This window comes from Shewanella sp. DW31 (genome assembly GCF_015767295.1).
Taxonomy (GTDB): domain Bacteria; phylum Pseudomonadota; class Gammaproteobacteria; order Enterobacterales; family Shewanellaceae; genus Shewanella; species Shewanella oncorhynchi.
In genome coordinates this window covers 57672-115342 of sequence record NZ_JADWMP020000014.1, presented here as the reverse complement: position 1 = coordinate 115342, position 57671 = coordinate 57672, and the positions used below count along the sequence as shown (strand labels likewise).

The following is a 57671-nucleotide window of genomic DNA, read 5'->3' as shown; positions in this document are numbered from 1 at the left end:
TGTTCTAACGTCTGACTTTGAGCCGATAAAGGTAACAGGATTAATGACAGCACTATGGCTATCTTTGAACATTGAAATTGTCGTATTGCTGAAGTCTTCATGACCAACCTCCCGGTTTATAAAAAAAAGGCTTAGTGCTCTCTGAGCGCTGTGTCCTTAGCCCTTAAAATTGGATTTAAAATGTACTCAAGTATGGATCTTTGCCCCGTGATAACGTCAACTGAAGTTAACATTCCCGGAATAATTGGCATCTGTGTGCCATCGTTTTTGGTTAAACTAGATTCTGCAGTTCTAACTCTGATGAGATAGTAGCTATTGCCTTCTTCATCTTGAGAAGTGTCGGCACTAATATGTTCGACAGTTCCTTTAAGGCCGCCATAGCGGGTAAAATCATAGGCGGTAATTTTTACTACGGCGGGTAATCCTGGATGTAAGAAAGCGATATCTTTAGGCAAGATTTTAGTTTCTATCAGCAGTTGATCTTCCGACGGTACTATCTCGATAATATCGATCCCAGGTTGCACTACACCACCCAGTGTATTGATATGTGTGGTTTTAATGGTGCCATTAACAGGGGAGGTGATAATCGCCTTACTGACTTTATCCTGCGCGCCAACTTGTGCTTCATTCATGCGAGAGAGGCGGGTTTGAGTTTCATTGAGCTGCGCGCGCAGCTCTGCAGCGTAAACAAATACGGCTTCACGGCGTTTTAAGATAGCCTCATCTAATGCCGCTTTTACTTTAGGGCGGAGTAAACGCATTGAATTCAATTCACCTTGCAAGTCGTTTACCGTGCGTTCGAGTTTGAGTAACTCAACTTCAGGAACAATACCTTTTTTGGCTAAAGGTCGAGTGAGTTCAAGCTCGCGGGATATTAGCTGCATGCTCGTCGTTAATGTCGTTGTTTTAGAGGCGAGATCATCAATTTCTTGCTGTCTTTGTTGAATTTGACGTACGAGGATCTCAAGTTGGTTACTTAAGTTATCTAAGCGTCCGTTGTATTCCTCTTGTTGTCTTTTCACTAAGGCGGGTTCCGCGGTAATGATGCTCTCAGGAAATACCAAGGCTTTTTTAGTAACGAGCACTTGCTCGCGCCAGTCTGATGTCATGTCTGATATGAGAATGCTGTCGAGTTCGGCACGCATGCGGATAGCATTGGTTTTTAAGCCATAAACCTCTTGCTCTTGTTGAGCAAAGTCGGAGCGAAAGCGGGTATCATCAATACGCACTAAAGGCTGCCCTTTTGTGACTATCTCACCTTCTTGAACGTAGAGTTCTTGCATTATGCCGCCATCTAGACTTTGGATAACTTGAACTTGTGATGAAGGAATCACTTTTCCCGTTCCAGTAGTAACCTTATCTAATTGAGCAAACCCCGCCCACAGTAAAAAACACGCTACCATAGCAGCAAGTGCCCATATGATTAATCTGTGTCCGCTGGGAGCGTCTGTCATCATGGCGCCATAGACATCATCAACCATGTCTAAGTCGTTTGTTGTTAAATGTTTACTCATCTTTTAGCCTCTCCGTTCACTAGGCCAAAATTGAGTTTTTCTAGCACTTCTGCTTTAGGTCCATCGGCAACCACATGGCCGCGTTCAAGTACAATAATGCGGTCGACGAGTTGCAATAAATGCATCTTGTGGGTAATAAGAATTAACGTTCTATCTTTGCTGACATTTTGCATTGAACGAATAAATTGTTGTTCAGCGCGAGCATCTAAACTCGCCGTAGGCTCATCCATCAGTAACACTGGGGGATCATTAAGTGTGGCGCGAGCAAGAGCGACAGTTTGTCTTTGTCCGCGACTGAGTGACATGCCGCCTTCGCCGACCTGTTGGTCTAGGCCTTCTGCTTCTAGGTTGGTGAATTGACTCACACCAGAAAGCTGTACCGCGCGGATGAGTTGATGTTCAGTGACTTGACGTGTACCAAATAAAATATTGTCGCGAATAGAACCATGGAATAGGGTGACATCTTGGGGTAAGTAGCCAAAATTACGACGTAAATCACTCGGATGAATCTGTGCTGAGTCTAAACCGTCGTAGCGCAAGCTTCCTGCCGTGGGTTGAAATAGCCCGACCAGTAGCTTAGCTAGCGTACTTTTACCTGAACCATTTCGACCGATAATGGCAATGCGTTCGCCAGGATTAATCGTTAGCGACATCGGATGCAGTACAGGCTTTTCAGAACCTGGATAACTAAAACCAACATGGTCAGCATTGATCTTGCCTATGAGTCTTTGTTTGCTAACTAAATGTCCTTTATTTTCAAACTCATCTTCTTGAGTCATGATTTCATTCAGTTGGCGTAGTGCACTGGCTGTGTGGTTTGCTCTAGTCATCAGGCCTGCAAGTTGTGCCATAGGTGAAATGGCGCGGCTCGATAGCATGACCGCAGCAATAATTCCGCCCATAGATATCGCATTATCAGCCACACGATAAACGCCCAAAATCACCACGCAGACAACGGTAAATTGCACCGTAAAGTTCGCCACGTTCGATACAGAGTTGGAGAGCTTTTTTGACCTTAATTGCCAGTTTGCACTGTGGCCTATCATCTGTTGCCAGCTTTTTTGCACAATTCCTTCAGCACCATTAGCTTTAATTGACTCTAGCGCTGATAAGCTCTCGATTAAATGCCCATGTTTTAAGCTTGAAAATTTATTGCCTTCTTCGATTGCCGCTTTGAGTTTAGGTTGAATATAAAGCGTGAAGCCAATAATGATGATGCCGCCAATGACTGGAACTATAGCGAGATCACCTGCGACAATAAAAATAATGATTAAGAAAAATATCGCGAAGGGGAGATCGACTAAAGTTGTGATCGTTGCCGAAGTTAAAATTTCACGAATATTATCGAATTCACCTAACTGTTTCGCCATGCCGCCGATACTAGGAGAACGTTTTTCTAGGGGAATACCTATCGCTTTAGCAAAAAGTTGCGAAGACACAATAATATCTACTTTTTTTCCTGCAACATCGATGAGGTAACTTCTAAGTTGCCGCATTATAAGATCGAACATATAAGCAATCGCCGCACCAATCGCTAAAACCCAAAGGGATTCAAAGGCGAGGTTTGGGACGACTTTGTCATACACATTCATAATAAATAACGGTGAAACTAAGGCGAATAAATTCACCAATACAGAAGCGATTAATGCATCACGATAAATGGGTGCTGAATCTTTGAGGGTTTGTACTAACCAGTGGGTTTTATTATCGTGTAGATAAACATCGAAGCCCATGTCGCCACGGTATTCTTGTTTGACTAAGAATAAATATCCCACATATAAGGCTTCGAGCGACTCAATTGTCAGTGTCTCTTCACCGCCCGTCTCGGGTAATTGAATAATTGCTTTATCTGATGCAACATTAAGTTCTCGCAATATACAGGCTTTTTTGTCTTTTAATAATAAAATACAGGGGAGCAATATAGGTGATACTTCGTTTAAGCCTTTTCGAGACAGCTTAGCCGCTAGACCCGCTCTTGAAGCTGCCTGAGGCAATAAGTCGGGTGATAACACGGTACCTGACAAGGGTAAACCTGCCGCAAGCGAATCGCTCGAGCACGGATTGCCAAAATGCTCAGTGAGTAACACTAAACAATCCAGCAAAGGATCCACTAACACTCTTTGTGAGGCTGAAATGGTCCATTGATCAATTTTTTCAGAAGCTGCAGCTGACACCTAATTACTTATCCTTTGGATTTTTATATGGTTATGCAAGTATCGGTCATGATGGCCTATATTTCTATAGGCCATCCAAACGATTTTATCTAAGGGATATTATGCTGCTCATTGCTATTCAATGGTGCAAGACCTGGACTTAGTTCTGGTGTGACTGGCTGAGTATCAACAATTAACGGACCGCTGCCATTAGTACCTAGTAGGCCATTAATAATGCCAGTCTCTGTTGTAGTGTTATACGCACTATACAAATCAACACCGTCAAGAACGATATGCTGCTCAAACACACCGTCTTTATTGCCATCGATATCAATCACAGTTGAACCACTAACTAAGCTAAAGTTTAAATAACTATGTAGTGTGTTGTTACTTTCACCTTGGAGTAAATCGCTTAAATCCAATTTATCTTCATGGATATTAAAGTCAGTGATATGGTCTGTTCCATATTCTCCTTTATTCCAAACGAAGGTATCGCTACCTGAATCACCTCTCAACACATCATCACCTAGTCCGCCAATTAATGTATCATTTCCTTCTCCGCCACGAATTCCATCGTTATGGGTACCGCCATCAATATAATCGTCGCCAGTATGCCCATAAAGAATGTCTGATCCAGATTGTCCATAAATTCGGTCGTTACCACTACCACCATTGACTATGTCCGCTTGTTTAGATGCGACATCATTTGCGAGCAACAAGCCATCGCTATCAACTATGGTCGATAAGCCACCTGACATAATATGGTGTGATAAAATATCACTGATAGATAATTGTAAAGAGTCATCAGAACCAAATCCAGTTGCTCCTGTTTTGCCTGCATAGATAACATCATCGCCCTTACCTGTTTCAATATGGTCATTACCATCACCACTACTAACAACTTGTTTGTTGCTTGTACTGTAACTCGTTAAGTTTGCTCCACTGGTGATAATATCATTACCACTTTGATTTGTTATTACACCAGCTTTGTTGCCGCCAAAGTTAACATTTAATTGATTTTGGTTTGTGCCATTTTCTCCGTTAATGACAATAAATGTATCGTTGAGTGTTGCCCCTTCAGTTGTTATGTGATTAGAATCTGCTACTGGAACTCCATTGCCATCGACAGGATTGACACTAATAGTCAACGTGGCACTAGACTTATCACCATCGGCATCGCGCATAGTATAAGTAAATGTTTCAACTGCACCAGAAGGTACATCACTAGCATTTGCTGTTATTTGATAGTGATAGTTACCGTTAGCATCAAGAGTTAAAGTGCCATATAGTCCAACAATGCTAATTCCTATATTCCCTGCTACACCTGTATTAGTGTGATCGCCAGCGGCGGCCCCTATAATGATTAGCCCTGAGTCGGCCCCAGTTACATCATTGGTGAGTACGTTACCATCACAATGAGGAAGTGTATAACCAGTGCCAGCAACCATGCGAACAACTAACTCATAACTAGTTGCAGCATTTTCATTTGTATAAATTGAGGTGACAAGTTGACCATTTACATCTTTAAATCCAATAACCTGAACTGTATAAACTTGTCCTTGATAGTTAAAGGTTACACTCGTTTGTCCCACAGTAACTATGTCACGTGATGCCATTGGGTCACTGGAGTTAGGTGTTTCATTGTGACTGAAGTTGAGCATTAACGTAACTGGTGTAGTCACTCCGTATGCATCAGTAACACTAAATGTAATTTGCATTGATGCAGCAGTTATTGCTGTACCTGAATCAATAGGGTAGTTGTAGTGAGTAAATGTACCCAGAATAATATCTTGGTTTAGGGCTAGTTGACCGTTAAGCGCGGCATCATTATCCATGAAACCATAACCCGATTGTTTACTATTATCAGTTGTTCCCCAGCGAAGCTGATCTCTCGCTGAGTCATTATCTTCTCCACCAGTGTTCCAGTCTCCATCAAATGTCTTTATGTTAGTACCTCCAGTGACTCGACTTGAACTCCAACTTGCCTCTATACCGGACACAATGAACGAGTCAACAGTAATATCTACACTATTACTATCATCGATTGCAGTGCCGATATCGTCGTGGATAGCTGTTGTTATTGTCGATGTTGCAGTATCACCATCAGTATCAATGACTTTAACTAAGAAGTTGTCATTGAGAGTATCATTACCTTGAGAGGAGTGTGTCTGTGCACTTGTTAATGCATAAGTGTATTCTAATGAACCATTGTTATAGCCCGTGATGTAAAGCGTGCCATCAGCTCCTGCAATGACTATTGGTGTTGAGAATGTCGCAGCCATTAACGCCGCGAGGGTTAATGTTGAAGTTACGCCAGCTGAATTGGTTATTTCTATTCTGTTAAGTCCATCATTGGCAGTAATAGTCATATTACCTTGCGCAGACACTTGCCCTGAGCTGGGGCTTCCGGTGCCATTTATTAATGCTGACTCGTAGACATTTAATGGGCCCACTGTATTTACAATTGTAACGTTGTCATCAACGCTGTTCACGTTGATGCTAACGGTGGCCGTGTCGATATCGCCATCGGCATCGGTCGCCACATAGTCAAAGCTGATGTTACCGTTGAAGTTGGCATTAGGCACAAAGGTCATGCTGCCGTCGGCGGCAATCACCACGGTGCCGTTGCTCACGGCGATGTTCTGTGCGAGACCGGTCAAGGTCACGCCATTGATAGACTTAATCGCTAAGCCACCATCGAGGGCGATATCGTTGCTGAGCAGGTTAATGCTGACGGAGCCATCTTCGTTGACGGTGTACTCGTCATCCTTTGCATCGACCGGGTCATCAACGCTGTTCACGTTGATGCTAACGGTGGCCGTGTCGATATCGCCATCGGCATCGGTCGCCACATAGTCAAAGCTGATGTTACCGTTGAAGTTGGCATTAGGCACAAAGGTCATGCTGCCGTCGGCGGCAATCACCACGGTGCCGTTGCTCACGGCGATGTTCTGTGCGAGACCGGTCAAGGTCACGCCATTGATAGACTTAATCGCTAAGCCACCATCGAGGGCGATATCGTTGCTGAGCAGGTTAATGCTGACGGAGCCATCTTCGTTGACGGTGTACTCGTCATCCTTTGCATCGACCGGGTCATCAACTGGGGTGACATTAATGGTTAATGTGGCGGTTGAGCCGGTATTTGTGGTGTAAGTGATAACCGGCACCGCGCCATTCCAGTTTTCATTCGGCGTGAAAGTATAAGAGCCATCGGCATTGATGACTAAGCTGCCGCCTTCTAAGGCGACCGTGGTGCCTGCGGTAACGGTATCGCCATTCACAGTGAAGCTGACTACGGACAGGGTGCTGTCGATATCGGAATCATTATCAAGCACATTGCCTGTAGCTACGGTATCTTCTGCAACTGTGGCGCTGTCATTTGCAAGGATGGAAGGATCATCAACAGGGGTCACATTAATGGTTAATGTGGCTGTTGAACCAGTGTTAGTGGTGTAGGTAATGACAGGAACTTGGCCATTCCAGTTGGCATTGGGTGTGAAGGTGTAAGAACCATCGGCATTGATGACTAAGCTGCCACCTTCTAGGGAAACAGTGGTGCCTGCGGTAACGGTATCGCCATTCACAGTGAAGCTGACTACGGACAGGGTGCTGTCGATATCGGAATCATTATCAAGCACATTGCCAGTTGCTGCAGTGTCTTCTGCAACTGTGGCGCTGTCATTTGCAAGGATGGAAGGATCATCGACAGGGCTGATATTAATGGTTAGCGTTGCAGTTGAGCCCGTGTTGGTTGTGTAGGTAATGACAGGTACTTGGCCATTCCAGTTTTCATTCGGCGTGAAGGTGTAAGAGCCGTCGGTATTTAAAACTAAAACACCACCTTCGAGAGTCACTTCTGTGCCTGCTGCGTAGGTGGTACCGCTGATTTCGAAGCTCACAACACTTAGAGTGGAATCTACATCAGTGTCGTTATCGAGCACATTGCCAGTCGCTACAGTATCTTCATTGGAAGTGTTGCTGTCATTAGCAAGTGCTGAAGGTGAGTCTGCTGCAATGGTGAATTGTGGAATATTGACCGTCGTTCCAGTCAGTGCTTGGCCGCTTGTTGAGTAGCCTGAAGCTGCAATGGTTTCTGTGCCGCTACGGGCTAGAGTGACATAGCCCGAGTTACCATCACTGCCTGGTGTGTTGCCTGCTGCGGTTTCTGGTAGGTTCTGAGTTGGGTCTTCACCGGATGCAATAAGATCTTGTAATGCTTGAATTTCATCTAGGGCTGCTTCGTTAGCCGTGCCAGAGGCTGCTGCAGTAGTTTCACTGGGCGCGACTTCATTTGATAGCTTAGTGCCATCATCGAAGGTAATTTCATAGGTTGCGTTTTCGCCAATATGGAGCACAGCACCTTTAGGGAGTTGTTCGCCATCCTTAGCGGGTTGATTTGAACCATCAACTTCGACATTGATTTGCCCTTTTACTAACTTAAGCAAACCTTTCTTTGATGTAATTACCGATCCCATAGTAAGCTCCCAACAGCCAAAGTGTGTTAATCCATAGACGCACAAGTCCAACAAATATGTCGCACTGTGATACAAGTGGTGGAATTTTAGCTAACGAAACGACTTAAGTCAATTTTTTGACGCGCTTGTGTCGCCTGTTCTTATGCGGTTTTACGGATCTTAATACGCAAAAGTGACAATTTTTAGACCTGTAACTAGATGTAGTAGCTATATCTATAAAAAGGGCCGTATTTAGTACTTTTTAACTCTAAGATTAAGCATCGTTATAAGAAATTAATCTGGATTGGGGGAGTGGTTTTTACGGAAAAGAAGCGACACGATCTAGTTTTTAACATTTTGGCAAGTTAAGTGGGTTTTAATATGTCTGCATTGGCAAGTGCCGTGATCTTTCGTTACTCAAATCACGGCGACTAGGTTGCAGGCATTGTAGAACTACAGATTAACCGCCTGACGATAACTTTGATTTGCGTTACCTTGTTCACCTAACTGTTCTTGAATCCGTGCAAGCGCCAGCCAAGAGGCTTTTGTGGGTTCGAGTCGGCAAACATTTTGCCAGCAGGTTCTGGCTTCTTTCATATCCCGTGTTTGCTGATAAAGTTTAGCTAAGCACATCTGGTAGTCGGCATTATTCTCATGGGTGATTTCATGCTTGAGTAACTGCTTACGGATTTCTGTATCTTGGGCTGTCGTTATTTCTGGAATGACTTCTAAAAGCGCTGATTCAGGAGCTGTACGTAATTTTTTCGAGAGTAGCTTCAGCGCTTGCTCTTTGCGATTAAAGCGGCATAAACCCACAGCATAAATCGCCAAAAACTCAGACTGATTGCGCTCACTGCGAGATAACCACTGCCAGCATTGTTCTAAGGCTTCTTCGCCTTTAATGGTTGCGGCTTTGAGTAAAGCGCAGTGAGTGATTACATTGAGTTCATTTAGCTGGGTGTCATCTAGGATCTGGCGCTTCTTCAAAATAGGTAACAATAGCTTGAGCGCATCCCAATCCTCTTGTGCTTGATATAACTCGAGGGCGAGTTTGAGTACCGGTGCTTTGCTCTTACTTGTGGGGGCTAATTTATCGAGCTCGGCGCGGGCTAAAGCTAACTCTCCTTGTTTTAACAGATATCGAGTACGCGTGGTTGCGACGGCATTCGCGGCCAGCGGTTGTGTTGCAGCACGGTCAAGATATTGATCACGCTCTGCTATTTTCTGTTGATATTGGGCAGCACGAGCTGCTGCAAGTAAATTAAGTGCAGGGAGTTCGCCATTATCGGCGCCTTTTATCATAGCGCGTTCCGCTGCTGGCCAATCTTCTTCTGCCAGAGCCAGTGCACCCATTAAGGTATGCTTTTTCGCGGAGCGACGGCGCCAGTGGCGAGGAATAAAACGGCTACGCAGCATGAGATTAATGGCGCTAATCACCAACCATTCTAGGACTTGGAACATGGCATAAAATATAATTAAGGCAATGATCCCAAAGACTAAACTGGTCTCAACCTGGTAGTCACCTGCCGCAATGTATACATAACCTGTGTTGCCCACCAACCAAGGGCTAATGCAGAGCCCTATTAGTATTATCCCTAAGAAAATTAATATCTTGATCATAATGGCACATCCTCTGATGAGGTCAGCTCACCATAGCTTGTCAGCTGTAATAGCAGAGGTTTTGCGGCAAAGGATTTCAGAGTAATAGGATCAAGTTCTAATGTCGCCAATTTATCGATTTTGGCGATGGCTTCAGCAGTGCTGTGATCTTGAGTATCAAAATAGGTTTGAATCCACTTACGCACCATCATTAATGATTGGTGATAAGCGGCTCTGTCGTAGCGGTATAACGCAAGTTGAGATTGCAGCAGTTTATGACGAATGTTTTCAACCAGATACCACTGTTGCTCAGGAGCGAGTAAAGCGGGTGCATCGGCTGTTCTATGGCGTATGGTGATAAAGTCTTGGGTTAACGCTTTCCACGTCTTCCCTAAGTTGCTCTGCCAGTCATTTAAATCGCCAGTAATGTTTGTATCTTCAGGGGCATCGGTTTCTGCATCGGTGCGATTAAGGGGTAGTTTATCGAGTTGCTCAATTAAGGCATCGAGTGCTAATACACTACCATCAATATCTGTGGTTTTAATACTTGCAGTCGCGGCGATATCTTTTGCCAGAGCTTTACGAATAGGTAGCAAAGCGGGATTGTTCATGGCGGCGATGGTTTCATCCGCCGACTTTAATAGATCGGTGGCGGTGCGGGGATCTTTTTCTAACCAAAGTTTACGGCCCGCCATGTTTACTAGATATTCGGCTTCTGACGCCATCCAATGCGTTGGGCTGCGTTGGGCGAGTTTATTGATCCTGTCCTGCAGTTGATTTTGGTCTTCTGCCAATTTTGTTAATTCTTGATAGGTCTTAGCATCATTCAGTTGTTGCTGTTCAAGCTGGCCAATACGTTGGTTGGGTTTTAGCAGGGCTTGCTGTAATTGGTCCTGCAGGGCGATATTTTTCGCATCCTGCGCTAGCAGTTGCTGTTGCATCTGTTGGTACAGCATAAAACCACCGCCAAGGGTGCAAGCGGTTAAACCCAGCGCTAATAACACCCCAAAGCGAATCGCCCATGAACTTCTATTGGGTACTGCTGTTTGACTCGGCGTGCTTGAAGGTGTGGCTTTGGCTGTTTGGGATTCAGAAGATGGCGCTAAAGTTACGGGCGTGTCATCAGTCGTTATTGATGGTTCAATAATAGAGGTAGCCTGTAATTCAGGGCTCTTTGCGTCGTGCTTGTTGTTATCCATTTAACAGTCCTTGAAAACATGCTACTGCCGAAATTCGAGTTAAATCGGGCTAAATAGCGCTTAGAGTTTAAGGGCGTTTAGCACGGCTTTGCTGTTGGCGGCATTGGCATTGGTGACTTGGGTTATACCAAAGGCGTGAGCTTGAGCTTCTACTCGGTTACTTGGGACTATGATATGACATGAGCGCAGCCATGCAAATAACTCTTTTGGCACTAGATTAATCAGGTTATCCAGTACTTCACCGCTGGTGACGACAATAGTGTCGATGCCAAACTCTTGCCATTGTTGTGCGATCTGTTGTCCATCGAGTGGTGGACAAGCCCGTTGATATACTTCCCAATAGCGCACTGTTGCCCCGCGCTCAGCCAGTCGTTCAGCTAAGGCTTCACGGCCACCAACGCCACGTATGATCGTAATCTGCTTACCTTTAATATCTTGCAAAGGCGCGAGCGTGAGTAGACCTTCGGTCTGCTGACAATCATCTGGGGCTTCGAGGGCTTCAATGCCGAGCTGATTTAATGCTTCCCAAGTCGCATGACCTACGGCGAAATATTGAGCTTGAGGCCAGCCTTTTATTCGAGAATGAGCGGTTGTTAAGGCATAGTCGGCAAAGCTGACTGCATTGGCGCTGATACAGATAATCATATCGGCGTGTGCCAGTGGGTGCGAGTTATTCGTTGTGATGGGCGGTGTTGCTTCGACATACAGTAGAGGTGTAACCCAATGGCTAATGCCTTGTTGATTCAAGGCATCGATCATGGACTGATTGCGCCCTTCAGGGCGCGTCAGTAAGACTTTCATCGACTTAGGCTTTAGCGTAAACAGCGTCGAGTATGCTTTTTGCGCCTTTGCTCAATAGCTCTTCGGCAAGGGCAACCCCTAATTGCGTGGCGTCGGTTTTTGGACCTGTGATCACGCCTTCGATGATTTCACTACCATCAGGGTTACCGACTAGGCCGCGTAATGTCATCTCATCACCATTGATTTCGGCAAATGCGCCAATCGGCACTTGGCATCCACCTTCTAGGCGCGTGTTCATCGCGCGCTCGGCAATCACACGGTAGCGCGTTTCTAAATGTTCTAATGGTGCCAGTAGGGCCTTAACGCGTTCGTCGTTGGTGCGACATTCGATACCCACAGCGCCTTGGCCGTTGGCGGGCAAGGATTCTTCGGCAGAAATAAAGCTGGCAATCCGCTCAGACAATTTCAGGCGAATTAAGCCTGCAGCGGCAAGAATAATGGCATCGTATTCGCCGTTATCAAGTTTAGCTAAACGAGTGCCTACGTTACCGCGTAAATCTTTGATAATAAGGTCAGGGCGTGATGCGCGCAGTTGGCATTGACGACGTAGGCTCGAGGTGCCCACAGTTGCGCCTAATGGTAATTCGCTGATCGTTTTATATAAATTCGATACAAAGGCATCGCGGGGATCTTCGCGCTCGCAAATAACTTCAAGGCCTAAGCCTTCTGGGAAGTCGACGGGCACGTCTTTCATTGAGTGCACCGCAATATCGGCAAGATCGTCTAACATGGCGACTTCAAGCTCTTTGACGAACAACCCTTTACCGCCCACTTTGGCTAGCGGCGTATCTAAGATAACGTCGCCCTTAGTGCTCATTGGCAGCAATTCCACCATAATACCGGGGTGAATGCGTTCTAATTCGGCTTTAACAAATTCAGCTTGCCACATGGCCAGCGGACTCTTGCGGGTTGCGATACGTATGCGGTTCTCAGACATGCCTAGTTTCCATCAAAGATCTTAGTTGCGCCAATGCTAACATTGGCAAATCGTTTATGTAAGGAAGCCGTATCGATTCTTTGAAGTTGGCGATGTTCTAGATACCGTGAAAGTGTGACGGGCTTCACGTTTAGTTGCTCGAGTTTGTAAAAGTGTTAACATGAGCACATTTCCCATAAGTGCTTAAGTGTTGTGTTTTTGAATGGATCGGCAAATACAGTTTCCTGATATAGCAGAAAGACTTAATAAGGTACGTATTGCACGCGCCCTAGCTTTGCTATCGCCGCTACAAAAACACTTATTCCATTTGATCCCTTTTTTAATTCACCAGAACGGTGTTCAGTATCCTGGCTATCATGCCGCCAATACGCCCTGTGGAATCAACGAGTATCAGGTTGGTGAGACTGAGTCCCAGGCCTGCGATGTGTTCTCGCTGCCTTTTACTACTCAAGAAGCGGATATCAATGCCTTTGAAGGCGTTTATGCGATGGGGAGTACTGGCAGTTTTGGCCAAAATGCCAAGAGCGATGTCGATGTTTGGTTAGTACATAGGGCCGATCTGTGTGCTGAGGATTTGGCGCTAATCAAGATTAAAGCGACTCGATTGACTGCTTGGTTTGCCGAGTATCAGTTTGAGGTGAATTTTTACTTAGTTCATCCGCAGCAGTTTTGTGGCGGTAAAGCCGTTCGTGGATGTCAATCAGCAATGGCCCATGAGCATAGCGGTAGTATGCAACATTGGTTATTACTTGAAGAGTTTTATCGCAGTCAAATTCGTTTGGCGGGTAAAACGATTGCATGGTGGCCAGACGCTAAACTCAATCCTGCGCTCTTGTCCTTAGGCGATGTACATGAATTACCTGCGAGTGAGTACTTTGGTGCTTCGTTATGGCAGCTCTACAAGGGCTTAGAAAAGCCCCATAAGGCACTGATTAAAGTATTGCTACTCGAGGCTTATGCCAGTGATTATCCCCATTCAACTCTGCTTTGTGATCACTTATGGCAGAAAACGCTCGCCGGTGATTTTTCGACTTCGAATGATGCCTATTACTCTATCTATGAGATTATCGAAACCTATTTACTTAAGCAGAATGATACTCGCCGACTAGAGATAGTGCGGCGCTGCTTCTATTTAAAATGTGGCGTGCACTTGAGTCGAACTCAAGAGGGCAAAGATTGGCGTTATCCTAAATTGCAAAAGCTGGTGCAGGATTGGCAATGGCCGGATAGTCTGATTAGCACTTTAGACAATTGTGAACATTGGCATAGTGGCCAGCTCAATTGGTTTAACGAGCAACTGAATGAACTGTTATTAGCAAGCTACCAAACCTTATTACGCTTCGCATCGACACATGAGTTAAATGAAGGTTTGCGGATTGAAGATTTGGGAATGCTGACTCGCAAGTTGCATACCTATTTTAGTCAAGATGAAGACCAAATCGCTAAGCTGAATCTGCTGTGGAGTGCTTCAGTCGCTGAGTCCGAAGTGACTATGGTCTCAAGCTCCCGCGAGCGTCAATATTATCTGTATCGACAAGGGCCTCAGCCACAAAATTTGTTAGGCGAGTCGGCAATATGTAAGGGAAAAACCCCTTCAGCCTTAATGATTTGGGCATGTTTAAATGGGATCTCGACGCCGAGTACTCAATGGCATGAATATGGTCAGAGTAAGGCAAAGTCGAAACGGCTTACCGAAGCTTCTAAGCGGTTACTGAATTTTATCGACCACGATTGGCGTGTATCTAAACGTGACTTATGCCAGCCATGGCATTTTCGTAAGCTGATTTTCGTGCTCAATCTGGATTGCGATCCCACCATTGAATGGCAAGGACAGGAAATGATGGTCGATGTGATGAATGCGAACGTGTTCTCACTCGGGCGTAAAAAAGCCAATATGCTTGGTGCGTTAGATGCGATTTGCTTGAATAGTTGGGGTGAATGGCAGTGTCATCGCTTCGAAGGCGATACCGCGGTATTGCAAGCCTTAGCCTTTGTAACGCCGGGGCTAAGACGGGCCAGTTTACCTGTGGATATGGATGTGATCAGCTGTTCACAGAAGTTACGCCCACAGCTTAAATTAGCAGTGAAAAATCTACTAAAACAAACCATGCGTTTGTGCCAACAAGTGCAGCAATCCAGCACCTTAGTGCAGCCACTGCAGATAAGTCGTACTCGCTATGGGATCTTTTTTAATCCTTTAGGTATGGCTTATCAGGACTTGAGCGATGCCAAGTCATTTTATCAACAGTTATCCCGCAGTCATCTTGTACTATTGCCGCGGCCTGAATTAGGTGACGATCCCTTTTCGAGTATGCCGAAAGTGGTGCAAAACTATGCGGCTAAAGGCGCTATTCAGTATTTTCTACGCCAACGGGTCGATAACTTGGATGTATTTATCCTCGATGAGGAAAATCAACTAAGCCATTACGTGCAGGCGGGATCAAACATGGCCGAGTTGGTAAATAAAGTGAGCCATCACTATGTGTTCGATGAGCATTATGCTTCACGGGCGCGGTTTAATATTCCGCAATTTTTCCATTTAGTGCGGGTAGCCGGAGAGTTAACGGTGGCGCCTTTCGGTATCGATGTTAGCGATCAAGACACTGAGTTTTAGCTGGTTTTTAACATAAATAATGGGAGCTAAGGCTCCCATTATTGTTTTGCACTACGACAGGCTTAGATTAGAAGCTAAGCTTAATGCCGCCTTGGCGCTCGATAGACTCTTGCACGAATGGCATAAACTCGCCGCCATTTCGTCCGTCCATCCATTTACCTTCAACAAAACCAAAGTGATATCCACCAAAGCGTGTGGCGACCCAAATCTCATGCAAAGGTTCTTGCTTGTTGATCACTATCTTAGAGCCATCAACAAATTCTAATTGCAATACGTTGCCACTGGCATCGATATCAAGATCGGCATCTTGCTCATCAATCGCAGTTTCAATCGCATTTTCTATGGCTTGGAACATGTCATCGGCGAGCTGGTGAAATTCTGTATCTGTCATGGCCATGCATTTCTGTCCTTTGCTTTCGTCAAGATGGGTGCGATTATAAGGCCATTAGTCACCAGATGCACAGATGTTGAGAAAAATGAGACTGTTTTTATTGTTATTGCTTGGTAGCCTATTCATTACTGCATGCGGCCAGAAGGGCCCCCTCTATCGATCTCCGGCCACAGAGGTGAATCAGCCTAAAAAGGTTGAAGCGTCTAAACCTGAGCCTGAAGTAGAAGAGATTAAAACCGAAATTCGAGCCATCGAAGTACAAAAAACACAACAATAATAGCAGCTATAACTATCATCACTATCGCAGCGATAAAGCGCAGTAAGGAATCAGACATTGGATCACTTTCTCTACCAACAAAATGCCCTGCACGCCGAAGGCTGCCAGGTCGCCGACTTAGCTCAAACCTATGGCACGCCGCTGTATATCTATTCCCGCGCCACGCTAGAGCGCCATTGGCATGCCTTTAATAATGCCGTGGCAGATCATCCACATTTGATTTGTTACGCGGTTAAAGCTAATTCGAACTTGGCCGTACTGAATGTGTTGGCACGTTTAGGCAGTGGTTTTGATATCGTTTCGGGTGGTGAGTTAGCAAGAGTGATTGAAGCGGGCGGCGATCCCGCTAAAGTGGTGTTCTCTGGCGTGGGTAAAACTGCGACCGAAATGGAACAGGCACTTAATCTGGGCATTTACTGCTTTAACGTCGAGTCGAGCGCCGAGCTTGAGCAGTTAAATTTGGTCGCAGGTCGTTTAGGTAAAGTGGCACCAGTTTCTTTGCGAGTCAATCCCGATGTGGATGCGGGTACTCACCCCTATATTTCGACTGGTCTTAAAGAAAATAAATTTGGTATCGCTATGGATGAGGCCGAAACCGTCTTCGCCCGTGCCCATGCTTTGCCACATTTAAAAGTGAAAGGTGTCGATTGCCATATCGGCTCGCAATTGACCGAAATTCAACCTTTCCTCGATGCAATGGATCGTATGCTCGCGTTGATCGATCGTCTGGCTGAACAAGGTATCGTCATTGAGCATTTTGATGTGGGTGGCGGTTTAGGGGTGACCTATGATGCTGAAACTCCGCCGCATCCTGATGTGTATGCCGCCGCCATATTGGCGCGTATGGGCGACCGTCAACTTAAGCTAATCTTCGAGCCGGGCCGTGCGATTGCCGCCAATGCAGGGATTTTTGTTACTCAGGTGCTGTATCTGAAAGAAAACAGCGACAAGCGTTTTGCGATTGTCGATGGCGCGATGAATGACTTAATTCGCCCAGCACTTTACAGCGCATGGCAAAATATTATCCCAGTCGTGCCAAGGGACTCTGAGGCCTATGAGTTTGATATTGTTGGTCCAGTGTGCGAAACAGGTGATTTTTTAGGTAAAGATCGCAAGCTGGCTTTAGTGGCAGGGGATTTACTTGCGGTGCGTTCGAGTGGTGCCTATGGTTTTGCGATGGCCTCTAACTACAACACGCGTCCTCGTGCGGCCGAAGTCATGGTCGATGGTGAGCACGCCTTCTTAGTGCGTGAGCGAGAAAAATTGTCTCAGCTCTGGCAAGGTGAGCAACTCCTGCCGTAAACTAGAAAAATTATATTGATTCAGGCGCTTGGTTTCATACTTAATGAGCGGCGCCTCGGCTTAAAGGATAAGTATCTTGATCCAATTCACTAAGATGCACGGACTGGGTAACGATTTTATGGTGGTCGATGGGGTCACGCAGAACGTGTTCTTTTCGCCTGAGCAGATCCGCCGTTTAGCCGACCGTAACTTTGGCATAGGTTTCGATCAATTACTTTTGGTTGAGCCGCCCTATGATCCCGATTTAGATTTTCATTATCGCATCTTCAATGCCGATGGTACTGAAGTCGAACAATGCGGTAATGGCGCCCGCTGTTTTGCCCGTTTTGTGCGCAATAAAGGATTGACCAATAAGAGTAAAATCCGTGTTAGCACTTCATCAGGTAAGATGACTCTGCGTTTAGAGCGAGATGGCACAGTTACCGTGAATATGGGCGTGCCTATTCTTGAACCAAGTCTGATCCCCTTTAAAGCCAAGAAAGCCGAAAAAACCTATTTACTGCAAACACCGCTGCAAACCTTTTTATGTGGCGCGGCTTCTATGGGCAATCCCCATTGTGTGCTCGACGTTGAAGATGTGGCGAGCGCCGCTGTTGCTGAAATTGGTGCCATGCTCACTAAGCATGAGCGCTTTCCCCGTGGTGTGAATGTGGGATTTATGCAAGTAGTGGATTCAGGCCACATTAAGCTGCGGGTGTATGAACGTGGTGCGGCCGAAACTTTGGCCTGTGGCACTGGCGCGTGTGCGGCCGTGGTTGTAGGTCAAGTGCAAGGGAAGCTCGGCCAGCAAGTGCGAGTGGATTTACCCGGCGGTACTTTAACCATCAACTGGGAAGGCGAGGGGAAACCTTTGTGGATGACGGGCCCAGCGCAGCATGTTTACGATGGACAAATTCAGTTATGACAGAGCCTTTGATGCCGCAGACGAATGTGCCCTTTGATGAGTTGATTATTCGCGAGTATCTGCTGGATAATCCTGATTTTTTCAATCGCTATCCTGAGCTATTGCTGGCAATGCGTCTGCCCCATCTGGAGCGCGGCGCCATCTCTTTGGTGGAACGTCGTCAAGAAATGCTACGCCAGCGAGTCAGCCAGTTGGAAGAAGAGATCACCAGTCTGTTAACGATGGCGGCGCGCAACGAGAAAATTTACCAATTCAATACTGAGTTATCCTTCCAACTACTGAATTGTGCCGATCTAGTGTCACTCAAAGAAATCTTAGCCGACAGTTTAAAATTACAGTTTAATTTCAGTCATGTGCGTTTGATCAGCGTTCTCGATGCCGATATGAAGGCAATATGGGATCAAAGGCTGCATAAAGGTCACTATTTTGGTCGGCTAACGCAGCAAGAAGCCAAACGGTTATTTGGTAGCGAAGTGGGTTCGGTGGCACTGACTAAATTGTCGGAAGACAACCCGGTGATTTTTGCCATTGCTAGCCAAGATGTCACCCATTTTCATCCTGATATGGATAACATGCTGCTGGAACAACTGCGGCGTTTACTGGCGCATATGCTTGCCAAGCTGTAACGGCCGTAGAGCGATTTTGCTCACCCAAGGCTTGGCAAAACCCACGAGGAAACCGATATGAGTACGCAAACAGGCGAAGTGTCGGCATTAAATACTCAATGGTTACAAACCTTTGAACGTTATCTGAGTACCGAGCGGCAGTTGTCGGCCCATACAGTACGGAATTACCTTTACGAGCTTAATCGCGGTAGCGATCTCTTGCCCGAAGGCGTGCATTTACTCAATGTGAGCCGCGAGCATTGGCAGCAAGTGTTAGCCAAATTGCACCGCAAAGGTTTAAGCCCGCGATCGCTTTCTCTGTGTTTATCGGCGGTAAAACAATGGGGTGAATTTTTGCTGCGCGAAGGCGTGATTGAGCTTAATCCCGCCAAAGGCTTAAGTGCCCCCAAACAGACCAAACCTCTGCCGAAGAATATCGATGTCGATGCCATCAGTCACTTGCTGGACATTGAAGGTACAGATCCGCTGAGTCTGCGTGATAAAGCCATGATGGAATTGTTTTATTCCAGTGGCTTACGTTTAGCAGAACTTGCCGCGCTCAATTTATCCAGTGTGCAATACGATTTGAAAGAAGTGCGAGTCTTAGGTAAAGGCAATAAGGAGCGTATCGTCCCTGTCGGTCGTTTAGCGATTACTGCGCTGCAGAATTGGCTCAATTGCCGAAAGCAGATCCCCTGTGAAGATAACGCCTTATTTGTGACTGAAAAAGGCAAGCGACTCTCTCATCGCAGTATTCAGGCGCGCATGGCTAAATGGGGTCAAGAGCAGGCATTATCGGTGCGAGTACATCCCCATAAGTTGCGTCATTCCTTTGCCACTCACATGTTAGAAGCGAGCGCCGACTTGCGGGCGGTGCAAGAATTATTGGGTCATGCGAACCTAGCAACCACGCAAATTTACACCAGTTTGGATTTCCAACACTTAGCTAAGGTGTATGATAACGCCCATCCTAGAGCAAAAAAAACACAGGATAAATAATGCGTTGCTATCTTAGACCTCAACATATTCAAGCGATCAGTTTCGATCTCGACGATACCTTGTACGACAATCTGCCGCATATTTTAAATGCCGAGGCAGAGCTGGCGACGTTTTTGTTGCAGACTTATCCATTATCGCAGGCGTGGCAACCCCATGATTGGCGCAGGCTAAAACTGCAACTTTTGCAGCAAAATCGTGAGCTCGCCCACGACACTAGCGCAGCCCGTTTAGCTACGCTTCGCCAAGGCCTAATACAGCTAGGGTATTCGGCGACTGAAGCCGAACGCGGCGCCGAGCAAGGATTAGCATGCTTTTATTTTTACCGCAGTCATTTCCAAGTGTCTGACGAAGTGCTCTTATTACTCAAGCGCTTATCGCAGCATTTTAGATTAGTCGGGATCACCAATGGCAATGTGGATGCCGAGCGGATTGGTTTAGGTGATGCCTTCGAGTTTGTGTTGCATCCAGGTAATGGCGTGCATATGAAACCCGCTAAAGACATGTTCGCATTAGCTTGCTCGCGGTTAAAGATTGCACCGCAACACTTACTGCATGTTGGTGATAGCATGAATGCCGACGTTCGCGGTGCACGGTTGGCGGGGTGCCAGTCTGTGTGGCTAAATCCCAGTTTTGGTCGAGTCGATTCCTTACCGATAGCCGCCTTGTTGCCCCATTTAGAAATCGCCTCCCTCGACGCTTTGATAAAAGTATTGGCTATCGACGCAAACTAGCTTAGCGTGCATTTTTAATCTGTATCTTTGGGTGATTGAGATCAAGGTTTGCCAGCCAAATTTGCACTAAAGTTAAGTTTTATATCACTAAAGTCACTGACTAAGGCTATTTTATGGCGCGTATTGGGTTGTTATTACTGCTCACTTTATGTTGGATCGCGCCGGTATCGGCCCATGAGATCCATTCAGGTGGCGGTTTCATGTCGGGTTTTAATCATCCCGTATTGGGCTTCGATCACTTGCTGGCTATGTTGAGTGTGGGCATGTTGAGCACCCAGCTCGGTGGCCGCGCGATTTGGACTGTCCCCTTAGCATTTGTCACCTTTATGTTAGTGGGCGGGATTTTAGGCTTATACGCCATTGCCGTTCCCTTCGTTGAAATTGGTATCGCCCTTTCTGTATTGTTGCTCGGCCTTGCCATCGCTTTTGATCGCCAAATCCCATTGTTATTCGCCATGGCCTTTGTGGGAGTATTCGCGATTTTTCATGGTCACGCCCACGGCGCCGAAATGCCAGCATTGGCCAGCCCAGTCCTGTATGCCCTAGGATTTTTATTTGGTACAGCAGTCATCCATTTAGGCGGCGTAATGATAGGCCTTGGAATGCAGCGGATGACAGGGCAACGCAATTTAATGCGCGTTACTGGCGTGGCGATTGCGGCCATGGGCAGCTATCTATTAGCAGGTTTTTAACATAATAACAGGACGTTAGATTTACTGGATTAACGCGCCTTGAGTTGCTTCATGCAAAGATGGGCGCGGCGTAGCAGTAGATTGACTTGCCGACGGCTCGCATGCATGTCGGCATCTCCCACCCTAAAATAACTTCCAGTGTAAGGATCGCTGCCTACGTAGATAGGTTTTAGCTGCTCAGGTGCCAGTGGTACGCGGATACGAATGAGTTTTTTGTTCATAATTTCAATAATCTGTACATCCGAAATCGCTAAAAGATTGTGACTAGTGCGACTCGGATCATCGAGGATTTCCCAAAATTCTTGCAAGACGGGAAGCGGATTGGGAATGCCTTCAATGCTGAAATGGCCACGTTCTTCGCGTACCCCTAGGATGATCTCGCCGCCCAAAGTGTTGGCAAAAGAGCTATAAGTCGCCCAAATGTCTTCGGGTAATTGACCTTGGCCATCGCGGCCACCTGCGAGTTTAAATTCTACTTGGGCCGATTCGTGCAAATTGGCAATATCATCGAGTGCAAATGATTGAAATGTCATGGCAGCTTATCCGTCAGCGACACATGACTTGTTGTAGCACGTCAACAATTGAAAGGCCAGACTTAGGTCTAGCCTCAAGGTTAAGCGGATAATCCGTAATTTGGAGCCGCTATGGGATAAACATTTAATCAATTATTGAGTCAGACCCAATGCTTTAGGAAATAGAATGTTGTTTTCTAAGTGAATATGCTGATGTAAGTCCGCCTCAAATTCTGCCAGAGTGGCATAACACACACGCCATGTAGTGCACGCATATTCAGGTGGTGTGAAGTCGTTAGTGAGCTCGTGTAATTTTTGCAAAATCAAACCGACTTCTTCATGCTCATGTTGCATCGCATTGATAGGGTTGCCAATATGGCCAAAGCAAGCCTCAACCTGCTCTCCATGACTCATGGCGCGGATCGCCGGAAACAGTATTTTTTCTTCCTTCATTAAATGCGGCATTAAGTCTTCAACTAAGGCTCGTACCCAACCCGCAAAGGGAACGATTTCGGCATAGTGCTCACCGTGAGCGCGAATCATTTTCTCGGAATATTCGACCAATAAAGGGGCTTTTTCGCGCACGTATTGATGGTGCGTTGATTCTATATATTCGATAAGTTGATCTAAGGGTAATTGATTTAATTCATCTTCTTTGCCACCGGTAAGTGTTGCGGCATTCAGCGCAGCAACCACTTTTGCGGGATCTACATCTGCACGCTCACAGGCGACCGCCAGTGATTTACCCCCGCCACAACAAAAATCGATACCAAATTGACTAAACACATGTGCGCGGCGAAAGTCTTCTGCCACTAGTTCACCTATTTTTCGTTCTAGCCAATGATTGTGTTGAGAATTAAACCCATGGGGTGGGAGTTGTGCATCTTTTGAGACAGAAGTAGCAGACATGAGTAGCTCCAGAGCAGCAATAAATTTACATTCATATTATTTGCAGCTTTAGATTGTGGCAACTAATCCCGACTAAAATAGTCAGGTTTTGCAGTGCCAGTCACATAAATGTAGTCAAATAGAAGGAAGGCTATCTGATTGTTCTGAGCTACAAGCAACAGGAAGCTAAGATGGCTAGCCCGTTATTTTGACCTTGTAACCTTATCAAGTTGACGTTGAATCAGTTCGCTGGAGATTTGATTTATCCTAAGGGGGAAAATCGCCCTCAAAGAGCCAAAAAAGAGGCACGAGGGCGGGTGTTAGTGGTTGGCGTGAATCAGTCTGGTACAGAGTGATTCACGGATTAAACGACCATGAGGAAATCTATCGCTAACGCCGCGATTAAAACTTTAAATCAGGATACTTACTCCTTAGCAAAGGTATTACATGATTTAAAAAACAAAAGACTAAACCACAAATGCTGATGGTTTTTTCTGGATGCTTGTCCGTTTCAATTTTTACATACGTTGTTTGTAAGTTGGCCGATGAACTCGGAAATATAACTCTATGGTCAGCGTGCGCTTGGCCAATTATGAAAGACTTAATATGTATAAAAGCATTTAAGGCAAAATGGTAATTGGTTTCCCAATTCCCAGGGTCATTCTCAGATATTTTAACCATTAACTGATTAATGCTAGGAAAAGCCTCATTTTTAAACTCACATAACTCGTTAACTTTCCTGGCATGAAATGAAAATTCTAGAAGGCTAAAAGTAACTACTTCATTCCAAGAGCTACTCCACTCTGCTGGGAATACGGCGCTGGTGAAAGCGAACAACTGTAATGCATGTTTTTTAGCTTCAGATATATGTATTTCTACAAGCTTTTGTGTATTTTTTGAGTACATGAGTTCTGTTGACTTCCCTAATATTTATATAGTGCGCATGCGCATGCGCATTAGCCCGAAGCCAGCGCAAAATGGCAGGATTTTGTGCGAGAACCAGACTAGGTAAGTCTGATTCACTCATTATCAAAATCTAACACTTTTTAGATCCATCAGATTGGATTATGGTCTCCATATTTAGGATTGGATTTATCGCCCTTAACGATAAATACGTTGATTGATGCAGAGTGTCGATAGCAAAGCTGATGCAAATTGGGTGGTTTGCCTGTGAATCCCGCATAGCCCTATGCAGCATTTTTTTGATCTACTCCGCAATAAAAGTTACTAGCGCCTTTGGGTCGATAATATGCAGCTGCTGATCGCGTTTTTCGACAAGGCCGAGTTCAATGAGAGAGTTGAGTGCGCGGCGGTAGACGCGACTGCTGGTGCCAAAGCGTTCGGCTTCTTGCTCGACTTTGTTAAAGGCTCCGAGGGCGAGATTGTTTTGACTGCGTTGTAGCAGATCGAGGGCAATATTGACGGCGATGGGGTGCAATAGGCGGTTGGTGTAGATTGCCATTGAGTCTTGATAATCCCATGCCAGCGCTGAGGCAAAAAAGAGTGCTAGTTGCGGTTGAGTGACTATGCATTGCTGCAGTTTGGCGGCACAAATTACCTCGGCTTCCATCTGATCTTCGGCCATCACTGTCCACTGGCAGGGCAGTTTGGTAAAAAACTCAATTTCGCCAAAAATATGCTGATCACAATTTAGCTCACCTAACTGAAAGCGCCGACCATTATGGGCGCTAGTATACATGGCGACTTTTCCTACGGACACGACATAAAGCTCACGCACATTTTGCCCCTGTTGCAACATGATATCACCGGGGGAAAATTGGCGGCTGGCCGTTTGGCACTGAAATAAGGCTTGCTTAAAGAGTTCGCACTGCTCGCTTAATGTGTCGCCAAAGCGGCTAGAGAGTTCAGGATGTAACTGCATGTTGATGATAGTTTTGGATATTGATGCGATTAAGGTACGCATTTCGCTGCAGGATTGATACTCATTCGATCATAAAATATGTAAATCCCTGCGTGAGGGCTGGCACTTTGGCGGCGGTAGATGGTCGATCGCATTGTGTGTCGCCGTTGTTGTGACGCTGCAAACGTGTGTTATGACAGGTCGGTGTGAGTGTGAGCTTTAGTGAGAATGATGGCGCATTGACTGCGCCATTAAGAGGATGACTTGGTGGTTATCTGGATGCTGCGTTTAGCGGCAAGGCTTACTGCTAATTAACCTCAACAAGCTCTAATCACACAGTGCGTTGAGCGCAGCTAAAATGGCATGTTGCTCACCTTGGGCGCTTGCTTTGGACGCCGCAACATAGTCATTAACTCCTGCTTTAACATCCTGCTCAAATAGCACTACGTTGGTTAGTATCGCCGCCACTTCAAGTTGGCGCAGTCGGCCGACGGTGAATAACGCAGCGGTTTCCATATCGGCCCCGAGCACGCCTAGGCGATGCCAATAGTGGCAGAGCTCCTGTTCTTGATCGGTATAAAAACTGTCGTGGGAGCGCACTACGCCGCTATGGGCAATAATATGATACTGCGCGCAGTATGCTTGCAGTTTGCCGACCAAACGATGATTGGCACAGGCCGGAAAACCGTGCTTTACATAGCTGGCAGAGCCGCCATCATCACGCACTGCAGCCTCGGCAATAATCACATCACCTATCGCTATCTGCGGTTGTAGCGCACCGGCGGAGCCGATGCGGATAAGTTGTTTAACACCGCATTGATACAGTTCCTCAAGGGCAATGATCGCTGAGGGAGCACCAATACCTGTGCTGCAGACGGTGATTATAGTGTCGCCATAACGGCCACGCATTAACCGAAACTCGCGGTTATCCGCCAAGGATTCGACATCCGTTAGATGCGCCGCGATGCGGTTGACTCGATTGGGTTCGCCGCAGACGACGGCTTTTTCACTGACTTGATGGGGCGCGACGAGAATATGGGGTTGAATACTCATTGTTGACCTTTATCAATTACTTAGCTTGGCGGTAGCCCCGAATTGTATCGGGCTACCGCGAAGGGAAAACTTAGATAAACAAACTGACAATTGCAGCATTCATCAAGTTTGCTAACGTCGCCGCTAGCAGTACTTTCATCCCGAGCTGACCAATCAGCCCCGCGCGTTGCGGTATCATTTGACTCAGGGCGCCACACACCATGGCCACTGAGCCGATATTGGCAAAGCCGCAAAGGGCAATAGTCATAATGGCATTGCTACGTGCAGAGAGTTCCACATTGCCCATATTGGCGAAGGCAACAAACTCATTCATGGCGATTTTTTGGCCTAGGAAGGCGCCTGCTGTACTTGCTTCAGCCCATGGAATACCAATCAACCATGCTACTGGCGCAAACAAGGTGCCGAGGATCATATCCACGGTTAAGGTTGGCATGCCAAACAGTTCACCAATCGCACCCAATCCGCCGTTCAACAAGGCCATGAGACCAATACAGGCAATAATGACTGCGCCGACGATGGCAGCGATTCCCATACCAGCAATAGCGCCTTTGGCTATGGCATCAATAAAGCTACTGGGCTTTTCATCATCGGGTAATTCTGGCACTTCGTTAACGGTTATCTCGGTTTCTGGGATAAGCAACTTAGCGAACATCAAACCAGCTGGAGCTGACATAAAGCAAGCCATAATCAGATAGTTAAGCGCAACGCCCATCCCCGCAAGGCCCGCTAAAATGGAGCCAGCAATTGAAGACAATCCACCGACCATCACCGCAAAAATTTGTGCGCGGGTGAGGACGCGGTGGTAGGGCTTGATCAGTAACGGTGCTTCGGTTTGGCCGAGAATAATATTGCCCGCCGCATTCATTGACTCCGCCCGTGACGTGCCGAGCACCTTTTGCAAGCTGCCGCCAATAATTAACACAAACCACTGCATAATGCCTAAGTAGTACAGCAAAGAGGTGAGTGCGGCAGTAAAGATGATTTGCGGTAATACCTGTAACGCCCAGACAAAACCTATGCCTTCAACGCTGAAATTGACTAAGCTGCCAAAGGCAAATTTGATCCCTTCAGTACCATAACCAAAGACTTTGCCTACGGTATTCGATACGGCCAGCAGTACATCGGCACCGATCTCGGTTGCCAGCACAAAAAAACCGAGCGCGATGATAATGCCAAATGCACCGATAACGGCGCGCCAGCTGATCAAACGGCGGTTCTCAGAAAACAGCAAACCTATGCCTAAGAGTACAAAAATGCCAAGGATGGACTGGATCATACTGAGTGGTCCTTATATGAATTAACGGCTGCAATCACACGCTCGGCGTGGGCCTTTGCAAGGGAAAGGGTGTTGGACTTATTGCCACCTTCGGCGGCAGTGGAGTTCATCTCAAAGCTAATAATGGTATCGATAATCTCGACAGCAGCTGCGCGAAATGGGTGTTCGTAAGCTTGCTGGTATGCGTTAAAGGGTAAAAAGTTAAAGCCAGTCTCGCTGTAGGAGTCTTCAGTCGCCCCTGCAGTGATAGAAAACAAGACAGGTTTATCTTGGAGCTGGCTACCATTGGGACCAAAAGCAAAACCATAGGTAAATACCTCATCAATCCAATGTTTGAGCACGGCGGGGTAGGTGCTCCAATAGAGTGGGAATTGCACCACAATCACATCGGCATCGAGCAACTGTTGCTGCTCCGTGGCGGTATCCCCATCAAACTGAGCCACTGAATTGATACGCCAGCCCGGTTGCTCAGCCTCAAGGGCAAGTATGCAGGCATTGGCCACAGACTGGGTTAAGTTGGGGTGCCCGTTTAGCACGAGTATGTTCATTAGCTAGCTCCTGAGAGGAAACGGTGCCGCCATGCAGCCAAAACCAGAGGCTCAAGCACCGAGTTACGAAGTCATGGCGTGGATTATAGGGAGGGAAGGGTGAATACAAGAGGACATTTGTCTCCTAGCACCTGATGCAGCTCATACTATTGTGAAAATTTGATTAACATATCGATGTAAAAATGAGTGAAGTGATATGCGCAATGTCGGGTCATACCGAAATGCTAACGTTTATTAAGCGCTCAGCTCTGCTCCCAATCTGTTCATCCTGACTGCATGAAATAGTGCACATTGCATGTGGCACCAATGTCGAACGCTGGTTAGCATTCTGTCATTGATGCTTTTGCACGATGAAAACTTAATAAAGCGATAGGGCTTAATGCGTTTGATTACCCTAGTTGTCCCGCAATCATAAGTTCTTTTGTTTCAGGGACTTCATTATAGGATAAAACATGAAGTCCACGGGCGAAGGCTAATGCATAACGCGCGAGGAAAGGCCTGAGTTGTGGAGAAACAAGTAGGATAGGGTTATAGCCTTTCTCTTTTGTCTCCGCGAGTAATTGGGGCATTCTTTGTTGTAGCTGCGCCAGTAGATTAGGTTCGATAGGGAAGCTATCCAACGCAACTCGGCCCTGTTGCTGCGATTGATTTAACGCTGTCATTAAGGTTTGTTCTAATTCTGCGGTCAGCGTAAGTACATTCAACTGCGGACTGCTGCCTGCGATTTGATGCAAAATACTATTGCGTAAAGCGCAGCGCACATCGGCGGCGAGTAGAACGGGATCTTTGGTTTGCTCGCTGCATTCCAGCAAGGTCGTTGCTATGGTGCGTATGTCTTTTAGCGGCACTTGCTCTTTGAGTAACAAGCGGAAAACTTTGAGTAACTGAATGGGGGTTAAACAGGTACTGAGTGATTCCGCCAGTTTGGGGGCTTGCTTACTGAGCCTGTCAGTTAATTGCATAATATCATCATGTTGCAATAATTCAGGCAGTGATTCGCGCAATAACTTACTGACATGAGTGGCAATGATTGTCGCATTATCGACGACCGAATAACCTAAATTGAGTGCTTTGGCTTTTAGTTCAGGCGTAATCCAAATCGCATCCATTTGGTAAGCGGGTTCCTTAGTTAAAATCCCATCAATTTTGCCGTACACAGGACCACTTTTTATTGCTAACAGTAGATCAGGCTCTAATTCGGCGATAGCTACTTGAGTGCCCATAAAGTTAATTTGGTATGCATGTGGTGCTAAGGCTAGATTGTCGCGCACTCTTACTTCCGATAGCAGAAATCCGATTTGTTCTGAAAGGGTACGTCTGATCCCTGTTAGGCGTTTTTGTAATTCTGCTCCTTTGGTTTTTTCGACTAGATGAACCAATCTATAGCCTAATCGTACTTCGATGATGTCGGTAAAAGGCAGGGATTCCCAGCTTGGCGCTGAAGGTTCTGTCAGGCTGGTTTCTATGAGTTCTTCAGTTTTCTCTTCAGTAAAGGAGGCCTTATTCTGGTTTTGTTTCCACGCTGCAAAGCCTAGTAGTATTGCAAAAGATAAAAATACCAGTGCTGGCATTCCCGGGGTGATACCGAGAATAGCCATCACAATGGCTGCAGTGGCTAAGGTTCTAGGGTTAGCCAGTAACTGTCGACTCAATTGGGTCGGCATTTCTTCTGCATCGGATACCCTAGTCACAATAATTGCGGCAGCAGTGGCGAGTAGTAATGATGGAATTTGTGCAACTAGGCCATCACCAATGGTTAATAGTGCATAGGTTTTAAAGGCTTCTGTTGTACTCAGATCATGCATAAAGATGCCTATGCTGATCCCGCCAATAATGTTGATGGCTAAGATCAAGAGTCCTGCGATGGCATCCCCTCTCACAAATTTTGAGGCTCCATCCATGGAACCATAAAAGTCTGCTTCTCTGGCGACATCTTGGCGACGTAGGCTGGCTTGTTCGTGTGTGAGTGTGCCAGCATTGAGATCGGCATCGATTGCCATTTGCTTACCCGGTAGGGCATCCAATGTAAATCGCGCCGATACCTCAGAGATCCGCTCGCCACCCTTAGTGATTACAACAAAGTTAATAATCATTAGAATTAAGAAGATAACAGCACCGACGACATAGTTTCCGCCAATGACGACTTCACCAAAGGCTTGGATCACTTTACCCGCAGCATCGCCTCCTTCATGACCTTCAATGAGTACTACGCGCGTCGATGCAACGTTTAAGGTCAAACGCATTAAGGTCGCAAGGAGCAATAAGGTTGGGAATACAGAAAACTCTAACGGTCGCCTGATCGAGACGCTCACCAGCAGCACCATGACGGCAAGGACTATGTTAAATGTAAACAAAATGTCCAGTAGCCATGCAGGCAGCGGTAAAATCACCATCGCCAGAATAGCGAGCAGCATGACTGGAATGCCGATATAGCTGTAATTTCCTGAAAAGGTGCGAGAAAGCCAATTCATAGGTTAAGCAATCCTTTAATCGTGACGTAAATTAGGGGGAATAAAAAAATGTGGTAAAGGCTCAGGTTTCTGCTGTAAGCCCTTACGAGATGCTTTTATTTGCATGACATAACTTAATACGTGCGCTATGGCGATAAAAAGGGCACTGGGTATTTGTTGATCGACTTGCGTTGAATGATAAATAGCCCGCGTGAGCGGTGGGATATCAATAATTTCAATATCATGTTTTTTAGCGAGTTCTCGCATATAGAGGGCGAGTTCTTCGGTGCCTTTAGTGATGACGTAAGGCGCATCCGCTAAGTCAGGATTGTATTTTAATGCCACGGCATAGTGAGTAGGATTAACCAAGAGAACATCTGCTTTTGGAATGGTGGTATCTGCCCGAGAGCGAGCCATTCGTTGCTGTATTTGGCGGATTTTAGCTTTAATCTCTGGCTTACCTTCTTGCTGGGTATGCTCGTCTTTGACCTCTTGGCGTGACATACGTAATTCTTTGCTGTTATGCCAATATTGGTAAGGCACATCAATAAAGGCGATCACGAGCAGCCCAGTACCAAGATAAAACATGCCTTGCGACAGTAGATTGATGCCATCACGAACCGCTTCATCAATAGGGCGTTGATTGTAGCTAAGTAGTTCTTGTAAGTGACCATTCAAGAAAACCAACATAATTCCGATCAGTAACACAATTTTTAGGCATGACTTGAGTAACTCAACAAGAGATTGAGCGGAAAATATTCTTCCGACACCGGCAAGAGGATCGATTCGACTGTACTTAAAATTAGCATTTCCAAAATTAAATATCGGCCCCCCAGGTAAGGCTCCTGCAACTGCGGCCAACAGAGCAACCATGATGAATAGTGGGCCTAAGATGCTTAGCATTTCGACTAGGCTGGCGCCAAGATGGCGCATCATGATGTCAGGTTGATCTAACTCTGCCCGCGTGAGCAGCATATTGTATTTAGCTAATCCACTGACTCTCGTCGCAAACCAATCCGCATTACTGGTCAGCATGGCAGAGCAACCAACGACCAGTGCTGCGGAGGCAAGATCTTTAGAGCGTGGAACTTGGCCTTCTTCTCTCGCTTTACGCTTTTTCTGCGGTGTAGCTTCTTCTGTTTTATCTTGTTGGGGCGTTTTACTCATGAGATCCCTCCGATAAATTGGTACATGGCAGTTAATGCGTCTAAGCACAGATTACTGTAACGAGTTGGAATGCCGCTTAACGAAAGGAAGACGCAAATCAAGCCCATCAACAAGGTCATGGGAAACCCGAGCGAGAAGATGTTTAATGACGGCGCAGCGCGGCTTAATACACCAAAAGTGATGTTAACCATTAACATGGCGAGTACTGCGGGTATGGCGAGCATCAGCGATGCAGCAAATAGCCAGCCCATTCGACTAACCAATCCCATTAGCGGTAAGTCAAAAATCCCATTTCCAATCGGCCATAAACGAAAGCTATCAACAATGATGTTGAGCCCGACTAAATGACCGTCAAGAGCCAGAAAAATCAAGGTACCAAAGATTTGTAACCATTCACTGAGAATGGGGTTGGTGTCGCCATTAGCGGGATCGTTCATCACCGCCATCGCTAGACCCATCTGCATCGACATAATAGTGCCAAGCATGGTCATCACATGGATTAAAATGGTTAAAAATAGCGCGAGGATGAATCCAATCAGTAGTTGCTCTATGGCTAAAAATAATGATCCAAGCGAGAGCGCATCGACAGCAGGAACGGGTGGCAGCATAGGTGCAATAAGCGCTGCAATACTTAAGGCAAGAAAAATTCTTACTGTTGCAGGTACATAAGAATTACCTAACAAGGGCATTATCATAAATGCCCCCATGATCCGGCAGAATGGCCACCAAAGGCTGCCGATTAACATGCTGAGTTCGGTTGAGGTGAGGGAAAGCATATCAACCGATAATATGAGGAATATTCATAAACAGCCTGTCAAATAAATCACTTAGCTGTTGTATGAGCCAATGGCCTGAAAACAGAACCATAAGTAGAGTAATGATAAGCCTTGGCAGAAAACTCAAGGTTTGTTCATTGACCTGTGTCGCAGCCTGAAATACCGCAACGATTAAGCCTAAAATGAGTCCCGGTGTCACCAACACAGAAACCATGATGATGACGAGAAACATTGAGTCAGCAAAGAGCGAGGTCAGTTCATTGATGTCCATCTAGCTACCCAAAACTTGCGGTTAAGGTGCTTACCGTCATAGCCCAACCATCGACTAATACAAAAACCATCAGTTTAAATGGGAGAGAAATAATTAACGGTGACAACATCATCATCCCCATAGACATGAGGACACTTGCGACAACCAAGTCGATAACTAAGAAAGGTAAGAAAAGTAAGAAGCCAATTTGGAAAGCTGTTTTGAGTTCACTCAGTACAAATGCGGGCATAAGGACAAAAAAGGGGACTTCCTCTGCTGCTTTCATGTGTGTGGGTTCGTTAGCTATTTTCAGCATTTGCTCAAGATCAGTTTCTCTTGTCTGCGCCAGCATAAATCGAGTTAAAGGGATTTTGGCTATTGAGACAGCCTCCATCAATTCGATCTTACCTTGGTCATAGGGCAAATAAGCTTCCTTATAAATTTTGTCTCCCACTGGGCGCATGATAAAGATAGTGAGTACTAATGCTATCCCAACAAGCACTCGGTTAGGGGGACTTTGTTGTAGTCCGAGAGCTTGTCGGAGAATTGCTAATACAATGATAATACGAGTAAAACTGGTTAGCATCATCAGCATGATGGGCAGGAAACTAATGGCCGTCATGAGCGCTAAAATTTCGAGTTTAATGTTAACTGCTTGACTGTCTTGAGCGCTATCCAGTGTGAATAAGGTCAGTCCTTCCGATGCGAGGGCTTGGGGAGCAAACAATAGAATCGCCAGTAACAATACCCGAACTATCATTCGTTACTTGTCCCATCGAGAGTAATGCTCTCTATTTCCAGCAAACGTACGCCATATCTGCCAGCCACTTCTACGACTTCGCCTCTTCCTAATAGTGCACCATTTACTCTGATATCCAGCGGCTCACCTACCATACGGTCGAGTGCGATAACATCACCTTCTCCCATACGATTTAGTTCGCCTAAAGACATTTCAGCACTGGCCAGTTCGAGAGTAACTTGAACAGGAAGTTGTTGAAAAAAATTATTATTTTTCAATTTACGGTTATGGGTGTCCGGCTTTGAAAATGCTCTCTCAGAGAAAATATCGTCCTCTAATAGAAAATCATCATCCGATAAAATAGATTGTTCAGCCAATGTCATGCTCCTCATGCTGATAAATATCTTGGGTCAATTTCGCTACCATCTGTCCTTCATGACTATGCACAGAGGCATGAAATAGCGGTGTGTTTCCGATTGATAACAAGGTTTTTGGATAGAGATTAATAGGTAAAATATCCCCAGTTTTTAATTGGCTGAGTGATTGCACCGGGATGCTATGTTGCCCTAATGCCAGCTGCATTTTTATGGGGAGACTTTTTAGCCAGACGGCTAGTTTTGCGGGTAAATCCGCAGATACTTCAGATTTCTTAGGCTGTTCGGCCAGATGCCCCAGTAAATGCTCAGTTAAGCAAAAGAGCATTGGAGGGGTTAGTGGGCCATTGGTAAAATTGAACGACCATACTGCCGATACTGCGAGTGGCATATGGCCTTTTATGAGCTCAACTTCAAGATTATTGGTTTCGATCGTGCTATTAGGTAGCTCCTCCACTACGGAAAGTAGCAACTTTTTGGCTAACCTAAATTCAGATTGGCTGGGGTTTCTCAAAGGAGAACTTAATGGTGTTGAGGTATTACCGTAATAATTACTTGCCAATTGATCGAGCGTGCAGCGATCAATTCTCCAATAACCGAGGGTATTTTGATGATGTTTTAATACAAACCATGAATAGCAATGTTCTGGAACGACAGGTGTTCTAGGTTCTGTTAACGTTGACCCCGAAACAGCGGGATGACCCTGTCTTAGTAGCGGAGATAGGATATTATTTATGGCATCGATAAGTGGACGATGTAGCTTTTCTAGCTGTTGCAATAATCGCGTTCTCGCTAGCTTTTCTTGAACTAGCATAATAGGTCTAATTATTTCATTGGAATTTGATTTTATAAGCCTAGCTTTCGCCGTCGTCTTCATTGTTCTTCCTATTAAACGTGTTTTTACTACTAGAATGCTGCTTGGCTACCTCCGTGATTCAGTTGGCGCATAAAAAACATACACAAACAGAGTGCCTAAATATTTATTTCTTTATCGTTAAGGATTAATGAATTTCTTAAAACAGTTAAGCGTTGAACTTTAGGTTCGACTCTGTTTTAAACGACGAGGATGATAAGTTAATAAGGCTTAAGTATTCAATAATAATTATAAGAAATGCTGAAATATATGTGAATGGAATTGTAGGGTAAAGTTGGTTGTGAACAAAATGTTTGTTTTGAGATTGTGTAAGAAGATATTAATGCTTTAGGTTTTGCATTTTCGCGTCAATAAAAAGGCGGTTAGATATTATTTTGACATTTGTCGATATTTTGGCGGGCAATATTTATGTCAGCATTTACATATTGATTATTAATGATGACTTTGTGTTGCAAATCTGTTTGTCTTTGATTTTCATTGTTTTTTGTGCGCTATATTTTGTGGTTTATTTAATGTTAAACATTGGTGGTTAAATTTTGTCACTATTTTAAAAGTATCGATGGTGCATTTTTATCATTGTCATATATTATTTTACAAATATATTTGGTATAAGTCAGTCCTAAGTTATATGTATCACTTTTTTGCGGTTTTTCTTTTAGAACTTTCATGGTTGATAGCAATTGATTCATATAATTCGGTGATACCTTAAACTTTGTTGCTGGTCACATTTCTTATCGATGATTGCACTAGAACACGTTTTAACCTTATTTAGTTGAGGGCATATCCTTAGCCATTGTCAATGTGGATACTCATTGTGTGTAGTTCTCTATCGCTGGCTTTGATATTACATGCGGAAATATATCTTCCGCATTTCGCTTCCGCATTTGTTTTTACTGTTCTTAATGGCTTGAGTTATTTATTGCTCATTCATCTAGATGGATAAGTAAGTGGTAATAGATTTTATATACACTCAAACACAAAGACTTATAGGTCTAAATTAAGGTGTTATTTAATGTACTGTAAACGAAAGGGAGTTAGTGAGTGGGTGGCCTAAGTATACGGATTGAAGGGTTAAACATATCTGCGGAACTTGCATGCAAAATAACACATGAGGATTTTTATCTGTGGAGTGATGCAATGGAATTACCTTGGCTCACTATCGTTAACTTGTCGGATTGTAGTCCTTGTGATGTGAAGTCTTATCTTGCCCGTTTTCCTGGCCGTAATATCGTCGCGTTATTAGCACCAGAGCAAGGTGAGTTGGCAGCCGCTGCCATGCGAGCTGGCGTACAGGATTATCTATTAATTCCCGTAGAAACTGAGCAGTTACTTGCCTCAATTCAACGATTACACCGCTTAGAGTTACCTGATTCTAGTTTGGTTGTCGCGGCTTCTGTTAGTCGACAATTGTTGATGTTGGCCCATCGCGCCGCAACCACTGAGGCCAGTGTTTTATTATTGGGTGAAAGTGGTACTGGTAAAGAACCGCTTGCTCGTTATATTCATCGCCACTCCTCCCGTTCACATAAGCCTTTCGTTGCGATTAACTGCGCTGCCATCCCTGAAAGTATTCTAGAGTCCGTTCTCTTTGGGCATGTCAAAGGTGCCTTCACTGGTGCCATTTGTGATAAGGCAGGAAAATTTGAGCAGGCCAATGGCGGTACTTTATTACTCGATGAAATTGGTGAAATGCCCTTGCCGTTACAGGCGAAGTTACTTCGGGTACTACAGGAGCGTGAAGTCGAAAGACTTGGTGGCCAGCATGTTATACCACTGGATATCAGAGTCATTGCCTCTACCAATCGCGACTTAAGACAAGCCGTGGAGTTTGGACATTTTAGGGAGGATTTGTTCTATCGATTAGATGTTTTACCTCTGAAAATTAAGCCTTTAAGAGAACGAAAGGCTGACATCCTGCCTCTCGCTGAACATTTCTTAAATTTATATGGCCAATCTGATTGCTCAAGTCGCTGTTATTTCAGTGAGCACGCAAGGCAAGTGCTCGTGACCTATGATTGGCCCGGAAATGTAAGAGAGCTAGAGAATTGTATTCAACGTGCATTAGTGATGCGTAGAGGTCAGGCGATTCAAGTTGCGGAACTCGGGTTAAACATTCAAGAAGAGATGCTTGAGTTGGAGCCTTTAGGCGCCTCAGATGGGCTTAAAGCGTCAAAACAACAGGCAGAGTTTCAATATATTATTGATGTACTTAAACGTTTTAATGGACAACGCACGTTAAGTGCAGAGGCGCTAGGGATGACGACTAGAGCCTTAAGATATCGCCTCGTACAAATGCGGGAAGCGGGTATAGATATCGAAATGTTATTAGAGCAAGCGGGTCGAGCAGCTTAGAGCAATCAAAAAGTAATAGGAATGGAATATGTCTAGTGGAGCGATTGTTAGCTCAAATATGTTAATGGAAACCTTAAACATTCATCGTGAAGTGGCTAAAGGGGCGATCAACATCACTTCAAATCCTGCCGATAATGGTATGGCTTATGGGTCATTCACTGACTTGATTAAGAGTAAAGTTTCTGCCGTTAACCAAGATCAGAACCAATCCTCTATGGCGATGGCGGCTGTCGATAGTGGAAAAAGCGATGATCTCGTCGGTGCTATGGTGGCTTCGCAAAAGGCCAGTTTGTCCTTTGCGACTATGCTCCAAATTCGTAATCGTCTTGTGCAAGCATTTGACGATGTAATGAAGATGCCTATTTAAGGAATTGTGTGAATGTCTACCACTTTTGTTCAATCAGGTCAGGATATTACCGGGACTGAATCTTCGTCAGGATTCATTGCTGGCATGACCCAAAAATGGCATCGTTTTAACCGTGGTGATCGTCAAGTTATCGCCTTAGCTTTACTTGCGGTGGTTGTCGCCAGTGTCATAGTGTTGATGTTATGGACTGCTACTGCAGGGTATCGACCTTTATATGGCAGCCAAGAAAATGTCGATACCTCTCAAGTGTTAAATGTCTTGGATGCAGAAGGCATTGATTATCGCCTCGAGGCTAATACTGGGGCAGTCCTCGTTGCAGAAGAGCAAGTCGGTAATGCGCGTATGCTTTTGGCCGCAAAAGGGGTAAAAGCGAAAGTACCTTCGGGTATGGAGGCACTCGACAATACCGCGCTCGGTACGAGCCAATTTATGGAACAAGCTAAGTATCGCCATAGTTTAGAAGGTGAATTAGCTCGCACTATCATGTCGTTAAAGTCGGTCCGTGCCGCAAGAGTTCATTTGGCGATACCTAAACAAACTTTGTTTATCCGTCAGGAGCCTGAACTGCCGACGGCTTCCGTCATGCTGCAGCTAGACCCGAATACTCGACTCTCTGAAACACAAGTTGAGGCTATTGTTAATTTGGTTGCTGGCAGTGTGACTGGACTAACGGCCAGTAATATCAAAGTTGTCGATCAAGATGGTCGATATTTAAGTGAGAACATTTCAGGCAATCAAGACCTTAGCCAGTCTAGAAACAAGCAGTTACAGTACACGCGTGAACTTGAGAATAGCTTAGTGGCTAATGCCGCCTCTATGCTCGAGCCTGTGCTTGGTCAAGATAATTTCCAAGTGCGGGTGACTGCAAAAGTAAACTTCAATCAGGTGGAAGAAACTAAGGAGTCACTCGATCCGCAAAATGTCGTGACTCAAGAGCGTACGAGTGTCGATGATTCAAGTAATAGTATTGCCGCGGGAATTCCCGGAGCTTTAAGTAATAAGCCACCCCAAGCAGGCAAAGAGGCGACGAATGATAAGACCCGTAATTTGAAGCAGGAAGAAAGTCGTCAATATGACGTTGGTCGTTCTGTGCGTCATGTTCGTTATCAACAAATGCAGCTCGAAAACCTCTCAGTTTCAGTGCTTATTAATAGTGCTACGGGTCAAGGAGCATTTAATGAAGAGGCTCAACTGGTTAAGTTTGGCAATATGGTCAAGGATGCCATCGGCTTTTCGGCGGCGAGAGGTGACAGTTTTACCATCAATGCCTTTGAGTTTACCCCAACTGTTACAGCGGAATTTACGCCATCACCTTGGTGGCAATCAGAAAATTATCAAGCCTATTTACGCTACATCATAGGCGGCATCCTTGGCTTTGGACTTATTTTGTTTGTATTAAGGCCGCTGGTTAAGCACTTGACCCGAACCGCTCAAATTACCGCGCCTAGAATTGAGCCCGTTGCATTAAGTGCCGCTTCCGCTGCTGCACTCGATGGGCATTCCGCCGATACTTTACCAAATCAAGCACATCAGTTACCGAGTGCCGACTGGCTAGGCAGTCAAGGTTTACCCGAGCCCGGCTCACCTTTGACCGTTAAAATGGAGCATTTAGCCTTGCTCGCAAACAAAGAACCCGCGCGTGTTGCAGAAGTGATAGCTCATTGGATAGGCGATAAAGACGGTGAATAATTCAATCGAAATTAAGATGGACAATTACGCCCAAGCGGCCATGTTATTACTGAGTATGGGAGAAGAAGGTGCTGCCATGGTCATGGCGCATTTGGATCGTAACGATGTGCAACACTTAAGCCATAAAATGGCGCGGTTATCGAGTATTACCCAGCAAGAAGCCGAGGCAGTACTCAGCCGTTTTTTCCAACGCTATAAAGAACAATCGGGTATCGCCAGAGCCTCACGGTCCTATTTACAAAAGACACTCGATATCGCTTTGGGAGACAGAGTCTCTAAAAGTCTTATCGATAGCATTTATGGTGATGAGATTAAAGTGCTCGTTAAGCGTCTCGAATGGGTTGACCCCCAATTACTTGCCCGTGAAATCACCCATGAGCACTGCCAGTTGCAAGCGGTATTGTTGGGATTATTACCACCAGAAAGTGCCGCTAAAATCTTAAAAATGTTGCCCGCTGATAGCCAAGATGAGGTGCTCGTTCGTATCGCGCAACTTGGCGAATTAGACCGCAACGTTGTTGAGGAACTGCGAGAACTGGTTGAGCGTTGTATGTTGATGGCAATGGAGAAAAGTCACACGCAAGTGGCGGGTGTCAAACAGGTTGCCGATATCCTCAATCGTTTCGAAGGCGACAGAGAACAGCTGATGGAAATGATCAAACTCCATGATAAGCAGATGGCGATTGATGTCACCGATAACATGTTTGACTTCATTATTCTTGGGCGACAAAAGCAAGAAACGTTGCAAACCTTATTAGGACAGGTGCCTTCTGAAACCCTATCGTTAGCATTAAAAGGCATTGATTTTGAATTAAAAGATGCCTTGCTCAATGCCTTGCCTAAACGTATGTCGTCAGCGATTGAAACGCAAATAGAAGCGTTAGGTGGTGTACCTGTTAGTCGAGCGAGTGGGGCGCGTAAAGAGATAATGGAACTGGCGAAGCAATTAATGCAAGAAGGTGAAATTGAATTGCAGCTATTTGAAGAACAGGTCGTTGTTTAATGGAAAACAAGCATTCTCGTTGGCGTCTAAATACCAATCTCGCTCGTCGTTATCGTTTTCCTGCATTACACGATGCGGTTGAATCAAATTCCGATGCGGGCAGTGATTTTCAAAGTTATCAACAAGCATTCGATGAGGGTTATGACGAAGGTGTTATTCAAGGTAAGAGTGCGGGTTATGAGGCTGGCATAGAAGAAGGGCGCATTGCTGGACATGCAGCTGGTTTTCATCAAGGTCGGTTAGATGGGCAGTCAGCGGGTAGAGCATCCATCGATGAGCAGCTCAACAGTTTACTCGTACCGCTAGGTGCCTTGAGAGAGCTACTCGAAGACGGTCATGCAAAGCAGGTTCGTGAACAGCAAAATTTGATCCTTGAATTAGTACGCCGAGTGTCACAACAAGTGATCCGCTGCGAGCTAACCCTGCAGCCACAACAAATACTTAAACTCGTTGAAGAAACCTTGAGTGCGTTGCCCGATGATCAAGCGGATATCAAAATCCATTTAGAGCCGAGTGCCGTGACTAAATTAAAAGAGCTCTCGGAAGATAAAATCCGTGGCTGGAACCTCATTGCAGATAGCAGTATTTCTGCAGGTAGTTGTCGAATTGTGAGTGATAAATCCGATGCAGATGCTTCAGTCGAGACACGACTCGATGCTTGCATGAAGCAGGTTGAAACCAAGTTGAATGAGGCTGAGATTGGAGTCTGATGTATTTCATGACGATTGGCCTCAGGTTCCAGTTGCAAGGGTTTATGGACGTCTTATTCGAGTCAATGGTCTATTGCTTGAGGCTGTTGGCTGTCAGCTTGGCATGGGGGATCGTTGCCAGATTGAAGGGCGAAATGGTCGTTTAATTGAGGCTGAAGTCGTTGGCTTTCATCGGGACGTATTGTGCCTTATGCCGATTGAGCCTACACAGGGCTTGATGCCAGGTGCCAGAGTGCTGCCTATTACGGATGAGCAAACAATTGCTATTGGTGATGGTTTGCTTGGCAGGGTGCTTGATGGACTTGGACAACCACTCGACTTATTGGGTGATTTAACCGGTGTTTCACAAGTCCCGCAATCTCACACGAGTTACAACCCTTTGCTGCGCCAGCCTATTCGGCAGCCGCTAGATGTCGGTATTCGCGCAATCAATAGTTTGTTGCCCATCGGTAGAGGCCAGCGACTCGGGCTCTTTGCGGGCTCGGGTGTGGGTAAGAGTGTGTTATTAGGCATGATGACTCGTTTTACTGAAGCAGATGTTGTGGTGGTTGGCTTAATTGGTGAGCGTGGCCGTGAGGTCAGGGAGTTTATTGAAGAAACACTCGGTGAAGAAGGGCGTAAACGGGCTGTGATTATTGCAGCCCCTGCAGATACCACACCGCTGATGCGATTACGTGCAATGCGGTTATCCCACTCCATTGCCTGTGCTTTTAGGGATCAGGGCAAGCAAGTACTGTTATTAGTAGATTCATTGACTCGTTATGCTCAGGCACAGCGTGAAATCGCCTTGAGTTTAGGTGAGCCTCCAGCAACCAAAGGCTATCCGCCATCGGCGTTTGCACAGTTACCTAGACTGGTGGAAATGGCGGGCAATGGTGAACATCCGACGGGAACGCTAACCGCGTTTTATACCGTATTGGCCGAGGGTGATGATCAGCAGGATCCTGTTGCAGATGCAGCGAGAGCTATTTTAGATGGCCATATAGTGCTAAGTCGTAAATTGGCCGAGCAAGGACATTTCCCTGCGATTGATCTTAATGCGTCAGTGAGCCGCTTAGCCATGCACATAGCGACCTCTAGCAGTATTGAACAGAGTCAGATCTTTAGACATCTTTTGAGTCGTTACAATGAGGTTAGAGACTTATTACCTTTAGGTGGCTACCAAGCTGGCCAAGATCCTGAAATGGATCTTGCTGTGCGAGTGTATCCAGAAATGGCACGATTTTTACGCCAGACCACACACAGTAAAGTCAATCTGGCTGAAAGTTTAGTGCAATTGGAACAGTTGATGGGAGTTATGGGATATGAGCCAGCGTCATCTCTCTAAGTTACGTGTTCAAGCTGAAAAGAAATTAGCGCAGCTAGGGCAAAAACGCGATGATTCCAGCCTAAGCGTCCAACTAAATCAACAACAAAATCAAGCCTTAGCCCAAATGATATTGACTTATCGTGGTGCGAAAGAGGGCTCAAATGTTTTGCTCTGGCAAAATTCCGCAAGTATGGCGCAAGTTTTAGAGCCTATGCGGGTGAAGTTAGCTCAAAAGGAGGTCTTTCTACAACAGGAACAGCTGCGTATTGAGCGCCTATGGCGTAAGCAATTAGGGCGTCAGCAAGGTTTGAAGTGGCTTGAAAAACAAACACATATACAAGAGCAAGCACAAGTGGCGCGCCGTGAACAGGCTGTTGTTGATGATATGGCGGGTTTCTATTACAAGAATAAAGGCCAATAAGCGCTGTGTCATTACAGCTGAGAGCCACCTTTTAAACTATGTCCCATTAGCGAGGGCTTTGGTAACTCTCAATAATTCAGTTTGATTAGCGTTTGGCACCGTAATCAATTTCATGGTGTTGGCCATCTTGATTCAGGATACGGTTAATCGTCTCTTGCTGTATTACTAGCAATCTGCCGTTGGTTTCATTGGCTGTTTGGCTATCTTTAACTAACAGCTGCAAGTTGTCCCATGACATTTTTATTTGCGGTCTTAGGTGATCAGGTAGCGCCGTGATTAAGCGTCTCATGCCACTATTGTCACTATTAAAACCTAGTGTCGCGAGATTTTCGCTTCGCTGTTTGGCTCTCAAAGCTAACTTGTTACACAGTGCAGTTTGACGCTCGTTATGGGCTAAGAGCGCATCATTATCCCTGCGTTGCATTAATTCACGTTGGTGCTTAAGCATTGATTTTAATTGACTATATCCCTCAAGATCTTGACGAATATCGCGAATTAAACTTTGAACAAGTTCGCGCTTATTTACTTGACTATTATCCATGCTGTATCAATATCTTATCTGCAATTTTATCTAAGCTCAGCTCAAAGCTGCCATTACTTAAAGCCTGACGTATAGCAGCAACTTTATCTGTGTCAACGTCGGAGATGGTATGTAACTCTTTCTGGGTTTGTTCTAACAATTGCCAGTCGTGACTAATATCTTGTCGTGTTGGCGTTGATAGATTTTCTGATTCAACGGGCTTTCTGGGCGTATTAGCGCTCTTACTCGTGCTGAACTCAGTGCTCAAGGCACTGCTAATTTTATTAATTTCCATAGATGTTCATCGTCATAAATGGCTAGATATTAGATATAGGCGACCTAAATAGGATAAATCTAAAATAAATTTTTAAATTTATCCTCAGGTGACCTGAATGTTAAAAACGGGTTTCAACTCTCCCCTTAGCTATGGGGTAGGCGGTAATGATTTTCCCTGAACTACTATTCCTCACTCTAATGGCATCACCTTGTTTACCCGCATCCATAGCAATCCCAATCATATTGGCATAAAAGGTGGCACTGACTGCTTCAATAATCACTTCATCTCCTATGCTCACGAGTTCTGGTGCACTTAAATTGCTTGCTCTTATGGGTTTGTTTTTGATTATTTTTCTGGCAACCGCTTGCCCTAAAATGTGTTTTTCATCAGTAATAATGTCTTGATCTGACGCAGTTAAGGGCAGCATTTGCCATTGTAGATTTTCTGATGTGACAACTTCATCTCTCTTAAGCGTTTTGTTGGCAACAGGAATGTAGGCGCTGAGAGCAACCTTGGCCCGAACATAGAGTGACCAGCCTTCAGAGGCACAGCTTATTTTTCGTTGGATCCGACCGAATGGGAGCCCTTTAGCAGCCTCGACTTGGAGCGCCGTGCTACACGTTTTTAGCTTGGCTGTGCTGGAAGGAATGTGCAGTGTGATTTTTTTGCTGACTTTTTTTATCTCTTGCGATTGTTGCCACGTAGCTATCTCTGCGGCTACGGAGTTTGTCATTTGCTGAGATATTTGTTCTGTCGCCGTGATCTTCCCTTTCGCGTGCACATTGAGCGGAAGTAACCCTATGCTCAGTAAGAAAGTGAGGGAAAAGAACTTTCCGTATATCAATAGCGATTTCATTTAACCAACTGTTTTATATGAATAAGTATATTGGCATGCTAATTGTAAGCTGCTCGACCATCTAAATTAATTACGCATACAGTACTAGGAGTTGAGATGGCTATCAACCTTGATAAAGCATTAGGAATACATCCTCAGACACTCGATTTTAGAGTGGAGAGAAGCAAGGTATTAGCGAGTAATTTAATCAATGCCGAAACTCCGGGGTACAAAGCGAGAGATTTGGATTTCAAAGCGGCCATGAAGCAAGTTGAAGCAGGCATGCAGATGAATCAAGAGTACAACCTCGCTTATCGCATGCCTTATCAAAATTCTGCCGATGATAATACCGTGGAACTCGGTAAGGAACAGGCAAGATATTCACAGAATGCGATGGATTATCAAACGAGTTTGACATTTTTAAACATGAAAATAGCCGGTCTAAAGTCTGCTATTGAAGGTCGTTAGGAGCCTGTATGTCATTTGGCGATATTTATCAAATAGCGGGTGCTGGCATGAATGCTCAGACCATACGTTTAAATACGGTCGCGAGTAACTTAGCTAACGCTGGAACTGCCGCCGAAAACCCTGAGTCGGCCTATCGAGCATTAAAACCCGTATTTGCGACTATTTACGATGCGACTCAACAAGGTGCGATTGGTGCTTCGATTGAAGTGAGCGACATAGTCCAAGCGGATGCCCCATTGGATATGCGTTATGAGCCGAATCATCCCTTTGCCAATGAACAAGGTTATGTTGCCTACTCTAATGTGAACACGATTGAAGAAATGGCTGACATGATGGCGGCAAGTCGTTCATTTGAAACCAGTGTTGAAATCATGAATCGTGCGCGTTCTATGCAGCAAGGTTTATTGCAACTAGGGAATAAATAGCAATGGAATTGGCTCGCTCTGGTAACAACTCGATTCAGAATCCTGCTGGTGCATTAGCGGCACCAGGGAATGATGCTGCGTCATTAAAGAATGAATTTATGACCTTAATGATCGCGCAAATCAAGAATCAAGATCCCACTAAACCGCTTAACAGTGCTGAGTATATCTCTCAATTAGCGCAGTTTTCGCAGGTCGAAAGCTTAGAGGGAATGCGGAAGAATCAATCAAGCCAAATGGTCATGATGGAAAATTTGGGCATAGTACAGTCGGCATCTTTGATTGGTAAGAATGCCATGGTGCCTGTGTCTGAGTTTCAGCTCGATGGTGAAGCAGTTGAAGGCAAAGTGTATTTAGAAAATGCCGCTGAAGGCTTAGACCTTGAAATTATCGATGCACAAGGTCAGGTCGTTAGCACTATTCAACTCGGTGCTCAGGATGTTGGTGATGTTCGGTTCTCTATCGATCCAGCTGAGCTGGGGTTGTCTGCAGGCCAATATGAAATCAAAGCTAAGGCGACACTAGGTGAAAATAGTTTAGTTGCGCCAACGTATATTAAGGCACCGATCGAGAGAATCCATTTCTCCAGTGCATCCGGCATGATGATGGCTGAAATGGGCCATGGTGTTGGGGTTGTTTCTGTGCTCAATATTTCTGAAGTTTCGTAAATTATTTTTATAGGATATTAAGATGTCATTTAACATAGCTTTAAGTGGTTTACAGGCGACGACTCAAGACCTCAACACTATCAGTAATAACATTGCTAACGCATCAACGAGTGGGTTTCGCGGTGGCCGTAGTGAATTTGCATCAATTTATAATGGTGGTCAGGCGGGTGGCGTTGGCGTGATGTCAACGAGCCAAAACTTCTCTAAAGGTGGCAGCTTAACTTATACCGGTCGTCAGCTTGATATGGGGATCCAAGGCGAAGGCTTTTTTGTTCTCAAGGGGAATGATGGCGGCGCCATGTATGCTAGAGCAGGGATGTTCCATAAGGACAATCAAGGCTTTATAACCGATCCAGTCGGTAATCGTTTACAGGGATATTCTGTGAATGCGACGGGAAGATTGCAAACTGGTAATGCGGGTGATTTACAGGTACAAACGGCTTCTTTAGCGGCCAAAGCCACAACGAATGTCAGCATGGTTTCAAATCTCGATGCGAGAGTCGATGTTATTCCCCCAGCTGTCCCAGCCGTGCCATTTGATCCTAAAAATATTGATAGTTATCACTCTATTGGTACCACCAGTGTCTACGACTCTTTGGGTACTGAGCATGTGGTGACTCAGTATTATGTAAAAACAGCGCCGAATGAGTGGACGATTAATTACACTCTGGATGGGACTCTTCTGCCAGACCAAACAACATTAAAATTTGATTCAAAAGGCATTTTAGATCCAACTACAACAAAGGATACCTTCGACCTTACATTGGGTAATGGGGCATCACCGCTTAAATTTGATATCAATTTTGATAAAAGCACTCAGTATGCCGCCAAATATAACAACTCCAGCTTATCTCAAGATGGTTACACCTCGGGTGAATTGAAAGGCGTTCGTCTGGATGACAATGGCATGTTGTATGGCACTTATACTAACGGCCAAGATCAATTACAGGGTCAGGTCGTCCTCGCAAACTTTAGTAATCCTAACGGTTTATCGGCCGTGAGTAACAATGCTTGGGTGGCTACAAATACCGCTGGGCAAGCGATTATGGGGGCGCCATCTACAGGAACTATGGGCACTGTAACGGGGGGGTATTTAGAGGGCTCGAATGTGGATACGACCGCTGAAATGGTTAACCTCATGTCGGCACAACGTAATTATCAATCTAACGCCAAAGTTCTCGATGTGAACTCGACTATGCAACAAGCATTACTTAATGCCATTTAAGAAGAGACACTGACATGGAGAAGATGCTTTATACCGCCGCCAGTGGTGCAGTTCGTATTCTTGAGGCGCAAAGTATTCGCGCGAATAACTTGGCTAACGCTGAAACTGCAGGATTTAAAGCCGACCTTGAGCGCGTTAATGCTGTGCCTTTAGCTGTTCAAGGTAATAGTTTGAACACAAGGGTTATGGCACAGACTGAGAGTAGTGGTTTTAGCCAGCAAAGTGGGGTGATCAATCCTACGGGCCGTTCATTGGATTTAGCGATCCGCGATCGTGGCTTGTTCAGTGTGGCTGTTGACGGTGTTGAAGCATACACCCGTTCGGGCGCAATCGAGACAAATGCCGAGGGGCAACTGACTATCGATGGCCGACCTGTACTAGGCGTTGATGGGCCGATAGCGCTGCCTGAGTATAAAGATGTCTTTGTGGGTGAAGACGGCACCGTCAGTGTTTTACCCTCAGAAGGCGGGATCATTGAGGAAGTGGGTCGATTAAAGCTAGTGAATCCTGACTTTGCCTTAATGCAAAAAGGGCAAGATGGGTTGCTCTATCGTCGTGATGGCCAAGCAGTGCCACAAGATGAAGGTGTGTTAGTGGATAGTGGCTTCCTTGAGTCGAGTAACGTGCAGGCCGTGTCAGAGCTTATTGCATCTATGGATTTGAGTCGTCAATTTGAGATTCAAGTTAAGTTAATGAAAAGTGCAGAAAAGCTGGCCGAGGCTGGTAATCGTCTGCTGGGCAATGTTTAAGGATTATTGGTATGCAATCAGCGTTATGGGTAAGTAAAACCGGCCTAACAGCACAAGATACGAAAATGACTGCGATTGCCAACAACTTGGCAAACGTGAATACCACAGGTTTTAAGCGTGACCGTGTTGCGTTTAATGATCTGTTTTATCAGGTTCAACGTCAGCCAGGTGGACAGGTTGATGCACTGAATAATCTGCCATCGGGTCTGCAATTAGGTGCAGGAACGAGAGTCGTTGGTACTCAAAAAATATTCACTACTGGGGATATGCAAAATACCAGTCAGCAGTTGGATTTAGCGATCGAAGGTCATGGTTTTTTCCAAGTAGAAGAGCCAAATGGCGATCTTGCTTATACTCGTGACGGTCAGTTTTATCGCAGCAGCGAAGGCATGATGGTCACGTCACAAGGTTTACCTTTAGTGCCCAATATCGTGATCCCTGAAGATGCGCTAACCGTTACCATTGCTAACGATGGTGTAGTCACAGCGAAAATGGCGGGTGAAGCTGAACCTCAAGATTTAGGTCAAATCACGCTTGTTAACTTTACTAATCCAGCAGGGTTAGAAGCTCGAGGTGACAACCTTTACCGTGAAACTGCTGCATCGGGTGTGGCGGTTGAAGGTGTGGCGGGTGATCAAGCTTTAGGTGCTTTAAGACAGGGGGCGCTAGAGGGCGCAAACGTCAACGTGGTGGAGGAAATGGTCGAAATGATTTCCACGCAGAGAGCATATGAGATGAATGCCAAAGTTGTGTCAGCCTCAGACGATATGCTCAAGTTCCTCAATCAATCGGTTTAGAGAGGCAATCATGCGTTGGTTATGGTTTTTATGGTTTGCACTGTTATCGGGTTGTATGTCGCATATTCCAGATAAGGAGACTAAACCTGGCACTAAAGAGTGGGCACCGCCTGAGATTGACTACAGCCTGCCAGATGCAAAGGATGGCAGTCTTTATCGTCCCGGTTTCATGTTGACACTTTTTAAGGATAAACGTGCTTTCCGTGAGGGCGATATTTTAACCGTCGCGTTAGATGAAAAAACCTATTCGAGTAAGAAAGCGGATACCAAGACCAACAAAGAACAAGATATGGGTATGGGACTTGCGGGCAATATTGGTGATAAAACGGCCAATGCTGACGGTAAGACCTCTTTTTCGAGAGGGTTTAATGGTGCAGGCTCAAGTACACAGCAAAACCAGTTATCAGGTTCAATCACTGTGACTGTTTCTAAGGTTTTACCTAATGGTACCTTGTTGATACGTGGTGAAAAATGGCTGCGATTGAATCAGGGCGATGAGTATTTACGCTTACTTGGCATTATACGTGCTGATGATATAGGTAATGACAATACGATATCGTCGCAACGTATTGCCGATGCCCGAATCATCTATGGTGGTCAAGGCGCTATTGCTGACAGTAATGCTATGGGATGGGCTTCTCGCTATTTCAATAGTCCATGGTTCCCGCTCTAGCAAAGGATATTTTGATGCTACGTTGTTTATTATTGTTACTTTTGGCTACTGGTACACTGCAAGCGGAAGAGCAAAGCCGCTACTTGATGGATATTGTCGATGTGCAAGGTCTGCGTGATAACCAACTCGTGGGTTATGGCTTAGTCGTCGGGTTAAATGGGACGGGTGACCGCTCTCAAGTTAAATTTACCAGTCAATCTGTCGTCAATATGCTTAAGCAGTTTGGTGTACAGATTGATGATAAAACCGATCCTAAGTTAAAGAACGTCGCCGCCGTTGCTGTGCATGCGACTATTACTTCTCTGGCGAGCCCAGGACAATCCTTAGATGTGACGGTTTCATCCCTTGGTGATGCAAAAAGTCTTCAGGGCGGAACCTTATTAATGACGCCTCTTAGGGCTGTCGATGGTGAGGTTTACGCGGTAGCGCAGGGCAACTTAGTTGTTGGCGGTATTTCTGCCGCCGGTCGTAATGGATCATCTGTGACTGTGAATGTGCCAACTGTTGGCACTATCCCCAATGGTGCCTTACTTGAGGCGCCAATCAAAAGTAACTTTAGTGATAATGAAGACATTATATTAAACCTTAAGGATCCCAACTTTAAAACTGCCCGAAATATCGAACGGGCTGTTAACGAACTATTTGGACCTGATGTCGCGCGTGCGCAAGATCATGCCAAGGTCCTGATACACGCGCCTAAGTCGAATCGAGAGCGTGTGACTTTTATGTCAATGCTTGAAGAACTCAAGATTGACCAAGGCCGACGTTCACCTCGAATCGTGTTTAATAGCCGTACGGGGACAGTGGTATTAGGGGGAGATGTTGTGGTTCGTAAAGCCGCTGTGAGCCATGGCAATCTGACAGTGACTATTGTTGAGCGGGAAAATGTGAGCCAGCCTAATGGCGCTTATCTTGGTAATGCCGCAGGGGAAACCGTGGTGACGAATGATAGCCAAGTATTGGTCGAACAAGGTAACAAACGTATGTTTGTTTGGCCCGAGGGCACAGCAATTGAAGAAATCGTGCGTGCCGTAAATAGCTTAGGTGCGACACCAATGGACTTGATGGCAATTCTAGAAGCTTTGGCGGAAGCGGGCTCTTTAGAAGCTGATTTGGTGGTGATTTAATGAAAGTTGAAAATACGGGCGGTTACTTAAATAAGCTGAATGCCGATGATTTGATTAAGGCGAATGGCGAGCAAGGTGCACTTAAATTAGTCAGTCAACAATTTGAGGCGCAGTTCCTGCAAACGGTACTTAAGCAAATGCGCTCAGCCACCGACGCTATGGCCGATGAAGATAATCCTTTAACTTCCAAAAGCAATAATGGTCTGTATCAAGATTTACATGATGCGGAATTGGCAAGTCGTTTAAGCCAAGTCAATGGTATGGGCTTGGCTGACGTGATGACTAAGCAGCTATCACGTTCATTGCAGTCTGAGAAAGATCCGGTCGCCTTTGATCCTCAACAGATGACAACAACAGCGATGCAGCCTGCACTTATTATGCGGCCCGTTGTGAAGGATTTTAAATGAGCATGTTGAACATTGGTAAGTCTGGCTTATTGGCAAGCATGGCCGCATTGAATGCAACCTCAAATAACGTTGCTAATGCTATGGTTGCAGGCTATTCACGTCAGCAGGTGATGTTAAGTTCGGTTGGTGGCGGTGCTTATGGCTCCGGCGCGGGCGTGTTTGTTGATGGTGTTAGACGGATCTCTGATCAATACGAAGTTGCGCAGTTATGGCAAACCACGAGTGCTGTTGGTTTTTCTAAAGTGCAAAGTAGTTATTTGCGTCAGGCTGAACAAGTATTTGGTGCCGAAGGGAATAATATCTCCAAAGGCCTAGATCAATTATTCGCCGCCCTAAATTCATCTATGGAACAACCTAATCTCATTGCCTATCGACAAGGTGTACTTAATGAGGCTAAAGCCGTTGCCCAAAGAGTGAATGCAATCAACGACAATATTGATTCGCAACGTAATCAGATCAATGGACAGCTTGGTTCATCCGTAAAAGAGATCAACTCACAACTAAATATTATTGCCAGTTTCAACCGCGACATTCAGGCGGCGAGTGTGACAGGAACGATTCCCCCTGCACTGCAAGATAGTCGAGATGCTGCGATTGATGACTTAGCTGCGATTTTAGATATTCGGGTTGTTGAAGATAGCCAAGGCATGGTCAATATCTCGCTGGCACGAGGTGAGCCGCTATTGACGGGAAATACTGCCGCTAAGTTAACGAGTAATCCCGATCCCACCAATCCTAAGAACGATTTGGTGACTATCCAATTTGGTGCTAGCCAGTTTAATGTTGATGAAACCGCTGGTGGCAGTTTAGGTGCCTTGCTTACGTACCGTGATGTGCAGCTCGCAGATTCGCAACAGTACATAGATGAATTAGCGGTCATGTTAGCGACAGAGTTTAATTCTATTCTTGCTTCTGGCACTGACTTAAATGGTGCGACACCGTCACAGGATTTATTTACTTATCAAGCTAATAACCCAGGAGGAAGCTTATCTCTAACGGCCGGTTTTACGCCTGATAAACTTGCCTTTGGTAAAGATGGCACCCAAGGCGATAACGCAAATTTAAAAGCTTTAGTACAGCTAGCGAATAAAGAGCTGAGTTTTACTAGCCTTGGCAGTAATACAAGCTTAGCGGAATCCTTTTCCAGTAAGGTTGGCCAGTTAGGTTCTGCTTCTCGCCAAGCGATTTCATTTGCTAAAACCAGTGTAGATTTGCAAAAAGATGCGCAGTCCCAATGGGCGAGTACCAGTGGTGTAAATCCCGATGAAGAAGGGATTAATTTGATCATCTATCAGCAGTCATATATGGCGAATGCGAAGGTGATTTCCACCGCAGATCAACTGTTTCAAACTATGCTTAGTAGCTTTTAAGGACTTTATTCATGCGTGTAACAATGCAAAATTTATACACTAACAATTTAAACAGTTTGCAGAACACGACCTATGATGTGGCACGTTTGAATCAAATGCTCTCTAAAGGTGTTTCAATACTATCGCCTTCGGATGATCCTATTGGTGTTGTTCGGGTAATGGATAACCAACGCGATTTAGCACTAGTACAGCAATACATTAAAAATATCGATTCCTTAAGTACCAATATGAGCCGTGCTGAAACCTATTTATCGAGTATGGTTGAGACGCAGCAGCGGATGAAGGAAATCAGTATCGCCACTAATAGCTCAAATCTCTCGAAAGAAGATAGAGCATCCTATGCTTCTGAAATGGAAGAACTCTTAAAGGGGTTAGTGGATAATATTAACGCCACTGATGAGTCGGGTAATTATCTCTTTTCGGGTAATGCGATTGAGAAAGCTGCGGTAGTTAAGGATGCTGCTGGGAGATACGTCTACCAAGGTGATACTAGCGAGAGAACGGTACAAACGTCTAGCTCTTCATGGACTACGGCTAATGTCACCGCCGAAAAAGTCTTGTTCTCCAATGCTGGTCAAGATATTTTGAATCAAGCAATGGACTACATTAACGTATTAAATGATCCAAGCTTATCACCAAGCGATCCTGCTTTTAGTGCGGCTGCGAGTGGAATACAAACAGCGTTAAGTGAAACCTTAGATAGCATAGGTGCAGCTATTACCGATTTCGGTGGCAAGCAAAATAATCTCGCGTTAGTTAAAAGCTCCCATGAAGAAATGGTGTTGTTTAGTAAACAAGTGATAGGTGAAACGCAGGAGCTCGATTATGCCGCTGCCACTGCCGAGTTCAATGTCAAATTAACCGCATTAAAAATTACCCAGCAAACTTTTGTACAGATAAGCCAGCTGTCCCTTTTCAATCATATGTAGGTAATAAGTTAAATGATCAAAGGGATAGGTGAGTCACTTAGTCAGTTACGTCAAAGTCAGACGGTAACGTCTCATTATGTTGCTCCGATATCAGGTGTGCCCCGCAGTGCACCGAAAGCGAGGCCCATACCTAAGCATAGATTGGAAGCCTATGGACGTTGGGCCAAGGTGACTCAAGAGCAACATAATATTAGTGCATCGCAAGTGGTGTTACAGAGCTTGATTTCTGCCAAAAGTATCCTAAGTCAACTAAACAAACAGCTACAAACCTGCTTGTTCAGTAAAAACACAGTTGTTGAAGATGCATTACACAAAGCGGAGGAATGTCGAAGACAATTAATCGAGATTAGGCCTTATTACCAAGGAAAGCGTTTACTCGATCATCACTTGAATTTGATTTCAGCATCCCAGCCTGCGGCATTGCATTTTTTTAGGTTCCGACGAGTCGATCTCACATCACCTAAGAACCGCGATGAGCGGATTACGCTTTTTACAGAGAAGCAAACATTGCATTTGCTTTTGCCTGCCAATAAAAATCGCTTAGAGCTACAAGATATCATAGAGCCTGTTTTAGCTTCGATTGGGATAAGTATCGACCGCTTATCGACCAATGACACAGTGTTTACTGTACAGCATGAGACTTGGATGAAGCTCAATGGGGCGATTTTAATGGTTGGCGAAGGGCAAAGATTGCCCGCGGGTGAGCCGAGGAATATACCATTAGAAGAGAAATTTAGTTGGCAGGATCCCCGTGAATGGAATTTTACGGATACTGAAAAGTTAAAAATGACATTGGCTAAAGTGTCAAAGGTAGATAAAAAAGTCACAGTGCAAATTGATGATATTAAAGCATCCCACCGTTTACTACTGGTGAAGGTTAAGCAATTGACCGCATCTAGTCAGCCCAAATTTGAACTCCAGCATTTGCATAAATTTATGCAACCCTATCCTTTTGCCTATCAAGTAACATCTTTGATGGCGCAGGGAAATACGAACCGCGAACAGGTTAGCGCTCTGCTGCTCTAATTTTTGAAGCGAATCCTAAGTGTGATTATTTAATTTTTGAAAATAAGCTATTTGGCTTCAGTGAAGAGCTTTTCATGTCGCCTTAATTAGTTATGCCTGGATTCAGGCCTAACCAAAACAATCGTTATTTTCTGGAGAACTACTATGTTAGGTGTTCATACTAATTACGCTTCAATCGTTGCGCAGGGTGCTGTAAATAAAAGCAATAACCTTTTAACTAATGCTATGGAGCGTTTGTCGACGGGTTTACGTATTAATAGTGCATCTGATGATGCTGCTGGTCTGCAAATTGCTAACCGCATGAGCGCTAACGTAAAAGGTATGGAAACGGCTTCTCGCAATATTTCTGATGCGACCTCTATGCTACAAACCGCTGATGGTGCATTAGAAGAATTAACGACCATTGCTAATCGCCAGAAAGAATTGGCTACTCAAGCCTCTAACGGCGTTAACTCTGCGGCTGATTTAACGGCATTAAATGATGAGTTCACGCAATTGAACGCCGAAATAACGCGTATTGTAGAAAATACCACTTATGCCGGTAATAAATTATTCGATACTGGTGTATTGACCTCTGGTACGGGCGTGAAATTTCAAATTGGCGCCGGAACAACGGAAACAATGGATGTTAAATTAGGCGCAATTCCTAAAACTGTCGCAGGTACTTTAACAGGTGGTACCGCCAATGCTGCGATTGCCCTTGTGGATACCTTCTTAGCCGCAGTGGGTACTGAGCGTTCTACCTTAGGTGCCAACATTAACCGTCTTGGCCATACTGCCGCTAACTTAGCGAGCGTTACCGAAAACACTAAAGCCGCTGCAGGCCGTATTATGGATGCCGACTTTGCGGTTGAATCTGCCAATATGACCCGCAATCAATTATTAGTTCAAGCAGGTACAACGGTACTGTCTTCAGCTAACCAAAATACGGGTTTAGTGATGGGGTTACTGCGCTAATGTTATTCAATTAGTCAGTGTTAGTTTTAATGCCAGTAAGCTTAGCTTGCTGGCATTTTTTTATGGTGTGCATGCCATTTCAGTCTAGTTTTTACAGTGCTATACACTCTATTTTTTAAATATCGATTTTAGTTGTGGGCTTGTGTAGTCGCTTTAGTTAGTTATGCCTGAACTCAGGTCTAACCCAAATGCTCGTTATTTAATGGAGAACTACATATGTTAGGTGTTCACACTAATTACGCTTCAATTGTTGCTCAAGGTGCTGTTAACAAAAGCAATAACCTATTGACTAATGCAATGGAGCGTTTATCGACAGGTTTACGTATCAATAGCGCATCTGATGATGCCGCTGGTTTGCAAATAGCTAACCGCATGAGCGCTAACGTTAAAGGTATGGAAACCGCTTCACGTAATATTTCTGATGCGACCTCTATGCTACAAACTGCAGATGGTGCGTTAGAAGAATTAACGACCATTGCTAATCGTCAGAAAGAACTCGCCACTCAAGCGGCAAACGGTGTGAACTCTGCTGATGATTTAACGGCTCTGAATGATGAGTTTACTCAATTAAACACCGAAATTACCCGTATTCTCGATAATACAACTTATGCCGGTAATAACTTATTCACCAAGTTGGAGGCTGGTGTTACCTTCCAAATTGGTGCCGGAACGGGTGAAAAATTGGTTGTTACAACAACAGCCATAGATGATGCAGCGCTGGCTGCTGGTGATTTAACTACTGGCGCGAATGCGGCAATTGCCCTTGTTGATACTTTCATCGCAGCAGTCGGTACAGAACGTTCTACACTAGGCGCCAACATTAACCGTCTTGGACATACTGCAGCTAACCTTGCCAGTGTGACTGAAAATACCAAAGCCGCCGCTGGACGTATTATGGATGCCGATTTCGCGGTTGAATCTGCCAATATGACCCGCAATCAATTATTAGTTCAAGCGGGTACAACGGTACTGTCTTCTGCTAACCAAAATACAGGTTTAGTGATGGGGCTACTGCGTTAATTACGCCGAGTTGAGTTAGTTTTAAGTGCCAGTAAGCTTAGCTTACTGGCATTTTTTATGGCGTTTTGTGGATGCCATTTAAGTCTGTTTTTATAGAGGTGATCCCATCTATTTTTAAATAAGTTTTAGTTTTGCGCTGTTGCTGTCGCCTTACTTAGTTATGGAGCTATACCGGGATTCAGGCATAGCCAAGATAACTGTTTTTTCTAGGAGAGCTGATATGTTAGGTGTTCACACTAATTACGCGTCAATTGTTGCACAAGGTGCTGTTAATAAAAGTAATAATCTATTAACTAATGCTATGGAGCGTCTGTCGACGGGTTTACGTATCAATAGCGCATCTGATGATGCAGCGGGTTTGCAAATTGCTAACCGCATGAGCGCTAACGTAAAGGGCATGGAAACGGCCTCACGCAATATTTCTGATGCGACCTCTATGCTGCAAACCGCTGATGGTGCGTTAGAAGAATTAACGACCATTGCTAACCGCCAGAAAGAATTGGCGACTCAAGCATCAAACGGCGTTAACTCTACAGCAGATTTAAAAGCGTTGGATGATGAATTTAAGCAATTAAATGCAGAAATTACCCGTATTGTAGAAAATACAACCTATGCGGGTAATAACTTATTTAAAGATGCTACTGATGGTGTACTCGTCAAAGGTGTGACCTTTCAGATTGGCTCGGATGGAGCAGAGCAAATGTCAGTTACCTTAGGTGCTATTGATAAGACAGTTACTGGTGATTTGTTGACTTCTGCAGCCGCCAATACGGCTATCGGGGCTGTTGATACCTTCTTGGCTAAAGTGGGGACAGAACGTTCAACCTTAGGTGCCAACATTAACCGTCTTGGCCATACTGCGGCTAACCTTGCCAGCGTAACTGAAAATACTAAAGCCGCTGCCGGCCGTATTATGGATGCCGATTTCGCGGTTGAATCTGCCAATATGACACGTAATCAATTATTAGTTCAGGCGGGTACAACGGTACTGTCTTCAGCTAACCAGAATACGGGTTTAGTCATGGGTCTATTGCGTTAATGTTATTGGGCAAGTGATGTCATTGGTCACGGCTAAAATGCCAGTTAGTTGCGCTGACTGGCATTTTTATTTTAGCCACGGTTTATGTATTGGTCGATAGTCGCTAAACCCGAGATTGAAACCTATAAGGTTCATGTTTTAGGGGGTAATTTTCGATAACACAAAGTGGAAGATGGTTTTCCTGTTTAAGTGTTCATGCGGAAGTATTTAGCTGTGTTTGGGCCAGTTAATTATTTTAATTCATTTAAAAACAGTAGCTTGTTTTTGGCATGCGTTTTGCTCTAGAACGAGTGGAGGTAGTCATGATTTCAGGTATGAATGCAGCACAATTTGCTCAGCAACTGATTGGCGCAGACCGCGCAGGTAAAGATACGCTTTACAAAGGCAAGCTAACTGCCAGCAAAACACAGTTAGATGCTTATACGTTGCTCGAAAATAATATGAAGAAGATGGCCACTAAGCTGAGTGAAATGGGTGGCGATGCAGCTAAAGGCAAAATTGCTACGGTTACGGGCGAGAATGCGACCGCTACAGTTAAATCTGATGCGCCTAAGGGCAACTATGATTTGAGCGTGCATAAACTTGCGCAAGCGCATCAACTGACTAAAGCCTATTCCTCTGAAAGTGAATTGTTGCCAACGTCGGGTATTATCAGTATTCAAGTCGGTAGTGATCCGACTAAGCGTATGGAAATTGATTTGGCAACGGTTAATGGCGGTGCGGCTATTTCTGTGTCTCAGTTACGCGATGTGATCAATAAACAAGTGGGTAATCCTGGTGTACAAGCGTCATTAGTGCGCACAGGTAACCAAATCGAATTTATGCTGTCTTCAAAGGAATCGGGTGTCGCGAATCAAGTGAAGGTAGAGTTTAACGGTGCCGATTGGGGCATGACAGAACGTCGTGCAGCACAAGATGCGGAACTCACATTAAACGGTATCAGTATTACCAGCAGTAGTAACTATCTAGAAAATGTTGTTGATGGTGTCAGCCTCGAATTAGTCAAGGTGCATGCGGCTGGTGAAAGCAGCATGATTAAAGTCACAGACGATTTTGAAGCGAATAAGAAAGCGGTTAAGGATTTTGTCGATTCATTTAATTCTTTAATGACGCAAATTAATCAATTAACTCGTTCTATGGGCGTTAAAACCTCTGATTCTGGCTCTGCCGATAAAGATAAGGAAGACAAAACCACTGCAGTGAGTGAAGCGCAAATTGGAGTGTTGAAGGGGGATACCTCTATTCGCCTTCTCCAGTCTAAATTACGTGATTCTGTATTTGCAACGGCTGCTAATGGCATGCGTTTGTCTGATATCGGGATTGAGATTGGACGAGACGGAAAACTAAAAATTGATGATGCCAAGCTGACTG

At 45.1% G+C, this 57671-nt stretch carries 57 protein-coding genes (2 of these 57 cut by a window edge); 31 read left to right on the top strand and 26 right to left on the bottom strand.

The genetic code is table 11. From position 1 onward, the window contains the following. The 8 genes from GWI56_RS13210 to hemC all read right to left on the bottom strand — a co-directional run. Positions 1-101 carry the start of a TolC family outer membrane protein gene (locus GWI56_RS13210; protein ID WP_198573138.1) on the bottom strand. Its footprint begins 1321 nt before the window's first position, so 101 of the gene's 1422 nt are visible here — the first part of the coding sequence; the start codon lies at positions 99-101; its stop codon lies off the left edge, out of view. 30 nt (positions 102-131) lie between these two features. Further along, a complete protein-coding gene (locus tag GWI56_RS13205) occupies positions 132-1514 on the bottom strand; it encodes an HlyD family type I secretion periplasmic adaptor subunit (protein WP_198573137.1) in 1383 nt (460 codons plus the stop codon). After that, positions 1511-3688: a type I secretion system permease/ATPase gene (locus tag GWI56_RS13200; protein ID WP_198573136.1), complete on the bottom strand. Its 2178-nt coding sequence runs from the start codon at positions 3686-3688 to the stop codon at positions 1511-1513. The genes GWI56_RS13205 and GWI56_RS13200 overlap by 4 nt, the downstream gene beginning before the upstream one ends. An 89-nt stretch (positions 3689-3777) precedes the next feature. Then, complete coding sequence (locus GWI56_RS13195; protein ID WP_198573135.1) at positions 3778-8142, bottom strand: retention module-containing protein; 4365 nt, start codon at positions 8140-8142, stop codon at positions 3778-3780. Positions 8143-8574: 432 nt separating this feature from the next. Next, entirely contained in the window at positions 8575-9741 is a 1167-nt protein-coding gene (locus tag GWI56_RS13190; protein ID WP_198573134.1) for a heme biosynthesis HemY N-terminal domain-containing protein, read from the bottom strand. Then, positions 9738-10919 (bottom strand): uroporphyrinogen-III C-methyltransferase, encoded by a 1182-nt coding sequence (locus GWI56_RS13185; protein ID WP_198573133.1) that lies wholly within the window; start codon positions 10917-10919, stop codon positions 9738-9740. Before GWI56_RS13185 ends, GWI56_RS13190 begins: the two co-directional genes overlap by 4 nt. A gap of 60 nt (positions 10920-10979) precedes the next feature. Then, positions 10980-11720 (bottom strand): uroporphyrinogen-III synthase, encoded by a 741-nt coding sequence (locus tag GWI56_RS13180; protein ID WP_198573132.1) that lies wholly within the window; start codon positions 11718-11720, stop codon positions 10980-10982. A gap of 4 nt (positions 11721-11724) precedes the next feature. Then, positions 11725-12657 carry a hydroxymethylbilane synthase gene (gene hemC / locus GWI56_RS13175; RefSeq protein ID WP_198573131.1) on the bottom strand — a complete coding sequence of 311 codons (933 nt, stop codon included), beginning with the start codon at positions 12655-12657 and terminating at the stop codon, positions 11725-11727. Positions 12658-12859: 202 nt separating this feature from the next. Here hemC and GWI56_RS13170 point away from each other — a divergent pair, with 202 nt between their 5' ends. Further along, positions 12860-15271 (top strand): class I adenylate cyclase, encoded by a 2412-nt coding sequence (locus GWI56_RS13170; protein ID WP_105250440.1) that lies wholly within the window; start codon positions 12860-12862, stop codon positions 15269-15271. 67 nt (positions 15272-15338) lie between these two features. Here the strand turns inward: GWI56_RS13170 and cyaY are convergent, their stop codons facing one another. Further along, positions 15339-15668, bottom strand: a complete 330-nt coding sequence (gene cyaY, locus GWI56_RS13165; RefSeq protein WP_105250439.1) for an iron donor protein CyaY — start codon at positions 15666-15668, stop codon at positions 15339-15341. Between the two features lie 79 nt (positions 15669-15747). Here cyaY and GWI56_RS13160 point away from each other — a divergent pair, with 79 nt between their 5' ends. From GWI56_RS13160 to GWI56_RS13130, 7 genes are all read left to right on the top strand, one after another. Continuing rightward, entirely contained in the window at positions 15748-15939 is a 192-nt protein-coding gene (locus tag GWI56_RS13160) for a lipoprotein (RefSeq protein ID WP_168825920.1), read from the top strand. 57 nt (positions 15940-15996) lie between these two features. Continuing rightward, positions 15997-17241, top strand: a complete 1245-nt coding sequence (gene lysA, locus GWI56_RS13155; protein WP_173496191.1) for a diaminopimelate decarboxylase — start codon at positions 15997-15999, stop codon at positions 17239-17241. Positions 17242-17317: 76 nt separating this feature from the next. After that, complete coding sequence (gene dapF, locus GWI56_RS13150; RefSeq protein WP_105250436.1) at positions 17318-18145, top strand: diaminopimelate epimerase; 828 nt, start codon at positions 17318-17320, stop codon at positions 18143-18145. Beyond that, a complete protein-coding gene (locus tag GWI56_RS13145) occupies positions 18142-18771 on the top strand; it encodes a DUF484 family protein (protein WP_173496192.1) in 630 nt (209 codons plus the stop codon). Before dapF ends, GWI56_RS13145 begins: the two co-directional genes overlap by 4 nt. A gap of 57 nt (positions 18772-18828) precedes the next feature. Continuing rightward, positions 18829-19749 (top strand): tyrosine recombinase XerC, encoded by a 921-nt coding sequence (xerC, locus tag GWI56_RS13140; protein ID WP_131523372.1) that lies wholly within the window; start codon positions 18829-18831, stop codon positions 19747-19749. Next, a complete protein-coding gene (locus GWI56_RS13135) occupies positions 19749-20480 on the top strand; it encodes an HAD-IA family hydrolase (protein ID WP_198573130.1) in 732 nt (243 codons plus the stop codon). Before xerC ends, GWI56_RS13135 begins: the two co-directional genes overlap by 1 nt. Positions 20481-20593: 113 nt before the next feature. Beyond that, the gene (locus GWI56_RS13130) at positions 20594-21172 is read left to right on the top strand and encodes a HupE/UreJ family protein (protein ID WP_198573129.1); all 579 of its coding nucleotides are present in this window, start codon (positions 20594-20596) and stop codon (positions 21170-21172) included. A gap of 29 nt (positions 21173-21201) precedes the next feature. Here GWI56_RS13130 and GWI56_RS13125 read toward each other — a convergent pair whose 3' ends face one another. From GWI56_RS13125 to GWI56_RS13060, 14 genes are all read right to left on the bottom strand, one after another. Next, positions 21202-21705, bottom strand: a complete 504-nt coding sequence (locus GWI56_RS13125; RefSeq protein ID WP_105250431.1) for an ATP-binding protein — start codon at positions 21703-21705, stop codon at positions 21202-21204. A gap of 132 nt (positions 21706-21837) precedes the next feature. Next, positions 21838-22593: an iron-sulfur cluster repair di-iron protein gene (gene ric, locus GWI56_RS13120; RefSeq protein ID WP_198573128.1), complete on the bottom strand. Its 756-nt coding sequence runs from the start codon at positions 22591-22593 to the stop codon at positions 21838-21840. Positions 22594-22974: 381 nt separating this feature from the next. Continuing rightward, positions 22975-23478, bottom strand: a complete 504-nt coding sequence (locus tag GWI56_RS13115) for a hypothetical protein (protein ID WP_198573127.1) — start codon at positions 23476-23478, stop codon at positions 22975-22977. A gap of 301 nt (positions 23479-23779) precedes the next feature. Further along, positions 23780-24496: a Crp/Fnr family transcriptional regulator gene (locus tag GWI56_RS13110; RefSeq protein WP_242068399.1), complete on the bottom strand. Its 717-nt coding sequence runs from the start codon at positions 24494-24496 to the stop codon at positions 23780-23782. Between the two features lie 264 nt (positions 24497-24760). Beyond that, complete coding sequence (locus GWI56_RS13105; RefSeq protein ID WP_198573126.1) at positions 24761-25486, bottom strand: nucleoside phosphorylase; 726 nt, start codon at positions 25484-25486, stop codon at positions 24761-24763. Between the two features lie 70 nt (positions 25487-25556). Then, complete coding sequence (locus GWI56_RS13100) at positions 25557-26762, bottom strand: nucleoside transporter C-terminal domain-containing protein (protein ID WP_198573125.1); 1206 nt, start codon at positions 26760-26762, stop codon at positions 25557-25559. After that, positions 26759-27310, bottom strand: a complete 552-nt coding sequence (locus GWI56_RS13095; protein ID WP_198573124.1) for an NAD(P)H-dependent oxidoreductase — start codon at positions 27308-27310, stop codon at positions 26759-26761. The genes GWI56_RS13100 and GWI56_RS13095 overlap by 4 nt, the downstream gene beginning before the upstream one ends. Before the next feature lie 389 nt (positions 27311-27699). Further along, positions 27700-29781, bottom strand: a complete 2082-nt coding sequence (flhA, locus tag GWI56_RS13090; RefSeq protein ID WP_113940840.1) for a flagellar biosynthesis protein FlhA — start codon at positions 29779-29781, stop codon at positions 27700-27702. A 15-nt stretch (positions 29782-29796) separates the two neighbouring features. After that, positions 29797-30927 carry a flagellar biosynthesis protein FlhB gene (gene flhB, locus GWI56_RS13085; RefSeq protein WP_168825897.1) on the bottom strand — a complete coding sequence of 377 codons (1131 nt, stop codon included), beginning with the start codon at positions 30925-30927 and terminating at the stop codon, positions 29797-29799. Beyond that, positions 30924-31703, bottom strand: a complete 780-nt coding sequence (fliR, locus tag GWI56_RS13080) for a flagellar biosynthetic protein FliR (protein ID WP_198573123.1) — start codon at positions 31701-31703, stop codon at positions 30924-30926. Before fliR ends, flhB begins: the two co-directional genes overlap by 4 nt. A gap of 1 nt (position 31704) precedes the next feature. Next, positions 31705-31974 carry a flagellar biosynthetic protein FliQ gene (locus GWI56_RS13075; RefSeq protein WP_006083412.1) on the bottom strand — a complete coding sequence of 90 codons (270 nt, stop codon included), beginning with the start codon at positions 31972-31974 and terminating at the stop codon, positions 31705-31707. 4 nt (positions 31975-31978) lie between these two features. Then, on the bottom strand, positions 31979-32713 hold the full coding sequence (gene fliP, locus GWI56_RS13070; protein ID WP_131523383.1) for a flagellar type III secretion system pore protein FliP: 735 nt from the start codon (positions 32711-32713) through the stop codon (positions 31979-31981). After that, positions 32710-33069, bottom strand: coding sequence for a FliM/FliN family flagellar motor switch protein (locus tag GWI56_RS13065; protein ID WP_131523384.1), 360 nt, complete (start codon positions 33067-33069; stop codon positions 32710-32712). The genes fliP and GWI56_RS13065 overlap by 4 nt, the downstream gene beginning before the upstream one ends. Beyond that, entirely contained in the window at positions 33062-33943 is an 882-nt protein-coding gene (locus GWI56_RS13060) for a FliM/FliN family flagellar motor C-terminal domain-containing protein (RefSeq protein ID WP_198573122.1), read from the bottom strand. The genes GWI56_RS13065 and GWI56_RS13060 overlap by 8 nt, the downstream gene beginning before the upstream one ends. A 1038-nt stretch (positions 33944-34981) precedes the next feature. On the opposite strand from GWI56_RS13060, the gene GWI56_RS13055 reads away from it, so the two are divergent. From GWI56_RS13055 to GWI56_RS13025, 7 genes are read left to right on the top strand one after another with little or no spacing between them, the layout of a single operon-like run. After that, positions 34982-36292 (top strand): sigma-54 dependent transcriptional regulator, encoded by a 1311-nt coding sequence (locus GWI56_RS13055; protein WP_168825891.1) that lies wholly within the window; start codon positions 34982-34984, stop codon positions 36290-36292. Between the two features lie 28 nt (positions 36293-36320). Then, complete coding sequence (gene fliE, locus GWI56_RS13050; RefSeq protein WP_131523386.1) at positions 36321-36659, top strand: flagellar hook-basal body complex protein FliE; 339 nt, start codon at positions 36321-36323, stop codon at positions 36657-36659. 12 nt (positions 36660-36671) lie between these two features. After that, positions 36672-38348: a flagellar basal-body MS-ring/collar protein FliF gene (gene fliF, locus GWI56_RS13045; RefSeq protein ID WP_198573121.1), complete on the top strand. Its 1677-nt coding sequence runs from the start codon at positions 36672-36674 to the stop codon at positions 38346-38348. A gap of 16 nt (positions 38349-38364) precedes the next feature. Next, positions 38365-39351, top strand: a complete 987-nt coding sequence (locus GWI56_RS13040; protein ID WP_206766100.1) for a flagellar motor switch protein FliG — start codon at positions 38365-38367, stop codon at positions 39349-39351. Further along, positions 39351-40061 (top strand): flagellar assembly protein FliH, encoded by a 711-nt coding sequence (fliH, locus tag GWI56_RS13035; RefSeq protein WP_113940832.1) that lies wholly within the window; start codon positions 39351-39353, stop codon positions 40059-40061. Before GWI56_RS13040 ends, fliH begins: the two co-directional genes overlap by 1 nt. After that, the gene (locus tag GWI56_RS13030) at positions 40039-41388 is read left to right on the top strand and encodes a FliI/YscN family ATPase (RefSeq protein ID WP_113940831.1); all 1350 of its coding nucleotides are present in this window, start codon (positions 40039-40041) and stop codon (positions 41386-41388) included. The genes fliH and GWI56_RS13030 overlap by 23 nt, the downstream gene beginning before the upstream one ends. Next, positions 41366-41791, top strand: a complete 426-nt coding sequence (locus GWI56_RS13025; RefSeq protein WP_198573119.1) for a hypothetical protein — start codon at positions 41366-41368, stop codon at positions 41789-41791. The genes GWI56_RS13030 and GWI56_RS13025 overlap by 23 nt, the downstream gene beginning before the upstream one ends. An 85-nt stretch (positions 41792-41876) precedes the next feature. Here GWI56_RS13025 and GWI56_RS13020 read toward each other — a convergent pair whose 3' ends face one another. The 3 genes from GWI56_RS13020 to flgA form a co-directional block, all read right to left on the bottom strand. Then, the gene (locus tag GWI56_RS13020; protein ID WP_028761850.1) at positions 41877-42332 is read right to left on the bottom strand and encodes a flagellar protein FlgN; all 456 of its coding nucleotides are present in this window, start codon (positions 42330-42332) and stop codon (positions 41877-41879) included. Then, positions 42325-42606 carry a flagellar biosynthesis anti-sigma factor FlgM gene (gene flgM / locus GWI56_RS13015; RefSeq protein WP_113940828.1) on the bottom strand — a complete coding sequence of 94 codons (282 nt, stop codon included), beginning with the start codon at positions 42604-42606 and terminating at the stop codon, positions 42325-42327. The genes GWI56_RS13020 and flgM overlap by 8 nt, the downstream gene beginning before the upstream one ends. 100 nt (positions 42607-42706) lie before the next feature. Then, positions 42707-43444 carry a flagellar basal body P-ring formation chaperone FlgA gene (gene flgA / locus GWI56_RS13010; RefSeq protein ID WP_198573118.1) on the bottom strand — a complete coding sequence of 246 codons (738 nt, stop codon included), beginning with the start codon at positions 43442-43444 and terminating at the stop codon, positions 42707-42709. Between the two features lie 96 nt (positions 43445-43540). Between flgA and flgB the strand changes: the two genes are divergently transcribed. The 16 genes from flgB to fliD form a co-directional block, all read left to right on the top strand. After that, on the top strand, positions 43541-43891 hold the full coding sequence (flgB, locus tag GWI56_RS13005) for a flagellar basal body rod protein FlgB (protein WP_168825885.1): 351 nt from the start codon (positions 43541-43543) through the stop codon (positions 43889-43891). An 8-nt stretch (positions 43892-43899) separates the two neighbouring features. Then, positions 43900-44316, top strand: a complete 417-nt coding sequence (gene flgC, locus GWI56_RS13000; protein ID WP_113940825.1) for a flagellar basal body rod protein FlgC — start codon at positions 43900-43902, stop codon at positions 44314-44316. Between the two features lie 2 nt (positions 44317-44318). Then, positions 44319-44981 carry a flagellar hook capping FlgD N-terminal domain-containing protein gene (locus tag GWI56_RS12995; RefSeq protein WP_113940824.1) on the top strand — a complete coding sequence of 221 codons (663 nt, stop codon included), beginning with the start codon at positions 44319-44321 and terminating at the stop codon, positions 44979-44981. 22 nt (positions 44982-45003) lie between these two features. Beyond that, positions 45004-46206: a flagellar hook protein FlgE gene (flgE, locus tag GWI56_RS12990; RefSeq protein ID WP_198573117.1), complete on the top strand. Its 1203-nt coding sequence runs from the start codon at positions 45004-45006 to the stop codon at positions 46204-46206. A gap of 14 nt (positions 46207-46220) precedes the next feature. After that, the gene (locus GWI56_RS12985; protein ID WP_198573116.1) at positions 46221-46955 is read left to right on the top strand and encodes a flagellar basal body rod protein FlgF; all 735 of its coding nucleotides are present in this window, start codon (positions 46221-46223) and stop codon (positions 46953-46955) included. 11 nt (positions 46956-46966) lie between these two features. Further along, positions 46967-47752 (top strand): flagellar basal-body rod protein FlgG, encoded by a 786-nt coding sequence (gene flgG / locus GWI56_RS12980; RefSeq protein ID WP_006083393.1) that lies wholly within the window; start codon positions 46967-46969, stop codon positions 47750-47752. Between the two features lie 10 nt (positions 47753-47762). Then, positions 47763-48425, top strand: a complete 663-nt coding sequence (gene flgH, locus GWI56_RS12975) for a flagellar basal body L-ring protein FlgH (RefSeq protein ID WP_113940821.1) — start codon at positions 47763-47765, stop codon at positions 48423-48425. 14 nt (positions 48426-48439) lie between these two features. Next, positions 48440-49552: a flagellar basal body P-ring protein FlgI gene (locus tag GWI56_RS12970; RefSeq protein WP_113940820.1), complete on the top strand. Its 1113-nt coding sequence runs from the start codon at positions 48440-48442 to the stop codon at positions 49550-49552. After that, positions 49552-49959 carry a rod-binding protein gene (locus GWI56_RS12965; RefSeq protein WP_198573115.1) on the top strand — a complete coding sequence of 136 codons (408 nt, stop codon included), beginning with the start codon at positions 49552-49554 and terminating at the stop codon, positions 49957-49959. The genes GWI56_RS12970 and GWI56_RS12965 overlap by 1 nt, the downstream gene beginning before the upstream one ends. Next, positions 49956-51329 carry a flagellar hook-associated protein FlgK gene (flgK, locus tag GWI56_RS12960; protein WP_113940818.1) on the top strand — a complete coding sequence of 458 codons (1374 nt, stop codon included), beginning with the start codon at positions 49956-49958 and terminating at the stop codon, positions 51327-51329. The genes GWI56_RS12965 and flgK overlap by 4 nt, the downstream gene beginning before the upstream one ends. 11 nt (positions 51330-51340) lie before the next feature. After that, entirely contained in the window at positions 51341-52258 is a 918-nt protein-coding gene (gene flgL / locus GWI56_RS12955; RefSeq protein WP_198573114.1) for a flagellar hook-associated protein FlgL, read from the top strand. Between the two features lie 12 nt (positions 52259-52270). After that, the gene (locus GWI56_RS12950; protein WP_198573113.1) at positions 52271-53284 is read left to right on the top strand and encodes a hypothetical protein; all 1014 of its coding nucleotides are present in this window, start codon (positions 52271-52273) and stop codon (positions 53282-53284) included. A 144-nt stretch (positions 53285-53428) separates the two neighbouring features. Then, positions 53429-54241: a flagellin gene (locus tag GWI56_RS12945; RefSeq protein WP_006083386.1), complete on the top strand. Its 813-nt coding sequence runs from the start codon at positions 53429-53431 to the stop codon at positions 54239-54241. A gap of 216 nt (positions 54242-54457) precedes the next feature. Continuing rightward, positions 54458-55261: a flagellin gene (locus GWI56_RS12940; protein ID WP_113940815.1), complete on the top strand. Its 804-nt coding sequence runs from the start codon at positions 54458-54460 to the stop codon at positions 55259-55261. 220 nt (positions 55262-55481) lie between these two features. After that, positions 55482-56300, top strand: coding sequence for a flagellin (locus GWI56_RS12935; RefSeq protein ID WP_113940814.1), 819 nt, complete (start codon positions 55482-55484; stop codon positions 56298-56300). Positions 56301-56602: 302 nt separating this feature from the next. Further along, on the top strand, positions 56603-57671 hold the 5' portion of the coding sequence (gene fliD, locus GWI56_RS12930; RefSeq protein ID WP_198573112.1) for a flagellar filament capping protein FliD. Its footprint extends 278 nt past the window's final position; only the first 1069 of its 1347 coding nucleotides appear in the window; it begins with the start codon at positions 56603-56605; its stop codon lies beyond the right edge, outside the window.

Excerpts from the sequence above, each read along its gene's own strand:
- GWI56_RS13205 (WP_198573137.1), bottom strand. The coding sequence starts at position 1,514 with ATGAGTAAACATTTAACAACAAACGACTTAGACATGGTTGATGATGTC.
- GWI56_RS13195 (WP_198573135.1), bottom strand. The coding sequence starts at position 8,142 with ATGGGATCGGTAATTACATCAAAGAAAGGTTTGCTTAAGTTAGTAAAA.
- GWI56_RS13190 (WP_198573134.1), bottom strand. The coding sequence starts at position 9,741 with ATGATCAAGATATTAATTTTCTTAGGGATAATACTAATAGGGCTCTGC.
- GWI56_RS13185 (WP_198573133.1), bottom strand. The coding sequence starts at position 10,919 with ATGGATAACAACAAGCACGACGCAAAGAGCCCTGAATTACAGGCTACC.
- GWI56_RS13180 (WP_198573132.1), bottom strand. The coding sequence starts at position 11,720 with ATGAAAGTCTTACTGACGCGCCCTGAAGGGCGCAATCAGTCCATGATC.
- hemC (WP_198573131.1), bottom strand. The coding sequence starts at position 12,657 with ATGTCTGAGAACCGCATACGTATCGCAACCCGCAAGAGTCCGCTGGCC.
- GWI56_RS13170 (WP_105250440.1), top strand. The coding sequence starts at position 12,860 with ATGGATCGGCAAATACAGTTTCCTGATATAGCAGAAAGACTTAATAAG.
- cyaY (WP_105250439.1), bottom strand. The coding sequence starts at position 15,668 with ATGGCCATGACAGATACAGAATTTCACCAGCTCGCCGATGACATGTTC.
- GWI56_RS13160 (WP_168825920.1), top strand. The coding sequence starts at position 15,748 with ATGAGACTGTTTTTATTGTTATTGCTTGGTAGCCTATTCATTACTGCA.
- GWI56_RS13145 (WP_173496192.1), top strand. The coding sequence starts at position 18,142 with ATGACAGAGCCTTTGATGCCGCAGACGAATGTGCCCTTTGATGAGTTG.
- xerC (WP_131523372.1), top strand. The coding sequence starts at position 18,829 with ATGAGTACGCAAACAGGCGAAGTGTCGGCATTAAATACTCAATGGTTA.
- GWI56_RS13135 (WP_198573130.1), top strand. The coding sequence starts at position 19,749 with ATGCGTTGCTATCTTAGACCTCAACATATTCAAGCGATCAGTTTCGAT.
- GWI56_RS13130 (WP_198573129.1), top strand. The coding sequence starts at position 20,594 with ATGGCGCGTATTGGGTTGTTATTACTGCTCACTTTATGTTGGATCGCG.
- GWI56_RS13125 (WP_105250431.1), bottom strand. The coding sequence starts at position 21,705 with ATGACATTTCAATCATTTGCACTCGATGATATTGCCAATTTGCACGAA.
- ric (WP_198573128.1), bottom strand. The coding sequence starts at position 22,593 with ATGTCTGCTACTTCTGTCTCAAAAGATGCACAACTCCCACCCCATGGG.
- GWI56_RS13115 (WP_198573127.1), bottom strand. The coding sequence starts at position 23,478 with ATGTACTCAAAAAATACACAAAAGCTTGTAGAAATACATATATCTGAA.
- GWI56_RS13110 (WP_242068399.1), bottom strand. The coding sequence starts at position 24,496 with ATGCGTACCTTAATCGCATCAATATCCAAAACTATCATCAACATGCAG.
- GWI56_RS13105 (WP_198573126.1), bottom strand. The coding sequence starts at position 25,486 with ATGAGTATTCAACCCCATATTCTCGTCGCGCCCCATCAAGTCAGTGAA.
- GWI56_RS13100 (WP_198573125.1), bottom strand. The coding sequence starts at position 26,762 with ATGATCCAGTCCATCCTTGGCATTTTTGTACTCTTAGGCATAGGTTTG.
- GWI56_RS13095 (WP_198573124.1), bottom strand. The coding sequence starts at position 27,310 with ATGAACATACTCGTGCTAAACGGGCACCCCAACTTAACCCAGTCTGTG.
- flhA (WP_113940840.1), bottom strand. The coding sequence starts at position 29,781 with ATGAATTGGCTTTCTCGCACCTTTTCAGGAAATTACAGCTATATCGGC.
- flhB (WP_168825897.1), bottom strand. The coding sequence starts at position 30,927 with ATGAGTAAAACGCCCCAACAAGATAAAACAGAAGAAGCTACACCGCAG.
- fliR (WP_198573123.1), bottom strand. The coding sequence starts at position 31,703 with ATGCTTTCCCTCACCTCAACCGAACTCAGCATGTTAATCGGCAGCCTT.
- GWI56_RS13075 (WP_006083412.1), bottom strand. The coding sequence starts at position 31,974 with ATGGACATCAATGAACTGACCTCGCTCTTTGCTGACTCAATGTTTCTC.
- fliP (WP_131523383.1), bottom strand. The coding sequence starts at position 32,713 with ATGATAGTTCGGGTATTGTTACTGGCGATTCTATTGTTTGCTCCCCAA.
- GWI56_RS13060 (WP_198573122.1), bottom strand. The coding sequence starts at position 33,943 with ATGAAGACGACGGCGAAAGCTAGGCTTATAAAATCAAATTCCAATGAA.
- fliE (WP_131523386.1), top strand. The coding sequence starts at position 36,321 with ATGTCTAGTGGAGCGATTGTTAGCTCAAATATGTTAATGGAAACCTTA.
- fliF (WP_198573121.1), top strand. The coding sequence starts at position 36,672 with ATGTCTACCACTTTTGTTCAATCAGGTCAGGATATTACCGGGACTGAA.
- GWI56_RS13040 (WP_206766100.1), top strand. The coding sequence starts at position 38,365 with ATGGACAATTACGCCCAAGCGGCCATGTTATTACTGAGTATGGGAGAA.
- fliH (WP_113940832.1), top strand. The coding sequence starts at position 39,351 with ATGGAAAACAAGCATTCTCGTTGGCGTCTAAATACCAATCTCGCTCGT.
- GWI56_RS13030 (WP_113940831.1), top strand. The coding sequence starts at position 40,039 with ATGAGGCTGAGATTGGAGTCTGATGTATTTCATGACGATTGGCCTCAG.
- GWI56_RS13025 (WP_198573119.1), top strand. The coding sequence starts at position 41,366 with ATGAGCCAGCGTCATCTCTCTAAGTTACGTGTTCAAGCTGAAAAGAAA.
- GWI56_RS13020 (WP_028761850.1), bottom strand. The coding sequence starts at position 42,332 with ATGGATAATAGTCAAGTAAATAAGCGCGAACTTGTTCAAAGTTTAATT.
- flgM (WP_113940828.1), bottom strand. The coding sequence starts at position 42,606 with ATGGAAATTAATAAAATTAGCAGTGCCTTGAGCACTGAGTTCAGCACG.
- flgA (WP_198573118.1), bottom strand. The coding sequence starts at position 43,444 with ATGAAATCGCTATTGATATACGGAAAGTTCTTTTCCCTCACTTTCTTA.
- flgB (WP_168825885.1), top strand. The coding sequence starts at position 43,541 with ATGGCTATCAACCTTGATAAAGCATTAGGAATACATCCTCAGACACTC.
- flgC (WP_113940825.1), top strand. The coding sequence starts at position 43,900 with ATGTCATTTGGCGATATTTATCAAATAGCGGGTGCTGGCATGAATGCT.
- GWI56_RS12995 (WP_113940824.1), top strand. The coding sequence starts at position 44,319 with ATGGAATTGGCTCGCTCTGGTAACAACTCGATTCAGAATCCTGCTGGT.
- flgE (WP_198573117.1), top strand. The coding sequence starts at position 45,004 with ATGTCATTTAACATAGCTTTAAGTGGTTTACAGGCGACGACTCAAGAC.
- GWI56_RS12985 (WP_198573116.1), top strand. The coding sequence starts at position 46,221 with ATGGAGAAGATGCTTTATACCGCCGCCAGTGGTGCAGTTCGTATTCTT.
- flgG (WP_006083393.1), top strand. The coding sequence starts at position 46,967 with ATGCAATCAGCGTTATGGGTAAGTAAAACCGGCCTAACAGCACAAGAT.
- flgH (WP_113940821.1), top strand. The coding sequence starts at position 47,763 with ATGCGTTGGTTATGGTTTTTATGGTTTGCACTGTTATCGGGTTGTATG.
- GWI56_RS12970 (WP_113940820.1), top strand. The coding sequence starts at position 48,440 with ATGCTACGTTGTTTATTATTGTTACTTTTGGCTACTGGTACACTGCAA.
- GWI56_RS12965 (WP_198573115.1), top strand. The coding sequence starts at position 49,552 with ATGAAAGTTGAAAATACGGGCGGTTACTTAAATAAGCTGAATGCCGAT.
- flgK (WP_113940818.1), top strand. The coding sequence starts at position 49,956 with ATGAGCATGTTGAACATTGGTAAGTCTGGCTTATTGGCAAGCATGGCC.
- flgL (WP_198573114.1), top strand. The coding sequence starts at position 51,341 with ATGCGTGTAACAATGCAAAATTTATACACTAACAATTTAAACAGTTTG.
- GWI56_RS12950 (WP_198573113.1), top strand. The coding sequence starts at position 52,271 with ATGATCAAAGGGATAGGTGAGTCACTTAGTCAGTTACGTCAAAGTCAG.
- GWI56_RS12945 (WP_006083386.1), top strand. The coding sequence starts at position 53,429 with ATGTTAGGTGTTCATACTAATTACGCTTCAATCGTTGCGCAGGGTGCT.
- GWI56_RS12940 (WP_113940815.1), top strand. The coding sequence starts at position 54,458 with ATGTTAGGTGTTCACACTAATTACGCTTCAATTGTTGCTCAAGGTGCT.
- GWI56_RS12935 (WP_113940814.1), top strand. The coding sequence starts at position 55,482 with ATGTTAGGTGTTCACACTAATTACGCGTCAATTGTTGCACAAGGTGCT.